General features: G+C 36.9%; 51 protein-coding genes and 1 riboswitch (2 of these 52 running past the window's edge). Of the genes, 30 read left to right on the top strand and 21 right to left on the bottom strand.

Going from position 1 to position 57,671, the window contains the following annotated elements; all coding sequences use genetic code 11:
- Window positions 1-821: the 3' portion of a molecular chaperone DnaJ gene (gene dnaJ, locus DRF57_RS10390; RefSeq protein WP_084086124.1), read on the top strand. 298 nt of this gene lie to the left of the window's left edge; the window shows 821 of its 1,119 coding nt (coding positions 299-1,119); its start codon lies beyond the left edge, outside the window; it ends in the stop codon at window positions 819-821.
- A 120-nt stretch (window positions 822-941) separates the two neighbouring features.
- Here the strand turns inward: dnaJ and DRF57_RS10385 are convergent, their stop codons facing one another.
- A complete protein-coding gene (locus DRF57_RS10385; RefSeq protein WP_047494258.1) occupies window positions 942-1,823 on the bottom strand; it encodes a DUF808 domain-containing protein in 882 nt (293 codons plus the stop codon).
- 157 nt (window positions 1,824-1,980) lie between these two features.
- Between DRF57_RS10385 and DRF57_RS10380 the strand changes: the two genes are divergently transcribed.
- From DRF57_RS10380 to DRF57_RS10365, 4 genes are all read left to right on the top strand, one after another.
- Window positions 1,981-2,478: a tetratricopeptide repeat protein gene (locus DRF57_RS10380; protein ID WP_047494261.1), complete on the top strand. Its 498-nt coding sequence runs from the start codon at window positions 1,981-1,983 to the stop codon at window positions 2,476-2,478.
- Window positions 2,475-3,068: a Crp/Fnr family transcriptional regulator gene (locus DRF57_RS10375; protein ID WP_115918376.1), complete on the top strand. Its 594-nt coding sequence runs from the start codon at window positions 2,475-2,477 to the stop codon at window positions 3,066-3,068. The genes DRF57_RS10380 and DRF57_RS10375 overlap by 4 nt, the downstream gene beginning before the upstream one ends.
- A gap of 62 nt (window positions 3,069-3,130) precedes the next feature.
- Window positions 3,131-3,559: an SRPBCC domain-containing protein gene (locus DRF57_RS10370; RefSeq protein ID WP_115918374.1), complete on the top strand. Its 429-nt coding sequence runs from the start codon at window positions 3,131-3,133 to the stop codon at window positions 3,557-3,559.
- Between the two features lie 55 nt (window positions 3,560-3,614).
- A complete protein-coding gene (locus DRF57_RS10365; RefSeq protein WP_115918372.1) occupies window positions 3,615-4,484 on the top strand; it encodes an alpha/beta hydrolase in 870 nt (289 codons plus the stop codon).
- Between the two features lie 44 nt (window positions 4,485-4,528).
- Here the strand turns inward: DRF57_RS10365 and DRF57_RS10360 are convergent, their stop codons facing one another.
- The 8 genes from DRF57_RS10360 to DRF57_RS10325 all read right to left on the bottom strand — a co-directional run bounded on the left by DRF57_RS10360 (window position 4,529) and on the right by DRF57_RS10325 (window position 12,028).
- A complete protein-coding gene (locus DRF57_RS10360; RefSeq protein WP_115918370.1) occupies window positions 4,529-5,227 on the bottom strand; it encodes a DedA family protein in 699 nt (232 codons plus the stop codon).
- An 86-nt stretch (window positions 5,228-5,313) separates the two neighbouring features.
- Window positions 5,314-6,426 carry a peptide chain release factor 2 gene (gene prfB / locus DRF57_RS10355; RefSeq protein ID WP_084086130.1) on the bottom strand — a complete coding sequence of 371 codons (1,113 nt, stop codon included), beginning with the start codon at window positions 6,424-6,426 and terminating at the stop codon, window positions 5,314-5,316.
- Window positions 6,427-6,700: 274 nt separating this feature from the next.
- Complete coding sequence (locus DRF57_RS10350; protein ID WP_115918368.1) at window positions 6,701-7,807, bottom strand: NAD(P)/FAD-dependent oxidoreductase; 1,107 nt, start codon at window positions 7,805-7,807, stop codon at window positions 6,701-6,703.
- A 195-nt stretch (window positions 7,808-8,002) separates the two neighbouring features.
- A complete protein-coding gene (locus tag DRF57_RS10345; protein ID WP_115918366.1) occupies window positions 8,003-9,358 on the bottom strand; it encodes an AAA family ATPase in 1,356 nt (451 codons plus the stop codon).
- Window positions 9,359-9,542: 184 nt separating this feature from the next.
- The gene (gene msrB, locus DRF57_RS10340; RefSeq protein WP_115918384.1) at window positions 9,543-10,652 is read right to left on the bottom strand and encodes a peptide-methionine (R)-S-oxide reductase MsrB; all 1,110 of its coding nucleotides are present in this window, start codon (window positions 10,650-10,652) and stop codon (window positions 9,543-9,545) included.
- A 23-nt stretch (window positions 10,653-10,675) separates the two neighbouring features.
- Window positions 10,676-11,116 (bottom strand): DUF417 family protein, encoded by a 441-nt coding sequence (locus DRF57_RS10335; RefSeq protein ID WP_047494281.1) that lies wholly within the window; start codon window positions 11,114-11,116, stop codon window positions 10,676-10,678.
- Between the two features lie 79 nt (window positions 11,117-11,195).
- Window positions 11,196-11,465 (bottom strand): hypothetical protein, encoded by a 270-nt coding sequence (locus tag DRF57_RS10330; protein WP_115918382.1) that lies wholly within the window; start codon window positions 11,463-11,465, stop codon window positions 11,196-11,198.
- A gap of 8 nt (window positions 11,466-11,473) precedes the next feature.
- Complete coding sequence (locus DRF57_RS10325; RefSeq protein WP_115918364.1) at window positions 11,474-12,028, bottom strand: sigma-70 family RNA polymerase sigma factor; 555 nt, start codon at window positions 12,026-12,028, stop codon at window positions 11,474-11,476.
- Between the two features lie 295 nt (window positions 12,029-12,323).
- On the opposite strand from DRF57_RS10325, the gene alaS reads away from it, so the two are divergent.
- From alaS to DRF57_RS10295, 6 genes are all read left to right on the top strand, one after another.
- On the top strand, window positions 12,324-14,927 hold the full coding sequence (gene alaS / locus DRF57_RS10320; protein ID WP_115918362.1) for an alanine--tRNA ligase: 2,604 nt from the start codon (window positions 12,324-12,326) through the stop codon (window positions 14,925-14,927).
- Window positions 14,928-15,119: 192 nt separating this feature from the next.
- Complete coding sequence (locus DRF57_RS10315; protein WP_047487869.1) at window positions 15,120-16,598, top strand: hypothetical protein; 1,479 nt, start codon at window positions 15,120-15,122, stop codon at window positions 16,596-16,598.
- A gap of 65 nt (window positions 16,599-16,663) precedes the next feature.
- On the top strand, window positions 16,664-18,484 hold the full coding sequence (locus tag DRF57_RS10310; RefSeq protein ID WP_115918360.1) for a cytochrome-c peroxidase: 1,821 nt from the start codon (window positions 16,664-16,666) through the stop codon (window positions 18,482-18,484).
- 333 nt (window positions 18,485-18,817) lie between these two features.
- Complete coding sequence (locus DRF57_RS10305; RefSeq protein ID WP_228450202.1) at window positions 18,818-21,172, top strand: hypothetical protein; 2,355 nt, start codon at window positions 18,818-18,820, stop codon at window positions 21,170-21,172.
- Window positions 21,173-21,258: 86 nt separating this feature from the next.
- Window positions 21,259-21,495: a hypothetical protein gene (locus tag DRF57_RS10300; RefSeq protein ID WP_047487860.1), complete on the top strand. Its 237-nt coding sequence runs from the start codon at window positions 21,259-21,261 to the stop codon at window positions 21,493-21,495.
- An 8-nt stretch (window positions 21,496-21,503) separates the two neighbouring features.
- Window positions 21,504-22,973 (top strand): M20/M25/M40 family metallo-hydrolase, encoded by a 1,470-nt coding sequence (locus DRF57_RS10295; RefSeq protein WP_115918356.1) that lies wholly within the window; start codon window positions 21,504-21,506, stop codon window positions 22,971-22,973.
- 129 nt (window positions 22,974-23,102) lie between these two features.
- Here DRF57_RS10295 and ilvA read toward each other — a convergent pair whose 3' ends face one another.
- The 7 genes from ilvA to folP all read right to left on the bottom strand — a co-directional run bounded on the left by ilvA (window position 23,103) and on the right by folP (window position 31,505).
- Window positions 23,103-24,365, bottom strand: coding sequence for a threonine ammonia-lyase (ilvA, locus tag DRF57_RS10290; protein ID WP_115918354.1), 1,263 nt, complete (start codon window positions 24,363-24,365; stop codon window positions 23,103-23,105).
- Between the two features lie 12 nt (window positions 24,366-24,377).
- Entirely contained in the window at window positions 24,378-25,424 is a 1,047-nt protein-coding gene (ilvC, locus tag DRF57_RS10285) for a ketol-acid reductoisomerase (protein WP_115918352.1), read from the bottom strand.
- Window positions 25,425-25,469: 45 nt separating this feature from the next.
- Window positions 25,470-25,751 (bottom strand): ACT domain-containing protein, encoded by a 282-nt coding sequence (locus tag DRF57_RS10280; protein WP_052188586.1) that lies wholly within the window; start codon window positions 25,749-25,751, stop codon window positions 25,470-25,472.
- A gap of 10 nt (window positions 25,752-25,761) precedes the next feature.
- Window positions 25,762-27,486 carry a biosynthetic-type acetolactate synthase large subunit gene (gene ilvB / locus DRF57_RS10275; RefSeq protein ID WP_115918350.1) on the bottom strand — a complete coding sequence of 575 codons (1,725 nt, stop codon included), beginning with the start codon at window positions 27,484-27,486 and terminating at the stop codon, window positions 25,762-25,764.
- A gap of 10 nt (window positions 27,487-27,496) precedes the next feature.
- Window positions 27,497-29,176, bottom strand: a complete 1,680-nt coding sequence (ilvD, locus tag DRF57_RS10270; RefSeq protein WP_174772347.1) for a dihydroxy-acid dehydratase — start codon at window positions 29,174-29,176, stop codon at window positions 27,497-27,499.
- Window positions 29,177-29,401: 225 nt separating this feature from the next.
- Window positions 29,402-30,274, bottom strand: a complete 873-nt coding sequence (gene ilvE, locus DRF57_RS10265; RefSeq protein ID WP_115918346.1) for a branched-chain-amino-acid transaminase — start codon at window positions 30,272-30,274, stop codon at window positions 29,402-29,404.
- Between the two features lie 364 nt (window positions 30,275-30,638).
- The gene (folP, locus tag DRF57_RS10260) at window positions 30,639-31,505 is read right to left on the bottom strand and encodes a dihydropteroate synthase (protein WP_115918345.1); all 867 of its coding nucleotides are present in this window, start codon (window positions 31,503-31,505) and stop codon (window positions 30,639-30,641) included.
- 336 nt (window positions 31,506-31,841) lie between these two features.
- Between folP and DRF57_RS10255 the strand changes: the two genes are divergently transcribed.
- The 4 genes from DRF57_RS10255 to tpiA all read left to right on the top strand — a co-directional run bounded on the left by DRF57_RS10255 (window position 31,842) and on the right by tpiA (window position 34,763).
- Window positions 31,842-32,408, top strand: coding sequence for a DUF1599 domain-containing protein (locus DRF57_RS10255; protein WP_115918343.1), 567 nt, complete (start codon window positions 31,842-31,844; stop codon window positions 32,406-32,408).
- Window position 32,409: 1 nt separating this feature from the next.
- On the top strand, window positions 32,410-33,519 hold the full coding sequence (locus DRF57_RS10250) for a BT_3928 family protein (protein WP_115918341.1): 1,110 nt from the start codon (window positions 32,410-32,412) through the stop codon (window positions 33,517-33,519).
- Between the two features lie 78 nt (window positions 33,520-33,597).
- Window positions 33,598-33,948, top strand: coding sequence for a tellurite resistance TerB family protein (locus DRF57_RS10245; RefSeq protein WP_047487831.1), 351 nt, complete (start codon window positions 33,598-33,600; stop codon window positions 33,946-33,948).
- 56 nt (window positions 33,949-34,004) lie between these two features.
- Complete coding sequence (gene tpiA / locus DRF57_RS10240) at window positions 34,005-34,763, top strand: triose-phosphate isomerase (protein WP_047487828.1); 759 nt, start codon at window positions 34,005-34,007, stop codon at window positions 34,761-34,763.
- A 143-nt stretch (window positions 34,764-34,906) separates the two neighbouring features.
- On the opposite strand, the gene DRF57_RS10235 is transcribed toward tpiA, so the two are convergent.
- A complete protein-coding gene (locus tag DRF57_RS10235; RefSeq protein WP_115918339.1) occupies window positions 34,907-36,169 on the bottom strand; it encodes an esterase-like activity of phytase family protein in 1,263 nt (420 codons plus the stop codon).
- Between the two features lie 258 nt (window positions 36,170-36,427).
- Window positions 36,428-36,619: riboswitch (cobalamin riboswitch) on the top strand.
- A 69-nt stretch (window positions 36,620-36,688) separates the two neighbouring features.
- Between DRF57_RS10235 and DRF57_RS10230 the strand changes: the two genes are divergently transcribed.
- On the top strand, window positions 36,689-37,807 hold the full coding sequence (locus DRF57_RS10230; protein WP_115918337.1) for a T9SS type A sorting domain-containing protein: 1,119 nt from the start codon (window positions 36,689-36,691) through the stop codon (window positions 37,805-37,807).
- Window positions 37,808-37,895: 88 nt separating this feature from the next.
- On the opposite strand, the gene clpP is transcribed toward DRF57_RS10230, so the two are convergent.
- Window positions 37,896-38,582, bottom strand: a complete 687-nt coding sequence (gene clpP / locus DRF57_RS10225; protein WP_047487818.1) for an ATP-dependent Clp endopeptidase proteolytic subunit ClpP — start codon at window positions 38,580-38,582, stop codon at window positions 37,896-37,898.
- Window positions 38,583-38,694: 112 nt separating this feature from the next.
- The gene (gene dnaG / locus DRF57_RS10220; RefSeq protein WP_084086307.1) at window positions 38,695-40,680 is read right to left on the bottom strand and encodes a DNA primase; all 1,986 of its coding nucleotides are present in this window, start codon (window positions 40,678-40,680) and stop codon (window positions 38,695-38,697) included.
- 330 nt (window positions 40,681-41,010) lie between these two features.
- Here dnaG and tsaE point away from each other — a divergent pair, with 330 nt between their 5' ends.
- The 13 genes from tsaE (at window position 41,011) to DRF57_RS10155 (ending at window position 53,927) form a co-directional block, all read left to right on the top strand.
- Complete coding sequence (gene tsaE / locus DRF57_RS10215) at window positions 41,011-41,418, top strand: tRNA (adenosine(37)-N6)-threonylcarbamoyltransferase complex ATPase subunit type 1 TsaE (protein ID WP_047487811.1); 408 nt, start codon at window positions 41,011-41,013, stop codon at window positions 41,416-41,418.
- Between the two features lie 65 nt (window positions 41,419-41,483).
- Window positions 41,484-42,674, top strand: coding sequence for an alanine dehydrogenase (locus DRF57_RS10210; protein ID WP_047487808.1), 1,191 nt, complete (start codon window positions 41,484-41,486; stop codon window positions 42,672-42,674).
- The gene (locus DRF57_RS10205) at window positions 42,674-43,045 is read left to right on the top strand and encodes a hypothetical protein (RefSeq protein ID WP_115918335.1); all 372 of its coding nucleotides are present in this window, start codon (window positions 42,674-42,676) and stop codon (window positions 43,043-43,045) included. Before DRF57_RS10210 ends, DRF57_RS10205 begins: the two co-directional genes overlap by 1 nt.
- 19 nt (window positions 43,046-43,064) lie before the next feature.
- A complete protein-coding gene (locus DRF57_RS10200) occupies window positions 43,065-43,838 on the top strand; it encodes a sensor histidine kinase (RefSeq protein WP_084086149.1) in 774 nt (257 codons plus the stop codon).
- Window positions 43,813-44,523 carry a LytR/AlgR family response regulator transcription factor gene (locus tag DRF57_RS10195; protein ID WP_047487803.1) on the top strand — a complete coding sequence of 237 codons (711 nt, stop codon included), beginning with the start codon at window positions 43,813-43,815 and terminating at the stop codon, window positions 44,521-44,523. The genes DRF57_RS10200 and DRF57_RS10195 overlap by 26 nt, the downstream gene beginning before the upstream one ends.
- 108 nt (window positions 44,524-44,631) lie before the next feature.
- Entirely contained in the window at window positions 44,632-45,021 is a 390-nt protein-coding gene (locus tag DRF57_RS10190) for a hypothetical protein (protein WP_115918333.1), read from the top strand.
- 98 nt (window positions 45,022-45,119) lie between these two features.
- Entirely contained in the window at window positions 45,120-47,408 is a 2,289-nt protein-coding gene (locus DRF57_RS10185) for a cation:proton antiporter (RefSeq protein ID WP_047487798.1), read from the top strand.
- A 385-nt stretch (window positions 47,409-47,793) separates the two neighbouring features.
- A complete protein-coding gene (locus tag DRF57_RS10180; RefSeq protein WP_115918331.1) occupies window positions 47,794-48,447 on the top strand; it encodes a hypothetical protein in 654 nt (217 codons plus the stop codon).
- A gap of 7 nt (window positions 48,448-48,454) precedes the next feature.
- Window positions 48,455-48,676: a class I lanthipeptide gene (locus DRF57_RS10175; protein ID WP_047487795.1), complete on the top strand. Its 222-nt coding sequence runs from the start codon at window positions 48,455-48,457 to the stop codon at window positions 48,674-48,676.
- A 41-nt stretch (window positions 48,677-48,717) separates the two neighbouring features.
- Window positions 48,718-51,753 carry a lantibiotic dehydratase gene (locus tag DRF57_RS10170; RefSeq protein ID WP_115918329.1) on the top strand — a complete coding sequence of 1,012 codons (3,036 nt, stop codon included), beginning with the start codon at window positions 48,718-48,720 and terminating at the stop codon, window positions 51,751-51,753.
- Window positions 51,728-52,855 carry a lanthionine synthetase LanC family protein gene (locus DRF57_RS10165; RefSeq protein WP_115918327.1) on the top strand — a complete coding sequence of 376 codons (1,128 nt, stop codon included), beginning with the start codon at window positions 51,728-51,730 and terminating at the stop codon, window positions 52,853-52,855. The genes DRF57_RS10170 and DRF57_RS10165 overlap by 26 nt, the downstream gene beginning before the upstream one ends.
- 116 nt (window positions 52,856-52,971) lie before the next feature.
- Window positions 52,972-53,511, top strand: coding sequence for a hypothetical protein (locus tag DRF57_RS10160; RefSeq protein ID WP_047487785.1), 540 nt, complete (start codon window positions 52,972-52,974; stop codon window positions 53,509-53,511).
- Entirely contained in the window at window positions 53,511-53,927 is a 417-nt protein-coding gene (locus tag DRF57_RS10155) for a hypothetical protein (RefSeq protein WP_052188583.1), read from the top strand. The genes DRF57_RS10160 and DRF57_RS10155 overlap by 1 nt, the downstream gene beginning before the upstream one ends.
- A gap of 40 nt (window positions 53,928-53,967) precedes the next feature.
- Here DRF57_RS10155 and DRF57_RS10150 read toward each other — a convergent pair whose 3' ends face one another.
- The gene (locus DRF57_RS10150) at window positions 53,968-54,630 is read right to left on the bottom strand and encodes a hypothetical protein (protein ID WP_115918325.1); all 663 of its coding nucleotides are present in this window, start codon (window positions 54,628-54,630) and stop codon (window positions 53,968-53,970) included.
- A gap of 374 nt (window positions 54,631-55,004) precedes the next feature.
- Between DRF57_RS10150 and DRF57_RS10145 the strand changes: the two genes are divergently transcribed.
- Window positions 55,005-55,847, top strand: coding sequence for a prephenate dehydrogenase (locus DRF57_RS10145; RefSeq protein WP_047487780.1), 843 nt, complete (start codon window positions 55,005-55,007; stop codon window positions 55,845-55,847).
- A 624-nt stretch (window positions 55,848-56,471) separates the two neighbouring features.
- Here DRF57_RS10145 and DRF57_RS10140 read toward each other — a convergent pair.
- On the bottom strand, window positions 56,472-57,671 hold the 3' portion of the coding sequence (locus tag DRF57_RS10140; protein WP_115918323.1) for an L-serine ammonia-lyase. It continues 219 nt past the right edge of the window; only the last 1,200 of its 1,419 coding nucleotides appear in the window; its start codon lies off the right edge, out of view; it ends in the stop codon at window positions 56,472-56,474.

Below are 57,671 nucleotides of genomic sequence, written 5' to 3'. Positions count from 1 at the left end.
ATATTTTCGGAGGTGGTTTCGGAGGTTTCGGCGGTGGTGGCGGAGGACGCCAGCAGGTGAAAGGTTCTAATTTAAGAATCAGAATCAAGCTGAACCTTGAAGAAATGGTGAACGGTACCCAAAAAACCATTAAAGTTAAAAAAATGAAAGTAGCAGAAGGTGCTACTTCAAAAACATGTCCTACCTGTAACGGTTCCGGTGTTCAGGTTAAAATAATGAACACGATGTTCGGTCAGATGCAGACACAGGCTACCTGTGGTACCTGCCAGGGAATCGGGAAAGTTGCAGATAAAATTCCTGCAGGCGCTAATGCACAGGGGCTTATCAAAGATGAAGAAGAAATCACTATTAATATTCCGGCCGGTGCCAGAGATGGTATCCAGCTTAATGTAAGAGGGAAAGGAAATGATGCTCCATTTGGAGGAATTCCGGGAGACTTACTGGTTATTGTAGAGGAAGAAGTAGATGCAACGATCAAGAGAGAAGGTGACAACCTTCACCAGGAACTGTATGTATCATTTGCAGAAGCTGCACTGGGAACCAAGAGAGAGATTCCTACTGTAGGAGGCAAAGTGAAGATTACCGTAGATCCGGGAACACAGTCCGGAAAGATCTTAAGACTGGCAGGAAAAGGTCTTCCAAGCATCGACAGCTATGGAAAAGGTGATATGTTTATTCACATCAATGTTTGGACACCACAGAAGCTGACCAAGGAACAGAAAGATTTCTTTGAGAAGCAGATGTCCAGCGGAGAAATGGTTGCAGAACCATCCGGTAAGGAAAAAACTTTTTTTGATAAAGTGAAAGATTTATTCAATTAATATAGAGAGGCCTTAGGGTCTCTTTTTTTCACTACACCCTAACGGAGCTGATCAAGTCAATATAAAAAATAAAATCCTGTACTATTTCAGTACAGGATTTTTATAATATCTTAATTGGTTTTATTTTTTAGTAGCTAAAGAATATATTCCTTTACCTATAGTGAATAGGGCTACAGCACCCAATCCTCCTACAATTCCAAAAGTAAATTCTTTAAGCATAGCTGGCCATGTTGGTAATAATTCATGCAAATAATGGATATTATGAGCAAAAATCCCTCCTGAAACCAGAATCAAAGCGATTGTTCCTACTACTCCCAAAACTTTAATAATAATAGGCAACGCTTTTACCAATAAGTGTCCAAGCTTGGAAAAGAATCCCTTATCATGGCTTTTTTTGATCAGCTTAAACCCAGCGTCATCCATTCTTACAATAAGAGCAACAATTCCATATACTCCTACAGTGGCTATAAATGACACAAAAGTTACTGTTAAGATTTGGGTAATCAACGGGTGGTTTTCCTGAATAACAGTACCTAATGCAATAATGACAATCTCAATAGAAAGAATAAAGTCTGTTCGGATAGCTGAATTTATTTTTGCTTTTTCAGATACTTCAGAATTGTCTTCCTCTTTGCTTTCTTCCACTACTTCATGTCCTTTTTTAGAACGGTGAAACAGGAATTCAATAATTTTTTCTACCCCTTCAAAAGCCAGATACAGACCTCCCAGAATAAGAATCATCTCAATAGCAGGCTTATACAGCCAGTTGAGCAAAAAGGCAATGGGAAGAATAATCAGTTTATTAATAAATGAACCTTTGGTAATAGCCCATAAAACCGGAAGCTCCCTCGAAGAAAGAAAGCCTGTAGCTTTTTCAGCATTTACAGCCAGGTCATCTCCTAAAATACCTGCAGTTTTCTGTGTAGCTATTTTACTGGTAACTGCTACATCATCCATCAATGCTGCAATATCATCTAAAATTGCAAAAAAGCCTGAAGCCATATTTTAATATTTTTTTAATATTTGTTAAGTCCTGCAAAAATAATTATTTAATTCCGTTTCCTTATTCATAATAGGACAATAATTTTAAGAATAAACAAAATCATAAAGGCGTGCATCTTTTTCAACATTTTATATCTTTGTTTAAATTGTTATAAAAATGAATGACCAAGCCAACTGGGAAACCCAATTACAGTCTATCTGGCTGAAATTTGGAAAAATAAGCAATGAAGAATTCATTCAACAGATCAAAGATCATACAGTATTATTTTCAGGTTCACAGGCTATCCCCCATTTTGAAATGGCGTGTGCTTTTGACTCCACGGGACATGAAAAGGAAGCTGAACCATTATACCGATCTGCATTAAATCTCGGATTATCAGGTTTACGAAGAAGAAGAGCAAGAATTCAGTTGGCAAGTACATTAAGAAATAATGGAAAAATAGAGGAAAGCATCCATATTTTAAGAGAAGAAAAAGCAAATTATTCTGATGAATTGAATGATGCCATCGATTCTTTTTTAGCCCTTTCCCTCTATTCTGCAGGCGAAAACAAAGAAGCATTATCTTTAGCCTTAAAAGCATTATCCCAACATCTCCCCAGATACAATAGTTCTCTGTACCGATATGCTGAAAACTTAGAATCCCCTCAACCATGAGCAACATAAATATTGATCTTGAACATAGCCTTACTTCATATTTTACTAATATTGATGCTGATGATTTAAAAACAATCGTGTCTTTTTTCAAACCGGAAGTTCTTAAAAAGAATGATTTTTTCCTGAAGGCAGGGAAGAAAAGCACAAAATTAAGTTTTATCAGGTCGGGATTTTTAAGGATCTTTTGTGAAACTGAAAAAAAAGAGATCACACAATGGATTTCCACTCAGGGATATTTTGTAACGGATCTTTCCAGTTTTATGTCTGATATTCCTGCAAGATGGACTATTCAAGCTCTTACGGATACAGAATTATACACCATTGATAAAACTGACTACGAAAAACTACAGAGCCGGGTTCCTCAATGGCATATCTTGGAAAAAGCCTTCATTATTCACTGTTTCACTACTATTGAAACAAGAGTTTACGGTCATTTATCAATGACGGCTGAAGAAAGATACTTATGTTTTTTCAATGAAAACCCTCAATTATTCAATCAAATTCCTTTGCAGTATATCGCCTCAATGCTTGGGATGACCTCTGAGACTTTCAGCAGGATAAGAAATAAAATTGCTACAGGAAATCTTTGATTTTTGTCAAGTGGATTTTTAGTATTCTCACCGAACTTTGCCTACATAAAAATCATTTTATCATGTCAAAGAAAATAGAAACAGAAATTACCATTCATGCCAGCCCTGAAAAAATATGGAAAATATTAACCAATTTTCAGGACTATCCAACCTGGAATCCCTTTATTACCAGTATCCAGGGATCTGTAGAAGAAGGCAATCAAATACAGGTTACCATTGAACCAAAGGGAGGAAAAGGAATGGTTTTCAAACCTGTCGTTTTATCCAAAAAAGAAAATAAAGAATTAAAATGGTTAGGAAAACTGTTGTTCAAGGGAGTATTTGACGGTGAACATCATTTTGAACTGATTGATCATAAAAACGGCACCACCCGGTTGATCCAATCAGAACAATTTTCGGGTTTACTTGTTCCGTTTTTTAATTTTGACAATACAGCCGCCGGCTTCAATATGATGAATCAAAAATTAAAAGAATTAGCTGAAAAAAGCTGAAAGGGAATTATTCAGAACGGTCTGCAAATCGTCATATTTTTCTTACATTTGATGTATGAAAAAGCTAGTCCTCAGATATCATTTCTTTGTTTTAGGATGTATAAGCTTTATATTCCACTCATGTAATACCAGATTCAGGGTTTGGGTAGGTCAGGGAGGCCAGCAGAAAATCTATAATTTACAATATGGTGAGCATAAAAGGCAGAAAATGGATATTTTTCTTCCCAAAGATTATGCCCAGGATTCTCCTGTAGTTCTTATTGTTCATGGGGGTGCCTGGACGTTAGGAAAAAAGGAACACATGATACAGGTTCAAAAGATGCTTTTTAAAAATAAAATTCCAAGTATCAATATGAACTACCGGCTAGTTTCTAAACGAAAAAAAATCACATATAAACAGCAGCTCGAAGATATTGGATCTGTTATTGAAAGATTTAATTCTTTAGCAGAAAAAGCAGAACTGCTTCCCAACAATTATGTTTTACTTGGAGAAAGTGCCGGCGGGCATCTCGCTTTGCTATACGGATATCAGCATCCTGATCAGATCAGGAAAATCATTTCCTTAAGCGGTCCCACAGATTTTTACAGTCCAGAATATCTTAATTCTTTTTATTCCAAATATACTTCTCCTACCTTTCAAAAAGTGGTGGGAGCTAAGTTCGACAGAAAAAATGTTTCCGAAGCTTTTAAAGAAGCCAGCCCAATAGCCAATATCACCAGGGTTCCTACTTTACTTTTTCAGGGGAATAATGATTTTCTAGTCAATCCGCATCAGGGTCTCGCCATGGATTCTGCACTTACCACCATGAATGTTCCTCATAAATTGGTTTTTATGAAAAAAACAGGTCATGTACCCCGGTTTTTCAGCAAAAGAAAAAGAGACAGTATTATTTATCCGAATATTCTGGAATGGATAAAAAAATAACCTGCTAAAAAAGCAGGTTATGTATTAAGTATATCGTTTGTTTACTATTCAAAATCTTTGTTGTCATACTTGGAAGAAAGATCCTCTTTTTTCCCGAAAACAAACTTGACAATCACAGGAAGTGTGGTTACCAGTACAATAATAATGATAATGTACTCCAGTTTTTCTTTCAAATTGATTCCAAACTGTTCCATGAATAATTTGTCAAGATAATGTCCTGCAAAGATCAAAATGAATGACCATAAAACAGCACCAATAATATTATCTCTTAAGAATTCTTTTTTGTCCATTTTTACAATACCTGCAACAATGGGTGTAAAGGTTCTCACAACAGGTAAAAACCTGGCCATAATAATGGCTAATGCTCCATGCTTCTCAAAGAAGTCATGAGCCTGATACAGATATTTCTTCTTAAAAAGCATTGTATCCGGTCTTTTATACAAGGCAGGGCCAGCTTTTCTTCCAAAATAATATCCTACTTCATTTCCTATAATTGCAGCTAATGCAACTCCGGTTGCCAAAATAGTAGTATCCAAGAAATCACTCGCCGTGGAGCCAAATGTCTCTTTGATAATTTCAACGGCATAAATCCCCGAAACGAACAATAAAGAGTCTCCAGGAAGAAAAAATCCTACAAAAAGACCTGTTTCAGCAAAAACAATAAACAAAATAAGCCAAAACCCTCCCATTTTAATGTAAAACTCCGGGTTTAATAAATCCTTCCAGCTATTAAAATCTTCCATATATCTCGATGAACAACAAAAATAGGTCTAAAATACCTGAAACAAAAATAAATTATAAGATTTTAACTAAAAATAAAACATGATATTTATAGCTCCATATCATCATCGGAAACCGCCGTTCCATCCGCCATTAAGAAAGCTTTTAAGAAAGGGGTGATATTTCCGTTCATTACAGCATCCACATCTGATGTTTCATAAGCTGAGCGTACATCTTTTACCAATTTGTAAGGGTGCATCACATAATTTCTGATCTGGCTTCCCCATTCGATTTTCATCTTATTGGCTTCAATCTCATTTCTGGCTCTCATACGCTCTTCCAATTCCATTTCATATAATCTTGAACGAAGGAGCTGCATTGCTTTTTCTTTATTCTGAAGCTGTGAACGGGATTCTGAGTTTTCAATAATAATTCCGGTTGGTGCGTGACGTAGACGTACGGCAGTTTCTACCTTGTTTACGTTCTGACCTCCTGCTCCTGAAGATCTCATGGTTTCAAAGCTGATATCAGCAGGGTTAATATTGATTTCAATAGTATCATCTACCAAAGGATACACATATACGGAAACAAAACTTGTGTGGCGTTTTGCATTACTGTCAAAAGGTGAAATTCTCACCAAACGGTGTACTCCATTCTCTCCTTTCAGATATCCAAATGCATATTCCCCTTCAATTTCCAGGGTAACGGTTTTTACACCGGCTACATCTCCTTCCTGAAAATTAAGCTCACGGATTTTATATCCTTGCTTATCTGCCCACATGGTGTACATTCTCATCAGCATTGATGCCCAGTCACAGCTTTCTGTACCTCCGGCTCCTGCGGTAATCTGAAGAACAGCAGAAAGCTCATCCCCTTCATTGGAAAGCATGTTCTTAAATTCAAGATCTTCGATTTTTTCTACCAACTGGGGAAATGTTTCATCCAGCTCTTTTTCAGAATCCGGGTCTTCTTTAGCAAAATCCGCTAAAACCTGAAGATCTTCGAATTGAGTCTGGATTTCATCATAGCCTTCTACCCATTTTTTCTTGGAACGAAGCTGCTTCAAAAAGGCTTCTGCTGTTTTAGGATTATCCCAAAACTCCGGGGCAGCCGTTTTTTCATCATCGTTGGCTATTTCTATTTTCTTTTTTTCTATCTGAAGGTATCTGTGTAAGTCTTCAATTCTGGATTGAACTTCTTTTATCTGGTCGTTGTTGATCACGATTTATTCTTTTTGCAAAAATACGGATTTCTTTTAGAGTTGAGAGGTCAAAGTTGAAAGTGTTGTGAGGTGAGAGATTCGGGGTACGAGATACGGGATACGGGGTACGAAATGCCGGATATTAAGATGTAAGGGGAGGTATTATACCTCTTTACCTCTTATTTTTGTTCTTTATTCTTAATTCTTGGCTCTTGATTCTTTAAAATCTAATACCCCAACGTCAACTTCTGAAATCTGAAATCTGACATCTGACATCTGACATCTGATATCTGCACTAAATCATCTCCGCCACTATTTCCCCAATCTTTGGAGCGAGCGCCACTCCCATTCCGGAAAGCCTTACTGCACAGAACTGTTTTTCTGAAAGCTGTTTTATGATAGGTGTTTTTTCTGATCCCATGGCCATGATTCCTGACCATCGGAGGGCTATTTTATATTCATGATTCGGTAAGATCACTTCTTTTAAAAAGTTTTCCAGGTGATTCTGCAAGAATTCGGTGGTTTCAAAGGTTGTAGTTTCTTCTGTTTTAAAATCCTGATTCCGACCTCCTCCCAACAAAACCCTGTTTCCTAAATTCCTGAAATAATAGAATCCTTCGTCGTAATGAAATGTACCTTTTAATTTCAGGTTTTCTATAGGCTCTGTAAGAAGAATCTGTCCACGGGCTGGGATAATCTCTTCTTTTTCCAGGAATTTTGAACTGAAAGCATTGGTACAGTATATCAGCTGATCTGTTTTTACAGAAAGATCTTCTGAAAGATAGACCAGCACCTCATCAGAGTTTTCGTCAATATTCTCCACTGCTGTACCGAATAAAAACCCCACTTTAAGTTCATGGCATTTTTCTAAAAGCTTCTGCAGCAGTTTCCCGGAATGTAAACTTCCTTCACAGATATTTTCAATCAGAAACTTTGATTTTCCCAAACCGAAGTCTTCTATTTTATCCTGTTTCAGATGATAGGTTTTTTCAAGTCCGGTAACAGATCTCAGTTTTTCATTAACGATATCAAGATGCTGTAAAGGCTCTTCATTATTCAAAATTTCATATCCTCCACTAAGTTCAAAGTCTATCTCGTCACTTTTAAAATATTCCCTGATCTTCTGAAGCCCATTAAACCTCATGGCAACCAAATCCAGGGTCTTTTCCCACCCCATCTTTTGAGCATCGGCAATTACCTCTGTCAGGCTTCCAAAACAGGCAAATCCGGCATTGCGCGTTGAAGCCCCAAGTGGCACTGCATGGCGCTCGATAATCAACACTGATTTTTCAGGATATTTTTCTTTAATGGAAATAGCAGTCCAAAGCCCGGAAAAACCTGCTCCTATAATGATAATATCTCTTTTACTGTAAAAGGTTTCTAGTTCCCAGATGCTGATCATTTGTACAATGTGTAATGTATAATGTAGAATGTATAGATTTGAGACATGAGACGTTGAGAGTGGAGATAAGGGATAAGAGTCAAGAGTCAAGAACCAAGATATCAGACATCAGATTTCAGATCACATCCTATTAAACCTTGTATCCAGTATCACACACTCTTAAATCCGCATCTCGCATCTCGAACCCCGAATCCTCTACTTAGTCTTCTTCTCCTCATCATTATGAGAGAAACCTATAGCCCGTCTTGATTCTTCCACGACTTTATAAGTTTCCAGTTCTGCTTTAAGTGCCTTGATTCTAAACTGGAATTCATCAAAATTATTGATAATGGCATCAGCTAAAAATCGGGCTACCTGATCAAGATATTCTTCGGTAAGTTTCCCTGCAGCATCTCTGAGAGCAGCATTCAAAAGCCCCTGATCAATTTTAAGCTTTTCATTCTTTGTTCTCTGGTATAGATTTTTAATTCTTTTTTTCAGACTTTGAGTAAAATCAATCAGCATGGTATTGCTGAAAGCTTTCATTTTTGATGAAATCTCGTGCCAGAACGGAACTTTATCCGCTTTATTGTAAATGAGAATTTTGTACAGGAGAGAATCCTCTTCCAGGCCTCTGGTCATCGCATATAAAATAATTTCTGACCGTTCTGAAGCATTGGGAGGGAATATAGGTATCATCACATCAAATCTTCCCGGTGCTAGAATCTCCTCATCTATTTCTGACACAGAATTGGCAGATCCAACCATCAACACTCCTTCTTTTTCAAATTTTCCGATATAATGAAGGATAAGTTCCTGGGCTTCAAGATTACAGGAAGCAATATCTGTCTCTGCTTTTCTCTGCATCATAATTTCGTCAAAATCATCGAGAAAAAGCAGTAATTTATTTTCTTTCATCATAGACATCAGAAAGTCACTGAAATTAATTTCATTCCCATCAATCAGAGACGTTCCTAAATAGTGCTTTTTGACTTCTTTAAAACTGTATCCTATGATTTCAGCAATTTTATTGGCCCAGAAAATCTTCCCACTTCCGGGAGGTCCATATAAAATAATCCCTGCCGGTTTATTGATTCCCCAGTCTTTGATCTGCTGAGGATTCAGAAAAGGCTCTAAAACCGCCGAAGTGTAGAAAAACAAATCTCTATACCCTATAAAATCTCTTTTTTTCAGACTTGTCTTATGCCCAAAATAATCATAGACAAACTGATAATTTCCTCCTAGTTTATTATCAATGCTATAACTTGAAATAGAGGATTTGAAAAAGCCATTGTCAAAAATATTAGGATTATTGTCCTTAATTGCTTTTTCCACTTTTTCTTTAGGCTGATTAATTACCTCAGCAATCTGCTCCAGAGTTTTATTTTTATCAAGATCTTTTTCATAGAGCTTTAAAAAATCCAGGTTTTCACGAGCGAATTTTTCAAAATCTTCTTTCACTTCAAAATTCGTACTGATACAGTCTACCAACTCAAGGTCAAAATCCTGTATAAACTGTTTGATCGCTTCTGCAGAGACTTTCAACTCTTCTGCCAGTTCAATTAACTTCATATTTCCCTATTAGTTCTATCAAATTTAATATTTTAATCTTAAATATATAATCTAACTCACTATTCTTTTTGATTTTCATAAATCAGAAACAGTTTATTTCTAATTCAGCATTAAAGAAAACCGTCAATTAAAACGTTATTAAGTTTAAAATAAAAGGCCGCCTGATGGCAGCCTTTCTTTCACTTTACTTTTTATCTAATAGTGGAATATATTCTCCGTATCCTTTTTTCTGCATATCTGCTTTTGGAATAAACTTCAGGGACGCACTGTTGATACAGTAACGCAATCCTCCTTTATCTTCAGGACCGTCATTAAAGACATGTCCCAAATGAGCATCTCCTGTTTTACTTCTTACCTCTACTCTAGTCATACCTTGCGACTTGTCCAGTTTTTCGTCGATTAATTTTTTCGTAATGGGTTTAGAGAAACTAGGCCATCCACATCCTGACTCAAATTTATCTGTTGAAATAAATAAAGGTTCTCCAGTAGTGATGTCTACATAAATTCCTTCACGGGTTTCATTCCAGTATTCATTTTGAAAAGGTCTTTCCGTACCATTTTCCTGAGTTACATTATATTGTTCGGCAGTGAGTTTTTCTTTCAAAACTTTTTTGTCCTGTTTCTCATACTGTACTTTCGGTGCAGCTTTCGGAAGAGGGTTTGCTTTTTTGGCCATTTCAAAAAGTCCCGGTTCAATATGACAGTAACCTCCCGGATTTTTATCCAGATAATCTTGGTGATAGTCTTCTGCTCTGTAGAAATTTTTCAAAGCAACAGTTTCTACCACTACTGGTTTAGTGTAGTTTTTCGCTAATTTCTCAACTTCTCCTTTTACGACAGCTTCATCATTTTTATCTTTAAAATAAATTCCTGTACGGTACTGATTTCCTCGGTCGTTTCCCTGCTGGTCCTTACTGGTAGGATCAATGGTTTTAAAATAAAGGTCAATCAACAGTTTCAGGTCAACCTGTTCAGGATCATATTTTACTTTTACTGTTTCTGCAAAACCTGTGGTATGGCTTACCACTTCTTCATAGGTAGGATTCTGTGTATTTCCGTTGGCATATCCAACTTCTGTTCCCACTACTCCACGAATCTGCTGAAAGAAATGTTCTGTTCCCCAGAAACATCCACCTGCAAAATAAATTTCTCTGACATTTTTATTATCCATAGTTTCCTGATTTTCTTTTTTTATTTCTTCTTTTCCGGATTTCTTATTTTTAAACAGTCCGGAACCTGCAGCAAAGACTGCAATACCCAGAATAATTCCGAGTACAATTAATATATTTTTCATTTTTTTATTTTTATTCATTTTTATTATTTTTGAATGACCATGAGCCCAAATCCTAAAAGCATGAGATCTTTTAAAATAAAGAAGTCGGTTACAGGTACACCATCCACTATTTTCCACATTCCCGGGCTTGTAAAGAGATAACTTAACGTTACCAAAAATGTCACTATCATTCCTATTCCGGCATACTTTTTCAATACAGCAAATTTCACACTAAATATCAGTAATAAAGCAATGATAATTTCTATCGTTCCGATAAGATTTGACACTGCCTGAACGCTCATAATCTTATATACGAAAAAAGTTAGAAAATGGTTTTCTACTAATGGTTTTATAGAAACGGCTTCAGTGGGGGTAAATTTGAAAATACCGATCCAGAGCAAAATAAGAGCTGCTCCAAAAAGCGAGACATAATATCCTAATGAGGATCTGTTTGTGTTTTCATTAGATTGTGTTGTTCCGACCATGTTTTTACATTTTTTAAATTATACTTTTTTATTTTCAAAAGTATAGTCGGAGCTATTTCGAAATCCTGACAAGATTTTTTTAAAAATCTAATTTTTCAATCATTCTATTTTTAAAATCCTGTATATCAGATTCTTTAATTTCAGATTCCTTTTCAGAAAGGGTCTTTTTAAATAGGGTATCCAGTAATGCCAGTTTTTTATTGTACATCTTACACCATTTGCAAATCATAAGATGCATGCTGAGTTTCCAGTTTTCTTTGGAAGAAATAGCCTGGGCATTACGTTTTTCCATGAGCAGTGTGGCTTCACTGCATGGTAGAAATAATAGATGTAGAACTTTCTTTACCATTGTCATTGTTATAATCTTGAAAACCAGTTAAATTCCAGACATTCTCTAAGCTGCATACGGCTTCGTTGCAAGATCTTCCAAAGGTTAGTCGTTGAAACATTAAATTCCTGACTCACCTCAGGTGCTTTTTTTTCTTCAATATAATACATTTTCAAGAGGATTTTCCATCTGGAAGGCAGTTCTTCCATACATTCTTCCAACGTCTTATTAAAATCCTGATCATCCAGAAGTTCAGATTCTTTGCCTGCAGCATTCCAGTCATTCAATACATCATTATTTTTCCATGAACCTGTTTCATCAAAAAAATGATCAAGCCTGATATTGGGTTCAGATCTGTATTTTTTACGGTAAAAATCAGCAACTTTCCTTTTTAAAATGGCCATCAGCCAGGTCAGCGGCTGGCTTTTTCCTCCAAAAGAATCGTATGATGAAAATGCTACGATGAATACATCCTGAACTATATCCTGTGCTTCTTCTTTATCCGAAAGCAGATAAAAAGCCTTCTTTAAAAGCGGTTCTGAATATTGTTCTATCCAGTTTTTCAGCACCTCATTTTTCATCATTTCTTATGTTTATTTTTATCTTATTCGGATCATAACGAAGGTAATAAGTTAAATGGAAAATTGCAAAGTTATACTGAATAATGATTATTTATTTTATCATAAGCCTGATTGCCCGAACCCATATAATCCTTTTATGAGCATCCCCGTGGCTAAAAATAAAAGCCATACCTGATTATTATGCCGGACATTTGATAAAACCTATCCGAAAATATTCAATAGTAGATATTAAATCACCTAAAAACATTAAATTTGCATCTTATCAAAATTTGATACGTTAAAAAGCAAAAGCAATACTATGACATCACAAGAGATACGTCAAAAATTTTTAGATTATTTTAAAAGTAAAGACCACCTGATCGTTCCTTCAGCTCCTATTGTGCTGAAAGACGACCCTACCCTTATGTTTTCCAACTCAGGAATGACGCAGTTCAAAGATTTTTTCTTAGGCTACAAAACGCCTACCGCCCCAAGAATTGCCGATACACAAAAGTGTCTGAGAGTTTCAGGGAAGCATAATGACCTGGATGATGTAGGTAGAGATACTTATCACCATACCATGTTCGAAATGTTAGGAAACTGGTCTTTCGGGGATTACTTTAAAAAAGAGGCTATTGCTTTTGCCTGGGAATTATTAGTTGATGTATACGGAATTCCAAAAGACAATTTATATGTCACTATTTTTGAAGGGGATGCTTCTGAAAATCTTGACAGAGACCAGGATGCTTATGACTTCTGGAAATCTCATATTTCGGAGGACAGAATCATTAATGGAAATAAAAAAGATAATTTCTGGGAAATGGGTGAAAGCGGACCATGTGGACCGTGTTCAGAGATCCATATCGATTTAAGGACTCCGGAAGAAAAAGCTGCTGTTCCCGGGATTACACTGGTAAATCAGGATCATCCACAGGTAGTGGAAGTATGGAATCTGGTTTTCATGGAATTCAACAGAAAAGCAGACAAATCTTTGGAAAAACTTCCTGCTCAGCATGTGGATACAGGGATGGGCTTTGAGCGTCTTTGTATGGCACTTCAAGGAAAGTCTTCCAATTATGACACTGACGTTTTTACACCGCTGATCTCAAAAGTAGAAGAACTTTCCGGTAAAAAATATACAGGTATTCTAGAGGACGAAAAAGATATTGCTATCCGTGTGGTGGTAGACCACATCAGAGCGGTTTCTTTTGCTATAGCTGACGGACAACTGCCTTCCAACGGAGGTGCCGGATACGTTATCAGAAGGATTTTAAGAAGAGGTATTTCTTATGCTTACAGATTCCTGGGAATGAAAGAACCTTTCCTTTTTGAATTGGTAACTGTTCTTCAGGATCAAATGGGTAAATTCTTCCCTGAATTGGAGAAACAAGGCAAACTGGTTTCAGAAGTTATTAAAAGTGAGGAAGAATCATTCTTAAAAACCATTGAAAACGGACTGATCAGAGTTGAAAAATTAATTCAGCAGACCATTGCTGATGATTTAAAAGTATTACCAAGCGAGGAAGTTTTCGAACTGTATGATACCTATGGTTTCCCAGATGACTTAACAAGAATTATTGCTGAGGAAAAAGGATTAACCATTGATGAGGCTGGGTTTAAAGCTGAGATGGAAAAGCAGAAACAACGTTCCAAATCTGACTCTGCTCAAAAAGTATACGATTGGGTAGTTTTAGAAGAAAAGCCGGAAACATTCGTTGGATATGACCAAACGGAATCCGAAACCTATATTACCCGATACAGAAAGGTAGAAAATAAAGACGGAGAATTTTATCAGGTAGTACTGAGCAGCTCTCCATTCTATCCTGAAGGTGGTGGACAAGTTGGAGATAAAGGAATGCTGGAAAATGCTGCTGAAAGTTTTGAAGTATTGGAAACGAAGAAAGAAAACGGATTGATTATTTCATTGATCAACGGTCTTCCAAAAGATGCAGGAGCGGTTTTCTACGCTAAAGTAAATGCTTCTGACAGAAAAAATTCTCAGGCCAACCACTCCGTGACTCACCTTTTACATGAGGCATTAAGAGATGTTTTAGGAACTCACGTAGAACAGAAAGGTTCTTATGTAGGTCCTGATTATCTTCGTTTCGATTTCTCTCATTTCAATAAAATGACGGAAGAAGAATTAGCTTTAATTGAAGAAAAAGTAAATCATAAGATCAAAGAAAGTATTGCTTTACAGGAATTCAGAAGTATTCCCATTAAGGAGGCTTTGGAGAAAGGAGCAATGGCTTTGTTTGGTGAAAAATATGGTGACAGTGTGAGAATGATCCAATTTGGGAGTTCAAAAGAACTTTGCGGAGGAACTCACGTAAAAAACACCAGTGAAATTGGTCACTTCAAAATCACTTCTGAAGGTTCTGCTGCTGCAGGAATCAGAAGAATTGAAGCGATTTCTGGTGATAAATCTGAAGAATATTTCAAAAACCTGGAACAGCAGATAATTGAGCTTTCTCAATTACTGAAGTCTAAAGATGTAGTAAGATCTATCGAAAAACTTATCGAAGAAAATGCATCATTAAAATCTGAAGTAGATGCTCTAAAAAAAGAGAAGGCAAAAGGAGAAATCGGCGACTGGAAAAATGCTTATGAGCAGAAGGGAAACAAACAGCTTTTGGTAAAGAAAACTTCTTTGGATGCAGGTTCTGTTAAAGACATCGTATTCCAGCTGAAAAGAGAAATCCCAACTTCTGTGACCATCATTCTTTCTGATGCAGACGGAAAACCTATGATCACTGTAGGAGTATCTGATGATCTAGCAGCAGATTATCAGGCCGGAGCTATCGTAAAAGATCTTGCTAAAGAGATCCAAGGTGGTGGTGGTGGAAACCCAGGTTTTGCAACTGCCGGAGGTAAAAACCTGGATGGATTAGAAAATGCTTACCAAAAAGCATTACATATTTAAAATAGAGTATTATTACCATATTTAAAAAGGCTGCTTCATCTGAAACAGCCTTTTTTATTTATAACCGTTCTAATTATTGATCTTATCTTAACAAACCATTGCTTAATCTTAAACTATTTGTTTTGTCTTATTAAAACCCAGTTAACACCAGACCATTAGTTTTGTCCTAATCGAAATTCAAAAAAAGTAATTATGAAAATTAACAAAACTATTGGCGCTCTATTGTTTGCTGCTCTTGTATTCCAAGGCTGTAATGACGACAATAACGGGGATAGCAATACCCCTGTCAATGACAAAATCAAACTTGAAAATTTTTCTAAAGAATCCGCTTTCGTTTTTGGAATGCCAGGTTTTGAAAATTTAAATATCACCACACTTATTTCAAGTTCTGATATTCTTTCAGGTTCTCCAGATTTTGTTTTTGGAGGTCAGCCGGACGGAATGGGTATCATGAGGGATCCTAATTCGGACGGTTATCTGATGATCACCAACCATGAGATCAAACAATCTGTATCAAGAGTATATTTAGATAAAACCTTCAGACCTGTAAAAGGGGAATATATTCTTAATGGAACAGGAGGAATGACAAGATTGTGTTCTGCTACATTAGCTACTCCTGAAACTCATGGTTTCAGTGCTTTTCTTACTGCGGGAGAATCTGGTGAAGAAAGTATGGTTCATGCTTTAAATCCATTAGCAGCAGCTTCCCAGGCATCAGATAAAACCAGAGTAAAGCCGGCCTTAGGAAAAGCTTCTATGGAAAATGCGGTTCCTCTTCCTAAAGATGTATCAAACGGAAAGTCTTATATCATCATCGGTGAAGATCAGTCTTATTCTTCTTCTCATCAGTCTGCAGGACAATTGATCATGTACGTAGCCAATACACAGGGAGATCTGGATAACGGAAAGTTATATTCTTTAAAAAGAACAAACAATAACTATACTGAAACTGACATGGTAAAAGGCAGTAGCTATGATGTAGAGTTCGTTGAAATTCCTAATGCTAAAAACCTGACAGGAGCTCAGATCAATCAGAAAAATATAGATAATAATGCAATCCGTTTTTCAAGGGTTGAAGATGTAGATTACAGAAAAGGAGCAGGAAAAGGAAGAGAAGTTTATTTTACAGCTACCGGAGAATCTTCTGACGGAGTGAACCCAAAACCGGGATTAACGATGTGGGGAAGGGTTTATAAGCTTGTTCTTAATTCCAATAATATGTTGACAGGAAAGTTGGAAGTTGTTGCAGAAGGAGATTCCAATCCTGGTCATAATCTTATCAATCCGGATAACCTGTGTGTTACTGAAAACTATGTATATATTCAGGAAGACGGAGATTCTTATTATAAGGCTGCAGGTCATGATTCTTACATATGGCAGCTTAATATCGGTACGAAACAGTATAAACCATGGTTGAATATGAAACACAACAGAAATGATTCGGCATGGCAGACTGCATATAACCAATCCGGAGATCTTCAGAAATTCGGTTCATGGGAATTTGGAGCAATGACTGATATTTCAGACATCATAGGTGTTCCCAACACCTTTACGGTAAATATTCATTCTCATACGTGGCAGCTGGATAAATTTAAAAATCCTGACGGTTCCGGAGTCAATACCAATAAAGAGGGCGGGCAGGTTGTCATTATCAGAAACGTAGAAAAATAATTGTAATCACCTCATAAAAATCAAAAGTATCAATGGAAAACTTCTGTTGATACTTTTTCATACCTATGAAGAAACTTTCAAAATATCCGATATTCCTGTTTTTATATTCAGCAGCTGCTCTTTTCATTCTTTCCTATTGTAAAAGTGATAAGCATCTGCCTGCTTCTGAGGATCTGGGTTCTGTAAAAAATCAGATTATCAAGAACAATGATACCTTTGAAAAACAGATCAATGAACTGACAGTTCTTGTTTCCAACAATTCTGATGAAAAAAAACTTCAGGAGAAGTTTGAGGAACTTAGAAAAACCTACAAAAAAATGGAATGGGCTGTGGAATATTTCCTTCCCCACTCTGCCAGATTCATTAATGGTCCTGCTCTGCCGGAAATAGAAATGGATGAACATACGGAAATAGAACCGGAAGGTTTACAGGTATTGGAAGAAATGTTGTATCCTTATGATCAGGGAAACAAAGAAGAGGTTATCAGGTTTTTAAAAAAATTAATAAATAAAAGCAATACTATTGAAACCAATTTTCAGGTCATAACTGTCAGTAGAGATCAGGTTTTTGATGCTTTAAGACAGGAAGTTTTCAGAATTTCAAGTTTGGGTATTTCAGGTTTTGACACTCCTATTTCCGGAACATTTTTGAAGGAGATTCCTTACTCTCTACAGGGGGTTAAGCAAACATTGCAGCAGATTTCCACTGATCAGTCAAAGAATAAAGCATTGAAAAGCATACTTAATGAAATTGATACAGCTAGTGAGATTCTGAAAAAAAATACGGACAAGAATACGTTTGATTATGTCAATTTTATTCCGGACCATTTCAATAAGATCACCTCTTTACTGCTTGACTTTAAAAATCAGGAAAAGATTCCTGATGTTGAGGTAACTACTGCTCTTCATAAAAACGCAGCTACTTTTTTTTCTAAAAATGCATTCAATCCCAATGCCTTTACACCTGGAAAAGAATTTGCATTTTCTAATGAGAAAGCAGCTCTTGGCCAACAGCTTTTTAATGATAAAATGTTATCCAATAACAACAACAGAAGCTGTACAACATGTCATATTCCTGAAAAAGCATTTACTGACGGACTCGCCAAGTCTATGTCGCTTGAAAATTCGGAACTGTCCCGGAATGCTCCTTCTCTTAATTATGCAGGGTTTCAGCATGGGCAATTTTGGGATATGAGAAAAGATGATCTGGAGGGACAAAGCTCCGATGTTATCTCAAATAAAGAAGAAATGCATGGTGACCTTAATGTAATCCTTGCTAAGATCAACCAGGACAAAAAATATCAGACAGCCTTTACAAAAATTTACCATTCTCAAAAGACAGAGGCATGGCAGCTGCAGAATGTATTGGCCAGCTACATCCGTTCTTTGGCAAAATTCAATGCTGATTTTGATGAGTATATGCGTGGAAACAAGTCTGCCATGACAGCTCATCAAAAAAGAGGGTTTAATCTTTTTGTGGGGAAAGCACAATGTGCCATATGCCACTTCATCCCTTTATTCAATGGTACCGTACCTCCAACTTTCAAAAAAACAGAACAGGAAGTATTGGGAGTCGCTGTGAACGGAGATAACACCACTTTTGACAACGATTTAGGAAGAGGAAAATTTCATGAAACAGTGGCAACATTACAGCATTCTTTTAAAACACCTACGCTTAGAAACATCAATAAAACAGCTCCTTATATGCACAACGGAGGCTATAAAACATTGAAAGAAGTCATGAACTTTTATAATAAAGGCGGTGGAAAGGGTGTTGGATTTAAAGTAGATAACCAGACACTTTCCGATGCTCCTTTACAACTTACGGATCAGGAGATGGATGATATTATTGAATTTATGAAGGCGTTGGATGATAAAAACCCGTAAAACCAAACACCAAATATGCAATTTGCTACCCTTCGAACGGAGAAAAAATACAGCTCATCAAACAGAAGTCCAGTGAAAAGCTGTACCAATGGTGAAGAGTGGTATAATAGCCCCAATTTTTCATTATGCATTCCGAATCCCATAGCTTGTACCCCTAACCCTAATAAGTCTACTTTTAGTGTTCACAAACCTTGATTTTACCATTATAAAATTAGATGAAATCAATGTTATAGTCCGTTAAAAACTTTTCTAAAACAATAAATATTAGTACTTTTGACATAGTTTTTTCAAATGAAAAGGGGTTTACTATTACTATTTTTTTTAATCAGCTTTTTGGGGTATTCACAATTAAAAATTAAAATTGTTGATGACACCAATCAAAAGCCTGTTTCCAGCGCTAAAATCTCCTGTGGCGACAAAATCCTTGGCTACACTAATGCTCAGGGAGTTCTGGAATTCAAATCAACATGTAAGTCCATAGATATTGAAGCTGAATCTTATCAAAAAGAAACAGCAACAGTAGAAAGCAGCATGGAAATTTCGCTGATTAAAAAAACGGCAAAAACCACCTCTATTGATGCTGTTGTCATTGAAGACAAAAGCGATCCAAGGGCATTGGAGATCCTGAAAAAAGTCAATAAACTTTTCTATGAAAACTCTCCAAAAAGTTTAGGCTCCTATTCTTATAAATCTTATGAGAAAATATCTCTGGATATTGATGAAGACAGCATTTCTCAGTTTCAGGAATATTTCAATGACTTAAACATGTTCAAGAAAAAGAGAGAAAAAGATTCATTAAACAATATTTCCGCAAGAAAAATCTTTGCCAAGAGTAAACTGTTTCTTTGGGAAAGAGCACAGGAGTTTTTATATTCGAAAAAATACGGGGAGAAGATCAATATTCTGGACAACAGGATTTCCGGGCTGAAACAGCCGATCTATGAAATGATCGCACTTCAGCAAAGTAACAGAGATGTGGTTCCTGAGCAGATCAAGCAGGAGAACAGAGGCTTATACAGATTCTATCTATCCGATACCGTAGAATTGGATGGCAGAAAAAATTTCGTCATTCGTTTCCGGGAGGTGAATTACAAAAACCTAGACAGAAAAAGGAAATACAATGGTGCTATTTATGTAGATACCGAGACCTACGGCGTTAAAAAAATTGAAAATTTCAGTAAAAATAAAAACGACGGAATTATCACCAGCACCTGGGTATTTTACAATAACAAATGGTTTCTTGCCCACGAAAAAACAAAGCTTAAAATGGGCAAAATGGCCATGGATGACAAAGACCGTCTTAACAAAAAAGATAAAAAAAGCTTTGCTACCTATGCCTTTCTCACTTCAAAATATTTTGACTTTGAGTCTCCCATTGATGAGAATCCTAAAGATTTTAAAGGATATACTTTCTCTGTAAAGAATATTGACGGACATTCACTAAACCAGTACAGGACTGATCCGCTTACCGAAAGAGAGCAGAATACTTATAAAACAATAGACAGCTTAGGAAAAAAATATAGAATAGACGGTAAAGCCCAGATTTTATCCGGTTTACTCAACGGGCAAATCAGAATTCGTTCTGTAGATCTTGCCGTGGATGAAATTGTAAATTACAACTCTTATGAAGGATTCAGACTGGGATTAAAAGCCAAAATCAATGAAAACTTCAATCCTTATTTTTCCCCGGATTATTATTTTGCTTATGGAGTAAAAGACAGAAGATGGAAATATGGAATGGGATTAGACATGAAAACCACTCTGGAGAAAAATTCATTCTTCAGGTTTGAATTCTATGACGATGTAACGGCTTCAGGTGAATTCTACCGCAGACTCTGGAACTTCAAGATGAGGATGATGAATTTTGGAAACAACCTTAATAATGATAAGTATTTTCATTTTAAAGGAGTTTCTCTATCTTACCTGAATGATGTCACCAACGGCCTTACCCTTGCCTTTGCGGTGAGAAGAAATATTGAAGAGGCTCAATTTGACTATCAGTTCAGAAATGAGGGTTCTTCATTTAAGAATTTAAATACTTTGTTTACTTTAAAATACTCTCCCAACTCAACCAATATTATGACTCCCCAGGGGAAATCCCTGATTGATCAGAAATATCCCGAGCTCTATTTTAACTATGAACAAAGCTACAGAATAGCGGGTGGAGATTTTAATTACTCCCGTTTTGATGCCCTTTTCGTCCATAATTTCAAAACCCCCATTGGAACTACCGGTTTCAGATTATATGGAGGAATGGTTTTCGGAGAAGCTCCTATCTGGAAAAACTTTACCATGAACGGGCTTGCCTCTCCAGGGAAGGATTTCAATTTCAATCTTACCTCATATCTTGGGTTTGCAACACTGGAAGGTGGAAAATATTACAATGATAAGTTTGTGGCGTATTACTTCACCCATAAGCTTCCGTTTTATTTCAAAAGCTTTGGGCATAATGTTTCCAGCTTTGACTTCGTCTTGAGAGGAACGATTGGAAACATGAAATATCCCGAGTACCATCAGTTCCGGTTCAAACCTCTGAATCATCTGTATCAGGAAGTTGGTCTGGAATGGAATAATTTCCTGTCAAGTTATTTTAACCTTGGATTATTCTACAGGGTAGGCTATTATACCACCCCGAATTTCAAACAGAATTTCGCCATACAGTTTAAATTGAAGTTCTTAGAATTTTAAGCCTTCAGGCCCCTACTCCCCTAACATTATACATTATACATTATACATTATACATTATACATTATACATTATACATTAATAATAACATGCAGAAAATCGAAATACAAGCAGAACAGTTTTTTGAATTATTAAGATTAAAAGATACCTCCATGTGGGCAATTTTCTCACAGATGATGGATGGAAATGAAAAGGAAATCATATTTTTAGATAATGATCATAAAATTCTTTTCAATTATATTTTACCTTCCACCCCTGAAAAGCTGGAAGAAGACAGAATAGAATTTTCAAAACAGTTTTCAGAAAAACTGGCTCACTTTAATTAAAAATTCACATGAATAAATACTCTATTTTTTCCTTGCTGAGTTTACTTTTCTTCAGTATGGGAAATGCTCAGAATTATAAAAAGCCTTTGGTTTCTGCCCTTAAAGAAGCCGATCTTAAAAAGGATATGTATGAGCTCGCTGCAGACCAATTCTGGGGACGTGAAGCAGGAACTTTAGATGAATTAAAAGTTTCCATGTGGCTTGCTGACAAAGCTAAAGAAGCAGGAATGAAACCTGCCGGGGATAACGGAACATTTTTCCAGTTCTTTGATATGTACAGGCATCAGGTTATTCCACAAAGCAGTCTGAAAATTGGAGATAAAAACCTTAGATTATGGAAAGATTTCCTGGTGGCAGAGCCTGTAAATGCATCGGTGGATGCTGAAATTGTGTATGCCGGAAATACCGAACCTGAAAATCTTTCTACCCTGAATATCAAAGGAAAGGTGCTTGCAGTCTATGCTTCTGATAAAAACATAGACAAAGAAATGACCCTTTTTGTAAGAAGATATCCCGGATTTGTACGCACCAAATATTACAATAAAGCTTATGAACTGGGAGCTAAGGCCATTATTTTCATCACTGACGATATGTCTGAGCAAAGCTGGCCGGAAGTACTTCCTCAAATGACCAGAGGCAGCTACGGTGTAGAGGGCCTAAGAGAAAAAATAACCCAGAACATTCCTGTGCTATGGATCAAAAGGGAAAATGCAGGCTGGGTAAAAAACAACCCTAAGATCTCACTGAACCTGATGACGGAAACTTACAAATATCCGTCCGTTAATATCATTGGAAAAATAGATGGAACAGATCCTGCACTTAAAGACGAATATGTTTTATTGAGCGGACATCAGGATCATGACGGGATCAGACATCCTGTAAAAAACGATACGATCTATAATGGTGCTGACGACAATGCCAGTACCTGTGTAGCCATGTTGGCCATGGCAAGAGCTTACAAAAAGCAACCTGGAAAAAGAAGTATTTTATTTGTTTTCCACGGTGCAGAAGAGAGAGGATTATTGGGTTCCAGGTGGCACGCCGCCCATCCTGTAGTTCCTAAGGAGAAAATTGTAGCCGTACTGAATGGTGATATGATTGGAAGAAACTCTAATGATGAAGCAGCTTTATTAGGAGGAAATGCACCCCACAAAAACTCTGAAGAATTGGTAAAAATGGCAGAAGATGCCAATAATGAAAGTACAAAATTCCGCTATTTAAAAGATTGGGACTCCCCGAATCATGCAGAATTTTTCTACTTCAGAAGCGATCATCTTCCTTATGCTAAAATTGGAATCCCTGCAATATTTTTCACCAGCGTACTGCATGACCAGTATCACACTCCGCAGGATGAATCTGAAAATATCAACTATAAAAAGCTTTACAAAATGACTGAATGGATGTACAGAACCTCCTGGAAAGTAGCTAATGAAGCTGAAAGACCCAAAGTAATTTCAAATTTTTCCCTTGAAAGATAAATAACAAAAAGCTTCACAAATTGTGAAGCTTTTTTCATCATTGAGTTTTTAGACAGGAATAAAAATAAATAAGGAAATTTCTTTACTTTTTATTTTATATTCCCAATTGCCTGATTGTATTTTGAGTAACTAAATAAGAAGGTTCATTAAAGACGGATCATTGTTCAGGTAATTAACGAAAAAATCATATTTCTTCATGTTATGGATCAACGGCGTAAAATCTTCATTATGCTTTAAAGCGATCCCCACAACGGCTATTCCTTTTTCTTTTGAATTTTTTTGGGTATACTCAAAAAAGGTAATATCATCATCTGGTCCCAAAACATCGATTACAAAAGTTTTCAATGCGCCGGGACGCTGCGGAAATCTGACCAGAAAATAATGCTTTAACCCGGCATACAGCAAAGCTTTTTCTTTGATTTCTTCCATACGGGTGATATCATTATTGCTTCCGCTGATGACGCAGACTACATTTTTCCCTTTTATTTCGTCTTTATATCTTTCCAGTGCTGCTACTGATAAAGCTCCGGCTGGTTCTACGACAATGGCATCTTTATTATACAGAGATAATATGGTTTCACAAACCAGCCCCTCATCCACTGTAGCCATGTCATATAATACATCTTTACAAAGCTCAAAAGTAAGATTTCCTACCTGCTGTACTGCAGCTCCGTCTACAAACCGGCTTATCTTTTCAAGCAATACAGGCCTTCCTTTTTCCAGCGCTTTTTTCATACTTGCAGCAGCGGAAGGTTCTACACCAATGATTTTTGTTTGTGGAGACAGTTCCTGAAATACAGAACAAACCCCTGCAGCCAATCCTCCTCCTCCTATTGGAACAAAAAGATAATCTACCGGTTCTCTTGACTGCTCCAGAATCTCAAGTCCTACTGTAGCCTGGCCTTCAATGATCGCCTGATCATCAAAAGGATGAATAAATATTCCGTCATTCTCACTGCAGAACCTCATCGCAGCATCTTTTGCTTCGTCAAAAGTATCTCCATGCAATACAACATCTATATAACTTCCTCCAAACATCTTTACCTGTTCCAGTTTTTGTCCCGGCGTAGGTAAAGGCATAAAGATCGTTCCTCTGACTTTCATGGTCTGACACGCAAAGGCAACTCCCTGGGCATGATTTCCGGCACTCGCACAAACAAGCCCTCTGCCAAGATCTTCCTGAGACATCGTCGCCATTTTATTGTAAGCCCCCCTGATTTTATAAGATCTTACCCTTTGAAGGTCTTCTCTTTTAAAACTGATATTCGCATCATACACTGCTGACAGATTATTATTAAGTGCTAAGGGGGTTTTTACAACCACATTTTTTAGTCTTTCCTCCGCTTTATAGACATTCTCCAAAACGGAGGACCCTATTTCCTCTTTCATCATTTTTTCGGGTGATTAATTATTTTCAGGTCTCAGGCTTCGGACCGTCTTTCCTGCTTTCCACATTTCACTTTCTCTCAGTTCAGTCAGTTCTACTTCTAATTTTTCCCTGTAGTCTGGCTTGCTGTTGCTGTCAATAGAACGCTGTGCCTCATTTCCTTTAGCTACACTGTCGTACAGTTCCTCAAATAAAGGAGATGTAGCATCTCTAAAACGTTTCCACCAATCCAGTGCTCCTCTTTGTGCTGTCGTACTGCAGTTGGCATACATCCAGTCCATTCCGTTTTCGGCAACCAAAGGCATTAATGACTGAGTTAATTCTTCTACAGTTTCGTTAAATGCTTCGGAAGGGCTATGTCCGTTTTTTCTTAAAACATCATATTGTGCGGCAAATATTCCCTGTACAGCTCCCATCAGTGTTCCGCGCTCTCCGGCAAGATCACTGTATACTTCTTTTTTAAAGTCGGTTTCAAATAAATAACCACTTCCAATGGCTATTCCAAGAGCTGATACTCTTTCTCTTGCTTTTCCCGTAGCATCCTGATACACTGCAAAACTACTGTTCAGTCCTCTATTTTGAAGGAACATTCTTCTCAATGAAGTTCCCGAACCTTTAGGGGCTACTAAAAAAACGTCAACATCTTTCGGAGGTACTATTCCTGTACGTTCATTAAAAGTAATTCCGAAACCATGAGAAAAATACAGTGCTTTTCCTGGGGTAAGATGCTGTTTTACTTTAGGCCAGTATTCTATTTGTGCAGCATCACTTAAAAGATAGCAGATAATACTTCCTTTTTGTAATGCCTCTTCTATTTCAAATAATGTTTCTCCGGGAACAAAACCGTCCGCTACTGCTTTATCCCATGATTTGGAATTTTTTCGCTGTCCCACAATGACATTGATTCCGTTATCTTTTTGATTAAGGGCCTGCCCCGGACCTTGTACTCCGTATCCTATAACTGCTACCACTTCATCTTTTAATACTTCCTGGGCTTTTTCTAATGGAAACTCATTTCTTGTTACTACGTTTTCCTCTACTCCTCCAAAATTCAATTTTGCCATTTTTTTGATTTTATTTGTTATTGATTATGTTGATTTATTATATATTTAGCTTGCATATTCTATGACCGACAGATGTGGATTCCTATGATAATGAACTTCCAAAACATCTACCTGTTTTTCTACCTGCCGGGTAATCTTCTGAACCGATTCTTCTGTTTCTTTGATTACAATGACAAACTTTTTCACTCTTTCTATTTCAGAAGGCCCCACATTGAAGGTAACCATAGAGATCCTTCTTCTGGAAAAAATGGCATTGATCCTGCTGATCAACCCTAAATAATCTTCTGTATACGCTGTAATGGTATATTCTTTATGTTCTGTTTTCATCTTTCTTTTTTTAAAACTTATTATTCAGTACAATCTCTGAAACACTTTTTCCCTGTGGGATCATTGGAAATACATTATGCTCTTTCCCTGTCATGACTTCGAGGAGAAAAGCTCCATTATAATCAAGCATTTCACGGAGAGCTTCTTCGAGTTCTTCTCTTTTGGATGTTCTTCTTCCGGCAATACCATATCCTTTTGCCACCTGTACAAAATCCGGACTCTGAATATCCACTGATGAATATCTTTCCTGGTGAAATAGTTCCTGCCACTGTCTTACCATACCCAGGTAACAGTTGTTCAGAATTAGAATTTTGACGTCAGGGCGAAACTGCATAATCGTCCCCAGCTCCTGAATATTCATCTGAGCACCTCCATCTCCCATGATCGCAATAACAGGACGATTGCTTAATGCATATGAAGCTCCCACTGCAGCAGGAAGACAGAACCCCATTGTTCCCAATCCTCCACTTGTCACATTGGTTCGTGAATGCTTAAACCGTGAATACCGGCAGGCAGCCATCTGGTGCTGTCCCACGTCTGTTACTATTACTGCTTCACCCGCTGTCATTTCGTTGAGACACCGAATAATTTCCCCCATGGTCAGCTCACCCTCTTCAGGATACAATTCATCATTGATCAGGTTCTCTTTTTCAGTTTCAAAACAGTCTTTAAATCTCTGATGCCACTCCGGATGCGCTCTGTTTATAATTCGCTCTGTGAGAAGAGGCAGGGTTTCTTTACAATTTCCGAGGACAGGTACATCTGCTTTTACATTTTTATTGATCTCTGCTTTATCAATATCCAAATGAATGACCTTAGCCTGCTTTACATACTGATCCAGTCTCCCGGTAACCCGGTCATCAAAGCGCATTCCCACGGCAATCAGAACATCACATTCATTAGAAAGTATATTAGGTCCATAATTTCCGTGCATTCCTACCATTCCTACCGCCTGGGGATGGTCTGTAGAAATAGCACTCATCCCTAAAACAGTCCAGGCTACAGGAATTCCTGATTTTTCGGCAAATTCTAAAAACTCTTTTTCTGCTTTTCCCAGTAAAATTCCCTGTCCGGCAATGATAAACGGCTTCTTAGCATCATTAATGAGACTTGCCGCTTTTTCAATATTTTCAAGACAAGGATCAGGATCAGGTTTATAGCTTCTTAATGAATAACATGGAGAATATCCTTTATATATGACATTCTGTAATTGTGCATTTTTGGTTACATCAATCAGTACCGGTCCTGGGCGGCCTGATTTTGCAATATAGAATGCTTTTGCCAGTACTTCCGGAAGTTCATGAGCATCCGTTACCTGATAATTCCATTTGGTAACGGGACTTGTTATATTCATGACATCAATCTCCTGAAAAGCATCTGTTCCCAGAAGGTGTTCAAAAACCTGTCCCGTAATGCATACCACAGGCGTATTATCCAGTAAAGCATCCGCTAACCCTGTAACAAGATTAGTCGCTCCAGGTCCGCTGGTAGCCAATACGACCCCTACTTCTCCTGAAACTCTTGCCAATCCCTGTGCTGCATGTACTGCTGCCTGCTCATGACGAACCAGGATGTGTTCCAGCTTTCCCTGATAATCGTAAAGGGCATCATAAATAGGAATAATAGCTCCTCCGGGATATCCGAAAACTGTTTTTATCCCTTCCTGAAGAAATGCTTCAAGTATAATCCGGCTTCCGCTAAGTTCTGTTTCTATCGATAAATTTAAATTCTCCATGATGTTGTGATTATGATATTTCGTCCGTCACACAGCCTTCGGCAGCTGATGATACTGTTAATGCATATTTATAAAGCAATCCTTTCTGTACTTTAAGGGCTGGTTTTTGCCATCCTTCTTTTCTTTTTTCAATCTCCTCGTTTGAAACTTTGAGCTGTATGGTATTACTGACAGCATCTATTTCAATAAGATCATTATCCTCTACAAAAGCAATCAACCCTCCTTCATGGGCTTCCGGAGTAATATGTCCCACTACAAAACCATGGGTTCCCCCACTGAATCTTCCGTCCGTAATTAAAGCAACACTGCTTCCTAACCCTGCCCCGATTAAAGCACTGGTAGGTTTCAGCATTTCCGGCATTCCCGGAGCTCCTTTGGGACCTTCATGGCGAATAACAATAACATCACCTTTCTGTACGGTACCATCCTGAATTCCTCTGATCAGGTTTTTCTCTCCGTCAAACACCCTGGCCTTTCCCACAAATCGTTCTCCTTCTTTTCCTGTTATCTTTGCCACACTTCCTTTTTCCGCAAGATTACCATACAGTATTCTCAGATGTCCCGTAGCTTTTACAGGTTCAGACAAAGGTTTAATGATCTTCTGTGTTGTAAAATCCAGTGTCGGAACGTCTTCCAGATTTTCAGCTAATGTTTTTCCCGTAACCGTCAGACAGTCACCATGCAATAAACCTTGTTCGAGTAAATATTTCATTACAGCCGGTATCCCTCCATGATCATGAAGATCCTGCATCAGGTATTTTCCACTGGGCTTAAGGTCTGCCAGTACAGGTGTACAGTCGCTCATTTTCTGAAAATCATCCTGAGTTACAGATACCCCTACGCTTTTTGCCATGGCTATAAAATGCAGAACCGCATTGGTACTTCCTCCAAGGATCACAATAATACGGAGTGCATTTTCAAAAGCCTTACGGGTCATGATATCAGAAGGTTTAATATCTTTTTCCAATAATATTTTCAGGTATTTTCCAGCTTCAAGACACTCTTGCTGCTTTTCAATACTTAAAGCCGGATTGGAAGAAGAATACGGAAGACTCATTCCCAGTGCTTCTATGGCGGAAGCCATTGTATTGGCGGTATACATTCCACCGCATGCTCCCGCTCCGGGGCAGGAATTTTTGATCACTCCATTAAAATCTTCTTCAGATATTTCTCCGGCAATCTTTTTACCTAGAGCTTCAAAAGCCGAAACAATATTAAGCTGCTCCCCTTTGTAACATCCGGGAGCAATGGTACCTCCATAGACCATGATTGACGGTCTGTTGAGCCTTCCCATAGCGATGATAGTCCCGGGCATATTTTTATCACATCCCGGTAATGCAATCACTCCGTCATAATACTGTGCTCCACAAATCGCTTCAATACTGTCTGCAATCACATCTCTACTTACCAGAGAATAGCGCATTCCATCTGTACCGTTGCTCATTCCATCACTTACTCCAATGGTGTTGAATATCAATCCTGCCAGTCCATGCTCCCAAGTTCCTTTCTTTACTACTTTAGCAAGATCGTTGAGGTGCATATTGCAGGTATTTCCGTCATATCCCATACTCGCAATTCCGACCTGGGCTTTCTGCATATCATTTTCTGTAAAGCCTATTCCATAAAGCATTGCTTTTGCGGCGGGCTGTTCGCTGTTTTGTGTGAATGTTTTTGAATATTTATTTAACATATTATCCTGCATTTGCTATTCTTCTTATTTCTTTACAATTCTCTTCTCCGGCATCTTGTCCCTTGCTTTCTCCGGAATTCATAAAAGATGTTTTTACTTAATTTTGACCCAAAACTACAGCTTGTAATATCGTTTTCATTTTCAACTTTTCTGAAAACTACAATATTCAACTGTTTGGAAAACAGATTCAAATAACTGAAAATCAGAACTTTAAATCTATAACATTTACAATGACAGAACTCTTACCCTTTTCAAATAAGCCTGTTGTACCTTTTCACTTGCTGTAGCTTTCCAATCTTTCGTGAAAGGGACGTCATCCAATGAATCCAGAGCTACAATTTCTGCAGCAGTACCACAGAAAAAGCCGGCATCAGCCCCCCTCATTTCTTCAGGTTTAAAGAATGTTTCCTGTACAGGAATATTGAGTTCATTACAGATCTCCATTACGGTTTGACGTGTAATCCCCGGAAGAATGCTTCCCTTGGCCGGAGTAAATAGTATTCCGTCTTTTTCATAAAAAACATTAGCACCTGAGCTTTCGGCAACATATCCGTTTTCATCCAATACCAGGGCCTCATCATAGCCTTTATCTTTAGCATCCTGACAAGCCAGAATAGAGTTTACATAATGACCTCCTACCTTAGCTTCCACCTTAAAAGCTTTGGGATTCGGGCGTTGAAATTCTGAAGTCATAATTTTCATTTTATCTGCCAGATAACCGTTATTCCACTCCCAGGCTAATAAAGACAGATAAGATTTTTTACCTTTTGAAAGAGACATATTGGGAGAGCAGGTAACTAACGGGCGGATGTAAGCATCTGAAAATCCGTTTCGTTCCAGAAGTTCATACGTAAGATCAGTAAGCTGCTCTACTGAATATTCGAACGGAATATGCATGAGCTCAGCTGATCTTTTTAATCTTTCGTAGTGCTCTTTCGCTTTAAAAATTCTGGTTCCTTGATCTGTAGTGTAGGATTTAATCCCTTCAAAAACAGAATATCCGTAGTGGAGTGATTGTCCGTAAAGATCCATTCCTGCGTCCTTCGCTTTCATGAATTTCCCGTCAAAATAGATGACAGTGTCGTCGTTGTAATACATGCTATAGAGGTTTAAAAAATTAAAAATGGGAATAAAAAAAGCCCTCTCACGCTGTGAGAGGGCTTCATATATGTACAGTCATACACTTTCCTTCTCACAGACGCAAGGGAATAATAATGACGATAATAATTACTGCTAATAACTGATACATACTTTGTACAATAAAAAATTAAAATAAAAAAAGCCGCTTCAAATGAAACGGCTTGTATATAATATAAATTAAAATCTATTTAAAATGCCGCTTCCTTACTGTTGTTAATGACAACAGCAATAATAGAAATGACAATAATATTTTTCTGATTCGTAAAATTCATGTTACAAATGTATAAATTTTTTAATTCCTCACAAGTTTTTTTAACACTTTTTATTTTTTCTGTAAAAATTGCATGAGGGTTTCTCTGGCCTCCGCTACATCATGAACCCGTAGAATCTTTGCCCCCTGTTCCAATACTTTCATGTGAAGTTTTTGGGTTTCTTCATTGATATCCAGGGGCGACTTCCCAAGCGGTTTATAGATAAATGATTTCCTGGAAATCCCTATCAATAAAGGAGATTTTCTAAATCCAAGATATTCAACTTCATCAATCATTTTCATCTGATCTTCCACTGTTTTTCCAAACCCAAAACCAGGGTCAAGAATAATATCATTGACACCTTTTTCCAGGAGTGTATTGATCTTTTCTGAAAAATACCGGTTAACCTCCAATGTTATGTCTTCAAACCTGATTTTATCATGCATCGTTTCATAAGACGGATTGACATGCATCAGAATGTAAGGAAGCTTTGTCTCAGCGGCTGTATCAAACATTTTTTCATCATACTGCCCTCCTGAAATATCGTTAATCATATCAATGCCTTCGCTGAACCCAAATTTTACCGTTTCTGCATAAAAAGTATCAAGAGAAACCAAGGCTTCAGGAAATTCTTTTTTAATCTGAGAGATTATATTTCCTATCCTTTTTATTTCCTCTTGGCTGCTTAGAAACTCAGCATTCGGGCGTGTAGATTGTGGGCCAATATCTATAATTTCAGCTCCTTCGCTCAACAGTTTTCCGGCTTGTTCCAATGCTGATTTTTCAGTATTGAACCGTCCCCCATCAGAAAAAGAATCCGGAGTGAGGTTCAGGATTCCCATGATCTTTGGAGTATCCAGCTGTACTAACCGACCGTTGCAGTTTATTGAGTAGGGTTGAGCATTTACAGGTTGGGGTGTTTGAGAATCTGAAAGCATAGCGTAATCGGATGATAAATGGTTTTGTATACTGCAAAATTAAGAACTAATTGGGATTTGAGAGTAATAAAGATATTGCAAATGTGAGATATCAGCCAAGTGAGGTAGTAACTGTAGGTGATTTTTTTCAGCAAAGAATTAAGAATCAAGAACCAAGAATCAAGATGTCAGACATCAGACATCAGATATAAGTGGGAGAATATTTACCGTTAAACCTTATCACTTGCATCTCCGAACCCAAAACCCCGAATCTCGAACCCCGCCCCATCAAACTCTCTCACCAAAAATTCTGCTACCTAAAAGCTAATTCGTATATTTGGAAGATTAAGAAAATTTATGCTAAAAACGTCAGTACAATTCGAGAAAGTTATCAGTCAGTGTCGTGATCTTTTCGGTAAAAAATTACAGGATTATGGTGCCGCATGGAGGGTTTTGAGACCGAGTTCCATAACGGATCAGATTTATATCAAAGTCAACAGAATCCGTACGCTTCAGATGACCGATAAAAAAATGGTGGATGAAAGTGAGGAAGATGAATTTATTGCTATTGTAAATTATTCTATAATAGGCCTTATTCAGCTTGAGAAAGGTCTTTCCAATGATTTTAACGAAAATAAAGAAGAAATTCTTGGTCTGTATGACAAATATTCCAATGAAGCTAAGGCATTAATGCAAAGAAAGAATCATGATTATGGTGAGGCATGGAGAGATATGAGAATCTCTTCGATTACAGATTTAATTTATCAAAAAGTACTGAGAACTAAACAGATTGAGGATAATCAGGGAAAAACTATCGTTTCTGAAGGCTTAGATGCCAATTATTTCGATATGCTGAACTATGCTGTTTTCTGTCTGATCAAGTTCTCTGAACAAGAAAAACAATTCGAACCCAAAACTATTTAATATGATCAAAGGTTTATTACGCTTTATTATTGCAGTCATTTTTATCCTTTCAGGCCTTGTAAAAGCTGTGGATCTGGTAGGTTTTTCTTTCAAAATGGAAGAATATTTCTCACCTGTTGTTTTCAATATGCCGTTTTTTGAAAAATTTGCACTGCTGTTTTCAATTATAGTTGTTGTACTGGAGCTTTTCCTTGGATTTATGCTTCTGCTTAAATTAAAGCTTAAATTAACCTTGTCTTTATTGATAGCCCTTTGTGTGTTCTTTGGGTTTCTTACTTTTTATTCCGCCTATTTCAATGTAGTAACGGATTGTGGATGCTTTGGAGATGCCATTAAGTTTACACCATGGCAGAGCTTCTTTAAGGATGTTGCCCTTTTGATAGGACTGATTATTGTATTTGTCCTGTATAGAAAAGAATTCCGTAAAAAGGATGAGTATAGCAGTACTCCACAGAAGAATTCGGGAAAATTCAGATATATTATTCTTGGTGCTTTTTCTTTGGTCATGATTTACATTATGGCACAGGGAATCATGCATGAGCCGATCATTGATTTCCGTGATTATAAAGTAGGAACCGATCTGAAAGCCGAAAAAGAAAAAATCAACAAAAACCCTTCTGAATATAAGACTTTTTATTCTCTGAAAAACCAAAAAACCGGGGAGGTTTTAAAGGTCAATCAGGATGATTATATTAAAGAAACAAAATACTGGGCAGAAGGTTCTCCATGGAAAATAGAGGAAGGAAAAAATGAATCTGTCCTGGTAAAAGAAGGCTATAAGTCTGAAATCGTTAAATTTAAGATTGAAGATCCAACAGGAATGGAGCTTACTGAGGAGATCATTAAGGCTCCAAAAGCTATCTTAGTATTCTCTTACCATCCAAAAGAGGTTTCTGCAGATCTTCTTCAGAAAGTGGAAGCCAAAGTAAATGCTGAAAAAGGAGTTCTTATTTATGGAGTTTCAACGGATCAGAATACCTTTAAAACCATTAAAAATGCAATGATGGATGGAACGGCTATCAAAACCATTGCTAGAAGTAACCCTTTTGTACTGATCCTGAAAAACGGAAGAATAGTAAACAAAATCCCAGCAAAAGATTATATACAATAAAATATAAATGGGAGGTGATAGATTGAGCATTGATCACTATCAACGACCATCTTTAAACACTAAAATATTCAACAACACATGCAAAAATCAAATAAATCTATCGCCGGATATCACTTATTAATGATCCTTTCTTCTGTAGACGGAGAGTTCGCTCCTGAAGAAGGAATGCTTGTACAGCAATATCTGGCTGATGAATTTCCATTCAGAATGAACCTGGACAATGAGCTTGATACTCTTGCTCTTTTACAGCCTGAAGAATGGAAAGATCACTTTGAATTTCATGGAAGATGCTTCCTTGATGATTCTACCGAAGATGAACGACTAAAATTTGTTCAGTTTGCAAAATCATTGATCAAAGCAGACAATAAGGTGACAGAAGAAGAGCATACCTTCTATGTCCTTCTGAAAAATTTATGGGGATTGGCTTAAAATATCTTCAAAAAGCAAATAAATCAAGAAATTAAAAAGTAAAATAAATAAATCTTATGAGAAGAAAAATAGTTGCAGGAAACTGGAAAATGAACAAAAATGTAATTGATGCACAACAATTAATGATTCAGTTACTAAGCTATAAAAACAACAATACAACAAACTGTGAGGTTTGGATTGCTCCACCGGCTTTATACTTAATGATGGCAAAAGACATCTTTGAAAAGGATGAGATCGGAGTATTCTCTCAGGATGTGAGCGAGCATGAAAGTGGAGCCTATACGGGTGAGATTTCTGTAGATATGCTGGAATCCATTGATGCAACGGGATCACTGATCGGTCACTCTGAAAGAAGACAGTATCACGGAGAAACAGATTCTCACTGTAACAGAAAAATCAAATTAGCCCTTGACAAAGGTCTTATTCCTGTATACTGCAACGGAGAAACCCTTGAGCAGAGAAAAGCAGGGCAACACTTTGAGGTTGTAAAAAACCAGACTGAAGTAGCACTTTTCACTCTTTCCGCTGAAGAAATCAAGAAAGTAGTGATTGCTTATGAACCGGTTTGGGCTATTGGAACAGGAGAAACGGCAAGCCCGGAACAGGCTCAGGAAATCCATGCACACATCAGAAGTATCATTGCTGCAAAATACGGACAGGAAGTTGCAGATGAGGTTTCTATCCTTTATGGAGGTTCTGTAAAACCTGACAATGCTAAAGAGATTTTCTCTCAACCTGATATCGACGGAGGTCTGATCGGTGGTGCAGCTTTAAAACTGGAGGATTTCTCTAAGATTATTGAAGCTTTTAATTAATATTGAAAGAAAGAGTTTGAGCTAAGCAGCATTTCACTAATTGATTGTATGAGCTGAAACTCATTTCTATTAGTTCAAATAAAACTCATCAAATAAAAACGGCGGAATCTTCGATTCCGCCGTTTTCTTTAAAAAAAATCTAATTATTGAATATCGACTACATACATCGTTCCTTTGTCTACCTTCCCTGTTTTAGGAAGAATTTTGGCTTTAGGGTTTCCGTTTCCATCATCTACCACTCCAAAATCATCATCATTGAAAACAGCCAGTTTGTTATTTCCTAAATAAACAATCCCTTCAAACTTATCATGCTCATAGCCCAGTTTTGCTACGAGATCTACTGCAAGGCTTTTAGAAACAGGCTTTATTCCGGCACTCGTAATCTCATCCCAGGTACTCTGTTCCAAAGCTTTATTATTAATTTTCATTCCGTCTACCGCTGCCAGATCTGTTCCATTGACGTCTGTAGCTCCGGATACATTGATTCTGTATACTTTTTTTATTCCTCCCTGTGTTCCGAAATTTCCATCTCTTTCAATCACCAGGAATTCATTATTACTTAATGCAGTAATATCACAAACCGAATCAGAAGCTCCGCCATCCTGTTTGTATAAATACTGTTTCGTCTGCCCTGTGATAATATCGAATGTTACAATCCTTGTTAACGTGGTATTGGTTGCCAATGCTTTAGTGGGAACCAGCATCATCGACTGCATTGTTCCTACCAGCGTTCTTCCATCCGGAGTGATACAAAGTCCTTCCATACCTCTGTTGGCCCTTCTTTTGGCTAAAACTGCAGGGAGTTTTCTTGTTCCCGTATTCACTCCAATCGGGCTTATCCTTTCCATTTCTACCCCTTCTGCACTATAATGAACGATATGCGGACCATATTCATCAGAAACCCAGAATGTTCCATCTGGAGCGGCAACAATACTTTCACTGTCCAGACCATATTTATCTGTTCCTAACACATTTCCTGAAGCATCATAAGCTACTTCACCGGTACTCCCCATTCCTATAGGATTTGGAAGTCCTGTGATAGGCTGCCCTGCCGGATTTTTAAGTTTAATATATTGAATGACCTCAATATTACCTTCAGCATTGATCTTAAAATGCATAATCGTTGGGGTAAAATTAGGGGCAAGAAATTTTTTACCGCTTAAGTAGTCTGTATTCGGACCACGGTCTGTAATGACATAGAATTCTCCTTTTCTTGTAGGATGGGCCGCTGCTCCGGATCCAAATCCTCCGTTGATCACATCTACTCCATTGATAGTAGCCAATTTTGAAAAAGCAAATTCCTGTGGAAGCTTAGAATAATTAATCTCCTGGTTACTGGTGGTGTCATCATCTTTACAGGATGCCAGCGCCGTTAACACAAATGCAGATAGTAGCAGTCTTTTCATATTCTCTTTTATGGCTGCGAAAATATAAATTGATTGTAAACTGATCTTGAATATAATGATAATTGTATTTTAACAATGGAACCATGAAAATGAATTTAATATAAACAATAAAACTTTTGGTTTCAATCCGAAAACCTAACAAGACCTTTAATTTAATTATCAATTCAAAAAAACATAGCTTTAAAAGCTATTCAGCTTTAGGAGAAATATAAAAACTGGAATATAATTCACAAAACAGGATACAAAAATTTATATGATATATTTGCAGCGTTTTAAGGTTGAACACTGTTCATTAATAGGGAATCAAGTGAGAATAAAACTCAATTCTTGAGCTGTACCCGCAACTGTAAGCTGTTTTACTTATAGCACAATACGACCACTGGATTCCTGATCCGGGAAGGTGTGCTATAGGATGCAAGCCAGGAGACCTGCCTTATCCATTGCCACTTCAGGGATTGTGAGTATAACCACTTCTCCTGTAGGTAAGTTTCGGGAATAAAACTTTAATTTAATTATATCATGAGAAAAATCTATTTTTTTTTCTTACTGCTTTTTATGCAGTTTTTGTCTGCCCAATTTACAGAGAACAACATTAAGTTTTGGGTAGGAACAGGTTCAAAGAAGGCCTATTTCATTGCAGATTTTAACGATACTAATTCTCCTACTTCTTATGCATGGGGATATCGTTTTGACGGTGATAATCTAATGGCAGAAGACATGATCAATGCTATTGTTGCAGCAGAGCCTAAAATGGAAGCTGATATTCTTTCAGGATTTCTTTACAGTTTCAAATATAACCACCATGCTCCAGGCACAGATGATTCCTGGATTCCATGGTTCGGACCAAGTGCAGAAAATATGTCTAATAACAATAATGGTGCAGGCTCTGTTACTTTAACAGACGGGCTATGGTTTGGTATTACCTATGGATCTGATGATGTCCAGATTGACACTCCACCATCTACTCCTGTACCCGCTTACAGCTCTCAATGGTATGCATCTTCGCAAATCACCAATTGGATAGGAACAGGAACCAATAAAAGTTTGGTAGTGGTTGATTTTGGTACCAATCAGTCAAACGGAAATGCAGATTCTTTTGTGTTTGGAATTAAATATAACGGAAGCATCACTGCTGAGCAGGCCTTACAACTGATCCAGTCTCAAGCCTCTTATTTTAATTTTACCTCATCAAACAGCCAGATTTCTGCTCTGTCATTGAATAATTTTACAGGAAATGCCACAGGAGCAGACAGTTGGAAATTATATAAAGGTAAAGACCTCTCAAGCTGGCAAAAGAAGTCTGAACTTTCTCAGATTCAGCTAGCCAATAATGACTGGATGGGTATAAGCTTCGGACAGAGAAGACCATTTACCCCTACGGAAGCAGCCGATTCCACATTAGGTGTTTCTTCTGCCACAAAGAAAAAATTCAGTATTCATCCTAACCCGGCGAGTCATTTTATTCAGATTGAATCTCCTGAAAAATATACGGAAATCAATATCTATTCTTCTTTAGGTCAAAAAGTAATCACTTCCCAGTCCACAAAGATTGATATTCATTCTTTGGCTGCCGGAATTTATTTTGTTGAGATGAAAACAGCAAATACTTCAACCATCCACAAGATCATCAAGAAATAGAACATCATATATGAAATGCTTTTTCATACAATGATAAAACAAAAAAACGCACCGTATTGGTGCGTTTTTTTCCGATTTCCAGCATCGATTATTTTTTCTCTGTTGATCTCTGTAAAACCTCATCTACCATTCCGTAGCCTTTAGCTTCTTCAGAAGTCATCCAGTAGTCTCTGTCAGACGATTTTTCAACCCACTCATAAGTTTGTCCTGAGTGATGTCCGATAATCTCATAAAGCTCCTGCTTTAATTTCAACATCTCTCTTAAGTTGATTTCCATATCAGAAGCAACCCCTTGTGCACCTCCTGAAGGCTGGTGAATCATTACTCTTGAATGCTTAAGAGCAGAACGTTTTCCTTTTTCTCCTGCTACTAATAATACAGCTCCCATTGAAGCAGCCATACCCGTACAGATTGTTGCTACATCAGGCTTAATGATCTGCATGGTGTCATAAATTCCTAATCCGGCATAAACACTACCTCCCGGAGAGTTGATATAGATCTGAATATCTTTTGACGGATCTGCACTTTCTAAGAATAAAAGCTGAGCCGTAACAATATTGGCTACCTGATCGTCAATTCCTGTTCCAAGAAAGATAATCCTGTCCATCATCAAACGTGAGAAAACGTCCATCTGAGCAACGTTTAATCTTCTTTCTTCCATGATGTACGGTGTAAGATTCGTTGGGCCATACATTCCCATATACTGATCGGTAACCAAACCGCTGTTTCCTAAATGTTTTACAGAGAAATCTCTGAAGTCCTTTTTAATGTCCATATTTCTATTATGTATTATTTTAACAAATATTCTCGAAGTTTAAATTACAATATTTATTCCTAAAATTTTATGAGACTTTTTGTCACAGAACAGGAATATATCTGTCCATAAACTATCTATTTCTGCCGCCATAGATCCCTTTAATCGGCGAATACTCAATAATAGCGCTCAACCGTATGGAAGCCTGTTTCAGCAGGGTAATTTTTTTAATCAGATCATAGTATTTAGTCTCATCATTATCGCTGTACTGATCCAGTTCTTTTGCCGTCTCTTTTATCAGATAATCAATATATCTGTATTTATGCAATAATACATCACCTCTTACCTGATCTGCCACTTTATCACCATAATTGGGAGGATAAATATTTCTCGACGCCCAGTTTTCCAGATCATCGAGAGGAATCAACGCGTCAACAACCTTTGTGGTAATGTCTTCGTCCATAAAAGATACAAAAAAGTTTCCACTTCTGAGCTCTTCCTTTTGAATCCCTTCTCTTACCTGATTAATGATAATTTCATTTTCTTTTACTAAAAATATATATTGTTCCTCTTCAAAATGGTGAAGGATTTCTTCAATAACAGTGATCTGATACTCCTCATTGTTATCAGTTGTCCTTTTCAGAACAATATCTCCAAACATCAGCATATGATCCACCAGCTTATTCTCCATAAACAGAACATCATACAGGAAAGGATCTTCTTTCTCCTTATCCAAAGGTACAATCTCCATCTTCGGAGGGGCACTTTCTTTCTGCTGTTGCTGAACATGATGGGTCTGGTTCTGTGTGATCTGTTTCTGAACGTCAAGTTCGTTGAAAAGACTCTGCTCAGAAAGACCAAATTTATTGGATACTTCCTTAAGATAGACTTCCCTTTTCAGTGCGTTCTGAACAAAAGAAACCGACTTTACAATATTCCGTATTGCCTCAGCTTTTTTGATAGGATCGGTACCGGCATCTTTTAACAGGATTTCAGCCTTAAAATCGATAAAATCCATCGCTTCATTTTCGATGTATTTTTCAACGTAGTCCTGTGGATGTTTTCGGGCAAAAGAATCGGGATCATCTCCATCCGGGAAAAGCAGTACACGGATATTCATACCTTCCGTCAAAAGCATATCAATGCTTCGGAAACTGGCTTTAATTCCAGCATTATCACCATCAAAAAGAATGGTTACATTTTCCGTCAGCCTTTTAATCAGCTTAATCTGCTCCGTCGTCAGGGAAGTTCCGGAACTGGCTACCACGTTTTCAATTCCGGACATATGAAGTGAAATCACATCCATATATCCTTCCACCAAAAGACAGGTATTCTTTCTCGAAATGGCCTGCTTGCTCTGGTTTAGTCCGTAAAGAACATTCGATTTATGGTAGATCTCTGTTTCCGGGGAATTGAGATATTTGGCTGTTTTGACATTGCTTTTAAGAATTCTGGCACCAAAACCTAAAACCCTTCCTGAAAAACTGTGAATCGGAAAGATAACCCTTTCCCGGAAGCGGTCTATTCCCGCCGGAGCATTTTCAGGGAAAATAGAAAGTCCCGATTTCTCCAGAATTTCTTTAGAATATCCTTTTTCCTCTGCATAGGCTGTAAAAGCATTTTTCTTTTCAGGAGAGTATCCCAGCTGGAATTTCTTGATGATATCATCTCTAAGCTCACGCTCCTTAAAATAAGCCAGCCCTATGCTTCTTCCATCTTCAGCATCCCAAAGGATTTCCTGAAAATAATTATTAGCCACTTCATGGATTTTATACAGAAGGTCTTTTTCTGTCTGCGCATGCTTGGCTTCTTCGGAAATTTCACGCAGATCTTCTTCAATTTCAATTCCGTACTTCTTGGCTGCATGGCGAAGTGCTTCAGGATAAGTGAAATTTTCAATTTCCATCAGGAAAGAGATGGCTGTACCTCCTTTGCCTGTTGAGAAATCCTTCCAGATCTGTTTACTTGGTGAAACTACAAAACTTGGAGATTTCTCTTCATGAAACGGGCTTAGCCCTTTAAAGTTAGATCCTGCCCTTTTCAACTGCACATACTCACCCACAATCTCTTCTACCCTGATTGTGGAGAATATTTTATCTATCGTCTGCTTAGAAATCATGATGTAAAAATAAGTATTTTATATAGAAACTGGAAGCTTTTACCCCGGAGAGTTTGAGAGTCTCATGGGTACGGGGTTTGAGATTCGGGGTTACGTGAGGTGGGATTCGCGGTGGGGCTTCGGGATCAGAGATCTAAGATATTTGTTCCTGTATAATGTATAATGTCGGATGTATAATGTATGACATCTCAACTCATAACTCTTAACTCTTAACTCATGACTCTTTATCAATATCCAAACCTAACCTCCTACCTGGCTAACATCTAATATTTATTCCTTTCCCACACTTTCTCAAACTTAAATTTCATTATTTTTGTAGCAAATTAACCTATGCAGTTCACTATACATACCATCGAAGACTGGCAGGAAGTTGTGGATACTATTTTTCCTGAATTAAAACATAATATCCTTTTGCTTAAAGGAAATCTGGGAGCCGGAAAAACTACTTTCACTCAGTTTTTGCTTAAAAACCTGGGAAGTGAGGATGAGGTCAACTCTCCTACCTACTCTATTGTCAATGAATACAATACTTCAAAAGGAAAAGTATACCATTTTGATCTGTATCGCTTAAAAAACGTTGAAGAAGTCTATGATATTGGTATTGAAGAATATCTGGATAACTCTTTTTTGTGCATCATTGAATGGCCTGAAGTCTATGAAGAGGAGCTTTACGGGCTCAAGTACCACACAATGAGCATCCTGAATACAGGTGAACAAAGAGAAGTTTCATTCGATTAAATATTATGTATCTTTGCTTCTTAAATCAGTATTAAAATAATAATCTGTAAGACATAATTTAAAGGATGAGTACAAATATTTTTACTCCTTTCACAGAAGAAGAATTGATGCCGAAAGAGGAAAAATTGGAAGTTATAAAAAAAGGGAAACAATTCAGTATTGGAATTCCTAAAGAAACCTGTTTAAATGAAAGGAGAACCTGCATTACTCCGGACGCAGTACAGGTGCTGGTAGAGCACGGCCATGAGATTATCATAGAATCTGGAGCCGGACAAGGATCATTTTTTACGGATTTACAGTATTCTGAATCCGGGGCAAGGATCACTAATGATCCCAAAGAAGCCTTCGGACAGGATCTTATTTTAAAGGTTAACCCTCCTACCGAAGATGAAATTGAATTTATGAAGCCCAATACCTATTTGGTGTCAGCACTTCAAATCAATCTTAGGGAAAAAGAATACTTCTTAAAACTTGCCGAGAAAAAAATAAATGCCATTGCTTTTGAATTTATTGTTGATGAATACAAACAGCTGGCCCTGGTAAGACTTATTGGTGAGATTGCAGGATCTGTTTCTATTTTATATGCTTCAGAATTATTAGCCTTATCTAATGGTTTAATGCTTGGAGGGATTACAGGAGTAAGACCTGCTGAAGTCGTAGTTCTTGGAGCCGGAATTGTGGGTGAGTTTGCAACAAAAGCAGCCATTGGTTTAGGAGCCAGTGTCAAAGTTTTTGACAACTCATTATCCAAATTAAGAAGGCTTCACACTATTGTTGACAGCCGTGTTCCAACTTCTATCATCGATCCTAAAGAACTCAGCAAAAGTTTAAGACGTGCTGATGTAGTTATTGGAGCTCTTCCAAGATTAAATATGACCCCTATCGTTACTGAGGATATGGTCATGAAAATGAAAAAAGGCAGTGTCATCATTGATATTACTATAGATAACGGCAAGGTTATCGAAACATCGGAGCTTACCACTATGGAAGATCCGTATATCATCAAACATGGTGTTATTCATTGTGGGTTACCCAACCTTACATCGAGAATGCCGAGGACCACAACAAAAGCAATTTCGAATTTCTTCCTTTCTTATATTCTGAATTATGATGAAGAAGGTGGTTTTGAAAATATGCTGATCCGCAAAAATGAAATGAAGCAGAGTTTATATATGTATAAAGGAAGACATACAAAAAAGATCATCTGTGACCGTTTCGGACTTACGTACCACGATATCAATCTTTTAATTTTCTAATGAAAAAATTTAAATTTTATTTAATAGGCTTCATTCCGGGGCTCATTCTTGTATTCTTTATTTTAAACAAAAAGGGAGCCAGCTGTAGCGGTTATCTGCCTAACAGCCGTGTCATTGCAGAAACCCTTTCAAAAGAATTCAAATATTCTGAAGAGGTTAAAAATGCGATGGCCATCAATAAGATTGATGAAAAGTTTATCAAAGACAGTATCATTACTCAGGGGAAGGTAGATTTTGACCGAAGCAATGCACAGCAAAAGCCATGTCCGACATATATTATCACTTATCCTGAAAAAAATCCTAAGTATGAGATTGGCTTTGAAAAATGTGAAGAGACAATGACAGTAAACAGTCTGAAAAAGCTTAAATAGTTTTCAACAATACGGTTCTATGGAAGGCAATTACTACATGATTCATGACTATCTGATATTCATCGGAGTTTTTGCCATTTTCTTTTTTTTAACCACCAGTATTTATCTCTTCAGCCAGAATCAAAAACTGAAACAGAAAAATACCAAGTTATCAGAAAGCAATAAAATCATTGAACAGCGATTGAATGAGGTTCGTCTTGAACATATTGGTACCAAGCTGAACCCCCATCTTTTTAAAAACATCCTCAATTCAGTTCAGTCACATGCCTACCAAACGTATATGTCTCTGGATAAACTGGCTAATGTTCTGGATTACATTTTATACGAAAGCAATAATAAATTCGTAAGTCCAAAAGAAGAGCTGAACTTTGCCCTAAGCCTTATTGAAATCAATAAGATCAAAATAAATCCTCTTTTCGATTTCAGGATTAAATCCAGGATCAATAAAACAGATTCTGTATATGAGGAAAAAGTATTTGCTCCGCTCATTTCCGTTGACCTTATAGAAAATGCGTTCAAGCATACCGATTTCCTGGCCCAGGATTCCTTTATTTCCATTTATCTGGAGCTTGAAAATGGGATGTTTACGATGAAAGTCAGCAATAAGGCATCTTTAAAAAACAGTCTGACAAAAGAAAAAAGCGGTTTTGGAAGCCAGTCTTTAGATCAAAGGCTTAAAATGATTTACAGTACCTACTACCAACTGGAAAGAAGTTCAAAAAATGGTATCTTCACAGCAGAATTAAAAATCAATTTAGGAGAATTCTATGATAAAATGCGTTATTCTGGATGATGAGCTGTTAGCGATCAGCTACCTGAAACTTCTATGTGAACAAATCGAAAATGTAGAGGTGGTAAAAGCATTCAACGACCCTAAAATTTTCCTGAACGAAATTGATCATATCGACTGTAATCTGTGTATTCTGGATATAGAAATGCCCGGAATGACAGGTCTCCAGGTGGCAGAGCTTATCTCAGATTCAAAAAAAATCATTTTTACAACAGCTTACAAAGAATATGCTGCTGAAGCTTTTGACCTTAATGTAGTGGATTATGTGAGAAAGCCTATCAAAAAAGAACGTCTGATCCAGGCCTTCGAAAAAGCTAAAGAACTGGTGGAAACTCCTCCTAAAAAAGCCTTCATCGAATGGAATACCAATATCGGAAAAACAGTCATATTTACTGAACAAATTGCTTACATCAAAACATCAGAAATAGACAGCCGGGATAAAGACATCACCCTCAATGACGGAACTACGATCGTTCTGAAAAACCTGAACTTTAAAAATCTGCTGGAAATGCTCCCTGCAAAAGATTTTGCACAGGTCAATAAAAAAGAAATTATCGCGCTGGCCTCTATCAAGGTATTTTCCACTAATGAAATTATCAGCACCATCTCTACAGAAGACCATAATTTTCTCAAACTTCAGATTGGCGAAGCCTATAAAAGCTCATTAATGGAACTGTTCGGAAAATAAACCTTCCAAATCTTTACGGTTTCATTACAGAATACAAACCCTTTATTACAGCCGTCCTTTTTCAGCCGGTAATCCTTGTACTTTTACTGCGAATTAATTGATTTTATAATGAAAAATTTCATGTATGCTGCAGGAGTTCTCATATCCGGTTTGTGTTTTTCTCAGGAAGGCAATTCAACCATTAAAGCATCTTTTTTTGATGGAATTGCCGTAGCCGGATATGTAGATCATGGGGCATTTATCAATTTTACGGGGCCTAATCTAAGACTTACCCACAAGCATATAAAATTTGTTATGGGAATGCTTCCCTCGCTGAGAATTAAGGAAGACCGATCACCCGGAACCAAAAACAGCCCTGTTATGCCTACCCTGGGTGCAGGTCTTACAATGGTTTATAAAAAAATTGCCTTTCAACTTCCTGTTTATTATAATGCTAAAACGGCAGATCAGGACGGAAACTGGAAAATAGGAATCGGTGTAGGATATTCGTTCAAATAGATTTTATTACATTTTTTAGAACATTCATTACATTTTAAAAACAAGGGTATTTCAATATAAGTATATTCTTATCAACTTTGCATCAAAATTTAGGAATCATGAATTTGGGGAAATATAAAAATATTATTTTTTACATCAGTACAATTGCATTTTTTTCATGCCTTATGTATTGGTTTTTTGTAGAAGGAAAAACATTGGAAATTGGAGAGAATATTACCCCGGCCAAATCTACAGGCTCTACCATGTGGGAAAATTTTACAGATTCATTCCTCACTAATCTTCATCATCCTTTGGCTCTTCTTCTAGCCCAGATTGTGACCATTATTCTGGTAGCAAAACTTTTTGGGTGGGTTTGCATAAAACTGAAACAGCCATCTGTTATCGGAGAGATGATAGCCGGTATTGTTCTGGGGCCCTCTCTTTTCGGATTATATTTTCCGGAACTTTCAGCATTTATTTTTCCAAAAGAATCATTACCCAACTTACAGTTTCTAAGCCAGATCGGGCTAATTCTCTTTATGTATATTGTAGGAATGGAGCTTGACCTTAGTGTTCTCAGAAAAAAAGCACATGATGCCGTAGTAATCAGTCATGCCAGTATTATTATCCCTTTTGCATTGGGAGTAGGTCTTTCTTATTTTATTTATAAAGAATTTGCACCTGATGGAATTCAGTTCAGCTCATTCGCATTGTTTATAGCTATTGCCATGAGTATTACAGCATTTCCTGTATTGGCCAGAATTGTTCAGGAAAGAAATCTCCATAAAACAAAAATAGGAACCGTTGTTATTACCTGCGCCGCAGCTGATGATATTACAGCATGGTGTATTTTAGCAGCAGTGATTGCCATTGTAAAAGCAGGATCATTTTCAGGATCCGTATTTGTTATTTTAATGGCTATTCTATATGTTTTCATTATGATAAAGGCGGTAAGACCGTTCCTCACCAAAATTGCCGAATCACAGAAAGGAAAAGGTTTTATCAGTAAAGGATTGGTAGCTATATTTTTCCTGGTATTAATCATCTCATCATATGCTACGGAAGTTATTGGAATCCATGCACTGTTCGGGGCATTTATGGCAGGTGCCATCATGCCTGAAAATGTAAAATTCAGAAATCTTTTCATAGAAAAAGTAGAAGATGTGGCATTGGTTCTTTTACTTCCTCTTTTCTTTGTATTTACCGGATTAAGAACTCAGATCGGCTTACTGAACGATGTTCATCTATGGAAAATTGGTGGACTCATCATTCTAACCGCTGTTACGGGAAAATTCGTGGGAAGTGCACTGACGGCAAAATTTTTAAAAATGAGCTGGAAAGACAGTCTTACGATAGGGGCTCTGATGAATACCAGAGGATTAACAGAGCTTATTGTGCTTAATATTGGTTATGATTTGGGTGTTTTAGGTCCGGAATTATTTGCTTTATTGGTTATCATGGCATTATTTACCACTTTTATGACAGGTCCGTGCCTTGATTTCATCAATTATGTTTTTAAAGGAAAAAAATCAATGGTAGAAGATGATGAAGAGGAACATAATGATGCAAAATATAGAGTTCTTTTATCTTTCGAAACGGCAAAAGCTGGAAGTAAACTATTGAGGCTTGCAGATAATTTCACCCATAAAATGAATGGTAACAAAAGTGTTACCGCCATGACTATTGCTCCTGTTGACGAACTTCATGCCTTTGATATTGAAAACTTCGAAAAAGAACAGTTTAAAAATGTAATTGAAACTTCTCACGAGCTTCAGCTTGAAGTCACTACCCTGTTCAAAGCTTCCACAGATGTTGAAAGTGACCTTACCAATATTACCAATAAAGGAAATTATGATCTTCTTCTTATCATGCTCGGAAAATCCATGTATGAAGGAAGTTTACTCGGTAGATTATTAGGGTTTACCACAAAAATCATCAATCCCGAAAAATTATTAAACACCGTAAAAGGAAAAGGTAATATTTTCAATACCTCTCCTTTCGACGACCTGACCCTTCAGGTGCTGGACAAAGCAACCATCCCTGTAGGTGTTCTCGTTGACAAAGAATTTACAGCAGCTGATAAGATATTTGTACCCATATTCAACCTTAGTGATTTTTACCTGCTTGAATATGCTAAAAGGTTGATCAATAATAATAACTCACAGGTTATTATTCTGGATGCTGCAGGGCAGATCCGAAACAATATTGAAGTAAAGGAGCTTATCAGAAGTATTGAACAGGTAGCTCCTAACCATATCACCCTCTATAATGAAAAGAGGATCGAGAAGGAATTCCTCAACTCACAGGATCTGATGCTTATCAGCAGCAAAAGCTGGAAAAACCTGATTGACACCAAAAGTTTATGGCTGTCTGATATTCCTTCTACTTTAATTATCTCAAACCCTTAAACAGTCTGATTAGCCATATACTTTTCTACATCTGAATAGCGGCTCTATTGATAATCCCAAGTTAAAAATAAGCGCAATAGTATATATAAGGCTATATAATCGGCAGTATTCATCCAAGAAATACTGCCGATTTCTTTTTTTTGAATGAATTTATCTTCTTAATTTCTGCATAAAAAAGAAAAAACACCCTGTTTTGTGAAATAAAAAAAAACAACTGATAAAAGTAGAAATATTATTAAAAAAATCCCTAAAACAAAGGTTTTTAAACTCAATCCACATCGATCACTTTTTACAAATCAATCAATAAATATTAATTTTTTTCATACAATTCGCATGTCTGTTTCAAAATTTTAGCATATATTTAAAAAAACTTCTAATAACCATCGTGACTACCACAATTAAAAAGACTTTTGCGAGTAAGCATTGGGACTATTTTATTCTGATCTGTAGAGTTCTGCTTGCATGGCAGTTCTTATCTTTCGGATATGCTAAATTTTTCGATGACGGACAATTTGGTATTTCCGGTGAAGAATTGAATAAACCCATTAAAGACCTCAGTCTTTTTAAAGTAATGTGGTATTTATTCGACCACAATCCATTTAAGATCATCATCGGAATTTGTCAGACGTTATGTGGAGCTTTGCTTCTCTATAATAAAACTGTAATTATAGGAGCTCTTCTTTTTTTACCTATTGCTTTCAATATTTTAATCATGGATATCACCTTTATGGAACCTTCTATGGTTAATGGGTTTGCATCAAGACTGAGCTATTATATATTCCTTGATCTCTTAATTCTCTATCATTATAAAGACAGGATGCTTATTGTTTTTAAAGCCATTACCGGCAATATAAACAACAGGTTTAGCCATTCTTACGGGATGTACCTTATTTCCCCTATTTTGGCTGTTCTTCTAAGTTTGCTTCCTCTAGTCCCTGTAGTTCTGTTTTATCTTGTAGTAGAGCCGGATCAGATGCTGCATGCTTTGGGTAACGCCTGGCATGGAGTCACCAAATTAACACAACATTTTTTAAAATAAAATTACCATGAAAAAATCAGACAAAAAACTAACAATTTCAAAAAAGAACGTACAAAATTTAAGCAAAAACAGCTTATTTGAAGTAAAAGGTGGTAAAGCCATTGGTATTGATGACGATTTAGGATTGTTTACAGCAGGATGTTCAGACGGATGTATGTCTAAATTTATGCATACTCACCTGATGAACTGCTCAAAAGCAAACTGTACAGCAGATTGCGGTAACTGCTAATTAACATTTGATCTCTTTTGTCATCTTCAACGTAAAATAATATGTCTTCAAAGCAATATACTCCATTTCATTACACCATATTGAGAACTCCGGTTCTTTCACCTGATGATTTAGACAAGTTTTATTCTTCATCGGATGTTATTGAAAATATTTCCTGTAATGATGCTATCATGGATGCTATTAAATTGTCGTCATTGAACTTTTACAATGAGGTGACAAAAGAGTTTTCTAAAAAAAATCCGGAACAAAAGGAAAAATTACAAATATCCTTATATAAATATCTTTCACGATATACCACGCGGCCTACACCGTTTGGGTTATTTTCAGGCTTAGGTACTCTTAAAACCTCATCGGAAATAACTGATAAAAAGATTTACTGGAATACATCCCATCCCAGGCTCAGGCTAGATTCAGACTACGTATACAAAGCAGTAAACTCACTGGAAAAACATGAGTCCTACCTTACTAATAATACATTGTATGAAATCTTTGACGAATACAAATATTTGCAATGCTACACAGGAGTGATTGGCAGAGACTACCGATTGGTCACCATAGAAAGTAATGAATACATTGGTTCCGTTATCGAATTCTGCAGATCAGAAAAAACTTCTGAAGAAATTATCCATTATATCAAAGAAGAAAACGACGTTACCCAAAGTGAAGCTGAGGATTTCTTCAATGAACTAAAAGATGAACAGATTATCAATTCATCTTTATCTTATTCAGGAACCGAAACCGGAACCCTGATCAACAAAATATATAAAAATGTAAATATACCAGGCTTTAATGAGCTAAAAGAGTATATAGACAAGTCTAATCAAGGAAACAATATCCCTGAAATCCTGTCACTTCCTGATCAGAAAAAAGTACCTCTTCATGTAGACCTTTATTTTGAGACGTCAAATACCATGAGCCAAAAGTTCATTGAAGACATTCAGAAAAGTGATGCGATTTTTGAAAGATTCAGCATATTAGAAAACCAGACTCCTTACAGGATCACTAATTTCAAAAAACAATTCAGCAAAAAATATGACCAGCAGGAGGTCAACTTACTCCATGCACTTGATATTGAATTCGGAGTCGGCTATGGAAAATTTGCCAACTCAGAGAATATAGACAGCAGCACTCTCATTTTAGGCTGGCCCAATGAATCCATTAAGGAGGATAATCTTAGCCTCAACAGGAAAGAAGTTCAGTATTCCCATGCTATTATAGATTGTATTAAAAACAAAAAAAATAGTATTGATCTCCATGTATTAAGTAAAAATCAGGAAGTTTTCCTTCCCGAAAAAATGAACCCGTCTTTCCCGTTCAAATCCTATAAAGCATCTATTTTCTTTGATAAAGAAACCAATAACCCTGTTTACTTTATTGATTATATCTCATTCCACTCTCCAAGAAAAATATTGGGACGATTTTCAGATCATAAAGAGATAGGCAATCTATTAGATGATATTCATAATCACGAAAAAAAGATCTATGGTGAAGACACAGTCATTGCCGAAATTGTACATCTTCCTTCAGAGAAAATAGGAAATGTCATTGAAAGAAAAATTAATACCGAATATTATATAGGATACATTGATGAAAGCAGTAGCAGAAAGAAAATCCATCTGAATGATCTGTATATTTCTATTGTAAATGACCGGATTGTTTTACGTTCTAAAGCATTAAATAAGTATGTGATACCGGTTTTTTCCAATGCCTACAATATCATGCATCCCACCAACAGTCCGATTTTTGAGTTTTTGCTCGATTTTCAGACCCAGCAAAACCACAGTCTCCTGATCAATGAAGAAAAACTGCTGGATATTTTTAAATTTTTCCCAAGACTACAAAAAGGAAATTTCATTGTCAAAAAAGCAGCATGGCTTATTGAGTACCATGATTTCTTTTCCAATAAAAATACCAGTGTTTCAGAAGCACTTACAGCATTTGATGAAAACCTTCAAAAGCTTAACATCACAAAGAATTTCTTCATTTCAGAAGGAGATAATGAACTCTATATCCATCTAAAATTTGAGATCTCAAAGAAAACCTTCTTAACAGAACTGAAAAAGAAACAAAAACTGAAAATAATAGAATCTTTACTAGATGAATTTACTCCGGTAACGTATAACCAGGATGGAAATACCGTCAATAATGAGTTTTTACTATTCTTCAAAAATGAAGCACAGCACCAGAAAGAAGAGAACTTCCTTCCTGTGGTGAAAACCTCTGATATTCCAAGATCCCTGTTTCCGGATATTGATAACTGCCTTTATCTGAAAATATATACAGGTAAAGTATTTGCAGACTTTTTCATATGTGAAACAGTAGGAATTTTAAGCTTTTTACAAGCAAATAAACTAATAGAGAAGTTTTTCTATATTAAATTCTATGATCCAGAATTTCACATAAGACTAAGAATTTTCGCCCCTAAAACTAATCACGAAGAGGTAAAATCCCATATCAATGCTCTTATAAAGAAATACCTTGCTGAGAAAATACAAAGGATATCTTATGATACCTATGATCGGGAATTAGAACGCTACGAAGGGAATAACACCAAAATATTTGAAAAGATATTTTATTATGATTCTCTTGTTTCCGCAGCAATCATTGAGAAAAATATTGAAGAAGATAACACCGATATTTTATGGATGTATCCTATCAAGCATATTCTTTTCTATTGTAAAGTGTTTAATCTCGATACGGAATCCCAGCTAAACTTTGTAAGCGGGGTAAAAAGCAGTCTGGCCAGGGAGTTTAATACCTCTCCTTTAAAAACCGCTTTTATCAATGCAAAATATAAAGGGTTCTCCGAGGAAATTGAGAATATTATCTCTGAAAAAAATGATATATTGTCCGCCATTCACACTCAATTCTTCAAGGATATCCAGGTAGATTTACCGGCCTTGCTAGGTCAGAATTCCTATAAGAATCTGGCCAATATTATCCATATGCATATTATCAGGGTAGTACGAAGTGATAACAGACTTCACGAATATTTAATGTACTGTTTCCTTGAAAAAATTTTAAAAAAACAATTCTTCAGCTTAAAAACAAATGCCAATACTTCAACACATCTGTAAAAACATCTTAGACTACGAGCATACCCACGCTGGATTAATGAATGGAGCTTGTTCAGAGTTATTATTTCTTCATCATTATTTTAATTCCTATCCTGAGCAGTTTAATAAGACTGTAGAAAAAAAAATAGACCGGTATAAAGATTTAATCTTCGATCATATAGAAAATGAAAGAATTGATCTGTCCTATGCGGCAGGGTTATCAGGAGTTTTATCTTCAGTCTCCTATTTACAGGAATCTCAATGGTGTTCTCTTGATTTTCTGGATATTGAAGATATTGGAGATATAATGATTGAAGAAGCTATTGCTCAGTTTCAGAACCATAATTTTGATTTCTTCTATGGGGGAATCGGCTTGGTGATGCCCTTCATGAACAGACAGATGGATATCAGAAAACTGGATCCGGACTTACTGCGCACATTAAAAGAAACCATCGTTAAAACGAAAACAGACCTGTTCTGGCAAAACCCAAAAGATAAGGCCGAAAATATATCCAATTTTGGTATTTCCCATGGATTTCTTCCCAATCTTTTACTGCTGGCCTATATTGCAGATTCAGAAGCTGATATTTCTTTTATCAGGAAAACCTTATCAGAATTTATGACCTATGCTTCGATGGAAGGTACGGTATCCGTATTCCCTTCTGTAATCGAAACCAGCAAAGAAAATTCAAAATATGCTTCCCGCCTGGCCTGGTGCTATGGGGATCTGGGAATATCCTGTGTTCTCTATAAAATTGGTGAGCTTATTCAGGATCAATCTTTACAGAATCAGGCATCACAAATCCTGTTAAAAACCACAGTCAGAAAACATGAGGAATCCAGTAAGGTAACCGATGCTTCACTCTGTCATGGAAGTGCCGGAATTTCTTCGATATACGATTCATTTTATACCCGCACCCAAAACCCGGCATTCGCACAAGCCGGAGAATACTGGCGTGGAATCACTCATTCTTATTATGCTCCAGAAAATCAGGAATGTTGCTTTTTATATAAAGCAGGAGATGAATACGTCTATAATATGGGATTGTTAGAAGGATTAGCTGGGATAGGATTATCTCTTTTGAATAAAAAAGATTGGTCCGGCATCTTATTGATTGAATAAATACACAATAAAATCAAAATTTTAATATTTTTTTCGCAAACAAACGGAAAAATACATATTTTTATACCCACAAAATAACAAAATTTAACAAACATTAACGATTTAAATATAATACAATGTGCCGATATGCCATGATGGTTTACAAAGGTCATTATGCCTGTTTTAACTGCCAGAAAACATTCAAACGCCGCATTTTACACGATGTGGACAGGGATTCTCAGGTTTCAGTAGAAGCCAAATGTCCTGAATGCGGAAAACTGATGGCCAATATGGGGTTGGATTTTGAATCCCCTTCAAAAAATGATCATAAAAGGTGGGCGCATATCAAGGATCTGTATACAGTAGGCATCACTTTCCATTCCTGCGGATGTTCCGGGCCGGGATATATTCCTCAGGATCGAAAAGCCATTATCACTTACCTTGAAAAAATCCGCGCAGAATATATGCATTCGCTGGTGTATTGGAGATACCGCATAGAACCGGAAACGAAAAGAGAACGTGAAATTGAGTATCAAAAAAACGGCTCTAAGCTATGGACAGTAAACCGGGATGCTTTTAAGAAAACAGTGACTAATCAGGAAGGAATTAATTACTGGATCAATAAAATCAAAGAAGTGGAAGAACGCCTTGCCGTTATCCGAAATTCAAACAACTGATGGAACTGAGATCAGATATAGAACCCGATTTAAAAACAGCAGAAAACAGATATCCTGGAATTCTTAAATTAATTCTGGACTATACAGCCCATGTCGATCTTTCGGGTGATGAAGACCTGTCCGTCTATAGCCAGCTGGAATCCGAATTACACTCGATTACTCAGAAAAATGTCTCACAGTACAGTATGGAATGGTGGGAAGAAGAAGGTATTGAGGTACTTGCTTTCCGCATTGCTTTACCCGATCCTGAAAAGGTAGAAAATCTGAGCCCGGAGGAAATTGAAGAAATTACTTTTAGAATAGAGAACCCGGTTATCATTAATAAAGACTGGGAAGAACAGACTTTTGAAGAACAATTTTCTCTGTATCTTGATAATTACTATCGGCAGTTTCTGGCATTAAATAAGGATAAATAGTATTTCCCGGATTCTAAGTAAAGACCGTAACAATTCAGTTTTATTTTTCTAAATGTAAGAGTTTTTTAAAATCCTCCTTTATTCTTTTTTCCTCTTCAGCTATATAATCTGCGCTAAACGGAGCCCCGCAATCCTGGCTGTCAATGATATGAATAAGCCTCGCATTTAAAAAATAATACCTGGTTTCGGTAATCTCCGATTTTTTTAAATCAAAAGCTTCCGTATCATTATTTTCCTTCATTACTTTCACATCATAGAAAAGAGGGCGGTTGTACCGATACTCTTTTTCGAAAACAAAAGAAAGTTTTCCATTAAACAGATAATACTCTATCAACAGCTGCCCCATTTCACCGTAGTGTCTGGCTATAATTTTTTCAAGCCTTTTCTTTTGATAATAAAACGTTGCCTCCCCTCCTTCTGCCGATACTCCTTCAATATCTTTCTGTTTAATACGAGTCCATTTTGTAATAGAATTAATTCTTTTGAAATTAGCCCGGATAGGATCCAGCCTGTCTTTTATATACTCATTGGGAACAACATCCTCATCATTAAAGCTTTCTTTAATCATTATAGTGTCTCCGTATAGGATATTGGAACGTTCCGTTTTTTGTACTTTTAAAAATACGTGAGGATGGTTTTTAGCATTTCCAAAGATGATCATAACTGCCAAAATAATCAGGCTACATACATATTTATTTTTCATGTGTTGCTTTTTTTAGTGATACTTTTACTTCAAACTAAAAGAATTTAAAACTTAAAATAGTTCCTACACTTCACTTGTTATTATCTCTTTATTCACAATGTTATTACAAAATTAATAAATCATTCTTATTAAGTAAAACAAAGATTAGAATATAGGAAACACATACATCAACTTCGTAATTCTTCTATAATTTTCAAAATTTTAGCCAGAACAATCATAGTTTAAAAAAAAATTTATACCTTCGCTTTGTGAATTTTAACAACGGAACATATTATTATAGAATTTTTAACTCAGATCTGGGATAGGGATTCTTATGAACATAATTTAAAACCTCGTCCTAGACGAGGTTTTTTTATTTTAAACCAATTTAAAAGATGAAAATAAGTATTATAGGAGCTGGATTAATCGGCGGATCGATGGCATTAAAATTAAAGGAAAAAGGCATCGCCAGTTTTATCTACGGAATTGATAACAATAAACAGCATATTGATGAGGCATTAGAGCTAAAAATCATTGATGCAGGTGTTGATCTGGAGCAGGGAGTTAAAAATGCTGAGTTGATCATCCTTGCTATTCCTGTGGATGCTGCCAGAAAATTATTGCCGGGTGTTCTGGATCTTATCTCGGATCATCAGACTGTGATGGATGCAGGTTCTACAAAAGCAGGAATTGTCCATGCCGTAAAAGATCATCCAAAACGCTCAAGATTTGTGGCCTTTCACCCGATGTGGGGTACCGAAAATAACGGTCCGAAATCTGCTATTGCCGAAAGTTTTGCCGGAAAAGCAGGGGTTATCTGCAATAAAGAAGAATCTGCTGAAGATGCTTTAAACCTGGTTGAAAAAATAGTCAATGCACTTGATATGCATATGATTTATATGGATGCGGAAGATCATGATATCCATACTGCCTATATTTCCCATATCTCCCATATTACCTCCTACGCTCTTGCCAATACCGTATTGGAAAAAGAGCGCGAAGAAGAAACGATCTTTCAACTGGCCAGTTCGGGTTTCTCCAGTACCGTACGTCTGGCTAAATCGCATCCTGAAATGTGGGTTCCCATCTTTAAACAGAACAAAGAAAACGTACTGGATGTATTGAACGAACATATTACCCAGCTCAGAAAATTTAAATCTGCATTGGAAAAAGAAAATTACGAATACCTTGAAGAGCTGATTACCAATGCCAACAGAATCAGAGGTATATTAAGATAATAAATTCCTAGTCTGGATTTTTTCTAAAACTTAGTGTTTATTTTAAAAACTTCCTGAAAGTATAACACAATCTTTGTCATTCCGTAGGAATCCCAACTAACACCATAACAACGGCTTAGACTCCTACAGAATGACAAACAGGATGTTGAATAACTCTTTAAAGCAATCTTATACGTCTGGTTTTGACCACCCCGTCAAAAATTCTTTGAATTTCCGCCACCCCTCCGGAGGAGGGGAATATCATGTTTTCCATTGTAACATTCATCGGGACATCCATAAAATCATAGATTTTCAAAGACTTAAGTACTTCTTATACGCAAAGATTATAACTAAAAAAAATAAGTATTGATCTTAATATCTTCCATAGGCACCTCAACGGCCTCATAAAAATTGAGGGGGATTCTTTCGGAATGACAAACTACATGGATCGTTTTTAACCTTCCTACAAACAATTAGGAATTTCCAATTAAAAACAGACAGCTTCAGCTTACACAGGATGGAAAAACATACGTCTTCAGTAAAAAATAGTGTTTATCCATTAAGAGCCCCTACTACATAAAAAAAATCCTTAGATGTTATGTCTAAGGATTTTTCGTATTTTTAATTGTATTCTGTATTAGCATATTAGCATTCAGGAACATTCACTGCAATTGCCAACCCACCTTCTGAGGTTTCCTTAAAACGGTCACTCATAGACTGAGCTGTTTCCCACATCGTCTGGATAACCTCATCCAGGGTTACTTTTGCCTTCGTAGGGTCACTTTCCAGAGCAATATTTGCCGCAGTAATAGCTTTCATAGCCCCCATTGTATTTCTTTCAATACATGGAATCTGTACAAGTCCTTTAATAGGATCACAGGTTAATCCAAGATGGTGTTCCATAGCTATTTCAGCAGCCATTAATACCTGCCCTACACTTCCTCCAAGGATTTCCGTAAGTCCCGCAGCGGCCATCGCTGATGACACTCCGATTTCGGCCTGACATCCTCCCATTGCTGCAGAAATGGTTGCATTTTTCTTAAATAATGTTCCAATTTCTCCGGCTACAAGCAGGAATCTTACAATATCATCCTCGCTTGTAAATGGCGTAAATGCCTGTGCATACATTAACACTGCGGGAATCACTCCACTCGCTCCGTTGGTAGGAGCTGTGATGATTCTTCCGAAGCTGGCATTTTCTTCATTTACTGCCAGTGCAAAACAGGCAATCCATTTATTGATATTGGTGAAATTTTCTTCGGCATCAACAACCTGCTGAAACCATTCATCTTTATTTTTATAAATCTCTTCTCCCAACAGTTTTCTGTTAATTCCCGCTGCTCTTCGGGAAACGTTCAATCCACCGGGAAGAATCCCTTCTTTATTCACTCCTTTGTAGATGCATTCTTTAATCTGACTCCAGATATATAAAGCTTCCTTTCTTGTTTCGTCCTGTGATCTCCAGCTTTCTTCATTAATTAGAATTAAATCTGAAATTTTGTTAAATCCTAGCTTCTGGCAATATTTTGCAATATCTGCAGCTTTATGACAAGGATACAATGTACGTACGCATTGTTTTTCTATTGAGTTTTTTTCCTGGCTTGCAATAAAACCTCCACCTACAGAATAAAAATCCTGAACAAGCTCTGTACCATCTTCAAAAACAGCTTTAAAGATCATTCCATTCGGGTGAAAATCAAGTGATTTCTGCATATTTAAAACCAAATGATACCCGTAAACAAATGGAATTTCTTTCTCGCCCCCAAGATTAATAATCTGGTCTTTCTTGATCTTTTCTATCTTTTCATCAATTTTTGAAGTATTGATGGTCTTAAAATCTTCACC

This window comes from Chryseobacterium rhizosphaerae, from assembly GCF_003385455.1.
GTDB classification, from domain to species: domain Bacteria; phylum Bacteroidota; class Bacteroidia; order Flavobacteriales; family Weeksellaceae; genus Chryseobacterium; species Chryseobacterium rhizosphaerae.
This window is presented reverse-complemented; position numbering and strand designations above follow the sequence as displayed.

Excerpts from the sequence above, each read along its gene's own strand:
- DRF57_RS10385 (WP_047494258.1), bottom strand. The coding sequence starts at position 1,823 with ATGGCTTCAGGCTTTTTTGCAATTTTAGATGATATTGCAGCATTGATG.
- DRF57_RS10380 (WP_047494261.1), top strand. The coding sequence starts at position 1,981 with ATGAATGACCAAGCCAACTGGGAAACCCAATTACAGTCTATCTGGCTG.
- DRF57_RS10375 (WP_115918376.1), top strand. The coding sequence starts at position 2,475 with ATGAGCAACATAAATATTGATCTTGAACATAGCCTTACTTCATATTTT.
- DRF57_RS10370 (WP_115918374.1), top strand. The coding sequence starts at position 3,131 with ATGTCAAAGAAAATAGAAACAGAAATTACCATTCATGCCAGCCCTGAA.
- DRF57_RS10365 (WP_115918372.1), top strand. The coding sequence starts at position 3,615 with ATGAAAAAGCTAGTCCTCAGATATCATTTCTTTGTTTTAGGATGTATA.
- DRF57_RS10360 (WP_115918370.1), bottom strand. The coding sequence starts at position 5,227 with ATGGAAGATTTTAATAGCTGGAAGGATTTATTAAACCCGGAGTTTTAC.
- DRF57_RS10350 (WP_115918368.1), bottom strand. The coding sequence starts at position 7,807 with ATGATCAGCATCTGGGAACTAGAAACCTTTTACAGTAAAAGAGATATT.
- DRF57_RS10345 (WP_115918366.1), bottom strand. The coding sequence starts at position 9,358 with ATGAAGTTAATTGAACTGGCAGAAGAGTTGAAAGTCTCTGCAGAAGCG.
- msrB (WP_115918384.1), bottom strand. The coding sequence starts at position 10,652 with ATGAAAAATATATTAATTGTACTCGGAATTATTCTGGGTATTGCAGTC.
- DRF57_RS10335 (WP_047494281.1), bottom strand. The coding sequence starts at position 11,116 with ATGGTCGGAACAACACAATCTAATGAAAACACAAACAGATCCTCATTA.
- DRF57_RS10330 (WP_115918382.1), bottom strand. The coding sequence starts at position 11,465 with ATGGTAAAGAAAGTTCTACATCTATTATTTCTACCATGCAGTGAAGCC.
- DRF57_RS10325 (WP_115918364.1), bottom strand. The coding sequence starts at position 12,028 with ATGATGAAAAATGAGGTGCTGAAAAACTGGATAGAACAATATTCAGAA.
- alaS (WP_115918362.1), top strand. The coding sequence starts at position 12,324 with ATGACATCACAAGAGATACGTCAAAAATTTTTAGATTATTTTAAAAGT.
- DRF57_RS10315 (WP_047487869.1), top strand. The coding sequence starts at position 15,120 with ATGAAAATTAACAAAACTATTGGCGCTCTATTGTTTGCTGCTCTTGTA.
- DRF57_RS10310 (WP_115918360.1), top strand. The coding sequence starts at position 16,664 with ATGAAGAAACTTTCAAAATATCCGATATTCCTGTTTTTATATTCAGCA.
- DRF57_RS10300 (WP_047487860.1), top strand. The coding sequence starts at position 21,259 with ATGCAGAAAATCGAAATACAAGCAGAACAGTTTTTTGAATTATTAAGA.
- DRF57_RS10295 (WP_115918356.1), top strand. The coding sequence starts at position 21,504 with ATGAATAAATACTCTATTTTTTCCTTGCTGAGTTTACTTTTCTTCAGT.
- ilvA (WP_115918354.1), bottom strand. The coding sequence starts at position 24,365 with ATGATGAAAGAGGAAATAGGGTCCTCCGTTTTGGAGAATGTCTATAAA.
- ilvC (WP_115918352.1), bottom strand. The coding sequence starts at position 25,424 with ATGGCAAAATTGAATTTTGGAGGAGTAGAGGAAAACGTAGTAACAAGA.
- DRF57_RS10280 (WP_052188586.1), bottom strand. The coding sequence starts at position 25,751 with ATGAAAACAGAACATAAAGAATATACCATTACAGCGTATACAGAAGAT.
- ilvB (WP_115918350.1), bottom strand. The coding sequence starts at position 27,486 with ATGGAGAATTTAAATTTATCGATAGAAACAGAACTTAGCGGAAGCCGG.
- ilvD (WP_174772347.1), bottom strand. The coding sequence starts at position 29,176 with ATGTTAAATAAATATTCAAAAACATTCACACAAAACAGCGAACAGCCC.
- ilvE (WP_115918346.1), bottom strand. The coding sequence starts at position 30,274 with ATGTATTACAACGACGACACTGTCATCTATTTTGACGGGAAATTCATG.
- folP (WP_115918345.1), bottom strand. The coding sequence starts at position 31,505 with ATGCTTTCAGATTCTCAAACACCCCAACCTGTAAATGCTCAACCCTAC.
- DRF57_RS10255 (WP_115918343.1), top strand. The coding sequence starts at position 31,842 with ATGCTAAAAACGTCAGTACAATTCGAGAAAGTTATCAGTCAGTGTCGT.
- DRF57_RS10250 (WP_115918341.1), top strand. The coding sequence starts at position 32,410 with ATGATCAAAGGTTTATTACGCTTTATTATTGCAGTCATTTTTATCCTT.
- DRF57_RS10245 (WP_047487831.1), top strand. The coding sequence starts at position 33,598 with ATGCAAAAATCAAATAAATCTATCGCCGGATATCACTTATTAATGATC.
- tpiA (WP_047487828.1), top strand. The coding sequence starts at position 34,005 with ATGAGAAGAAAAATAGTTGCAGGAAACTGGAAAATGAACAAAAATGTA.
- DRF57_RS10235 (WP_115918339.1), bottom strand. The coding sequence starts at position 36,169 with ATGAAAAGACTGCTACTATCTGCATTTGTGTTAACGGCGCTGGCATCC.
- DRF57_RS10230 (WP_115918337.1), top strand. The coding sequence starts at position 36,689 with ATGAGAAAAATCTATTTTTTTTTCTTACTGCTTTTTATGCAGTTTTTG.
- clpP (WP_047487818.1), bottom strand. The coding sequence starts at position 38,582 with ATGGACATTAAAAAGGACTTCAGAGATTTCTCTGTAAAACATTTAGGA.
- dnaG (WP_084086307.1), bottom strand. The coding sequence starts at position 40,680 with ATGATTTCTAAGCAGACGATAGATAAAATATTCTCCACAATCAGGGTA.
- tsaE (WP_047487811.1), top strand. The coding sequence starts at position 41,011 with ATGCAGTTCACTATACATACCATCGAAGACTGGCAGGAAGTTGTGGAT.
- DRF57_RS10210 (WP_047487808.1), top strand. The coding sequence starts at position 41,484 with ATGAGTACAAATATTTTTACTCCTTTCACAGAAGAAGAATTGATGCCG.
- DRF57_RS10205 (WP_115918335.1), top strand. The coding sequence starts at position 42,674 with ATGAAAAAATTTAAATTTTATTTAATAGGCTTCATTCCGGGGCTCATT.
- DRF57_RS10200 (WP_084086149.1), top strand. The coding sequence starts at position 43,065 with ATGGAAGGCAATTACTACATGATTCATGACTATCTGATATTCATCGGA.
- DRF57_RS10195 (WP_047487803.1), top strand. The coding sequence starts at position 43,813 with ATGATAAAATGCGTTATTCTGGATGATGAGCTGTTAGCGATCAGCTAC.
- DRF57_RS10190 (WP_115918333.1), top strand. The coding sequence starts at position 44,632 with ATGAAAAATTTCATGTATGCTGCAGGAGTTCTCATATCCGGTTTGTGT.
- DRF57_RS10185 (WP_047487798.1), top strand. The coding sequence starts at position 45,120 with ATGAATTTGGGGAAATATAAAAATATTATTTTTTACATCAGTACAATT.
- DRF57_RS10175 (WP_047487795.1), top strand. The coding sequence starts at position 48,455 with ATGAAAAAATCAGACAAAAAACTAACAATTTCAAAAAAGAACGTACAA.
- DRF57_RS10170 (WP_115918329.1), top strand. The coding sequence starts at position 48,718 with ATGTCTTCAAAGCAATATACTCCATTTCATTACACCATATTGAGAACT.
- DRF57_RS10165 (WP_115918327.1), top strand. The coding sequence starts at position 51,728 with ATGCCAATACTTCAACACATCTGTAAAAACATCTTAGACTACGAGCAT.
- DRF57_RS10160 (WP_047487785.1), top strand. The coding sequence starts at position 52,972 with ATGTGCCGATATGCCATGATGGTTTACAAAGGTCATTATGCCTGTTTT.
- DRF57_RS10155 (WP_052188583.1), top strand. The coding sequence starts at position 53,511 with ATGGAACTGAGATCAGATATAGAACCCGATTTAAAAACAGCAGAAAAC.
- DRF57_RS10150 (WP_115918325.1), bottom strand. The coding sequence starts at position 54,630 with ATGAAAAATAAATATGTATGTAGCCTGATTATTTTGGCAGTTATGATC.
- DRF57_RS10145 (WP_047487780.1), top strand. The coding sequence starts at position 55,005 with ATGAAAATAAGTATTATAGGAGCTGGATTAATCGGCGGATCGATGGCA.